This is a genomic window from Novosphingobium sp. BL-S-19 (assembly GCF_055521675.1).
The window spans coordinates 2,610,447-2,666,457 of the sequence record NZ_CM145498.1 but is presented as its reverse complement, the minus strand read 5'-3'; the positions used below and the strand labels follow the sequence as shown (position 1 = coordinate 2,666,457).

Genomic DNA, 56,011 nt, shown 5'->3' with positions numbered 1-56,011 from the left:
CTAAAATCGAAGCTCGATCGAGCACAGAGGAGAGCCGATGACCTACAAGCCCCACGAACTCGCCGAGGAATTTCCCGAGGATATCGAAGTCCTGCACCACCTCAAGGCCACGCGCGGCCATTTTGCGGCGCTTGTCGATCGCTATGGCGAGGTGAACGGGAAGATAAACCGGATCGAGGAGCAACTGGAAGTCGCCTCCGACGCGCGGCTGGAGGACCTCAAGAAGGAGCGTCTGACCCTGCTTGACCAGATCGGCCGGATGATCCGCGACGCGAGGGCGGTTGGGGCCTGATTCAAGCGGCGGTTTGGGGTGTTGGGGCTGCCAGGTTGGGTGGCCGGCACACGCCCGCCGAACCCATTACATTTCGTCGCCCCCGCGAAGGCGGGGGCCCCGCTTCCTTTTCTCCACGCGCGCGACGAAAAGCGGGATCCCCGCCTTCGCGGGGATGACGGGAGTTATGTTGATGGGTGAGGGTGGGGAATTTAGCGCCGGGTTATCGGCGCTCTCTCAGAATTGATCCGCCACATCCAGCAGCGCGGTCAGCTTCTTCGGCGCCACTGCGCGCCATGAGCGCGAGAGCCAGTCCGCAATCGCATCCCAGTCGTTCTCGCCAAGATCCAGACGGATGCCGATCCAGCCGTCGCCGAAATAAGCGGGACGGAAGTAGCGGTCTTCGTCCTGCTCGATCAGCATGGCCTGCTCGTCCGGGCCGCTGATCTTCACCAGCAGCGCGGTGCGACCGTCGCCGTGATGGTCGGACGTGAAGTAGGCGAACTTCTTGCCCTTCACGATGCCGAAACAAGGCATGCCGTGGCTGGAAATCTCATCCGCTTCCGGCAGCGCCATGGCGCGTTCGCGCACGCGCTCCAGCAGCCACTCGGGCGACGCCTCACGCGAGACGAGATCGGCCAGGCAGCGCGAATAGAGTTGGTGCTCGGCGATCAGCACACGCGCGGCCAGCGTCTCGGCGGTGTCGCCGGGTACGATGGCGACCGGAAGCTGGCCGAGGATCGGGCCTTCGTCGAGTTCGGGGATGACGAGGTGAACGGTCACGCCGCCATGGCTGTCGCCAGCGTCGATGGCGCGCTGGTGGGTCTGCAGGCCGGTGTACTTGGGCAGCAGGGAAGGGTGGATGTTGACCATCCGCCCGTTCCACTTCTCAACGAAGGTGTCGGTGAGGATGCGCATGTAACCGGCGAGAGCGACCCACTGGGCGCCCGATTCGCGAATCGCTGCATCCATCGCCGCGTCGTGTTCCTCGCGGCTCATTCCCTTGTGGCTGAGCGCGAAGGTCGCCACACCCTCGGTCGCGGCGAGCGCAAGGCCCGACGCGTCCGGCTTGTTGCTGGCGACGAGGACGATCTCATACGGGCAGCCGTCCAGCCGGCTGGCATAGAGCAGCGCGGCCATGTTGGTGCCGCTGCCCGAAATGAGGACCGCGATCTTTGCCTTGTCAGGCAAGGTGGATGGCTTCCCAGTCTTCGCGGGCAGACCATTCCTCGGCCTTGCCTTGAACGGTGCAGCCCTTGTCGCCTTCTTCGATCACGCCGATCACAAAGACGGTTTCGCCGGCGGCTTCCAGTTCGGCCTTCAGCGAAGCGACTTCGTCCGGCGAGACTGCCAGAACCATGCCGATGCCGCAGTTGAAGGTGCGGGCCATCTCGCCCGGCTCGATATTGCCCTGCGCCTGCAGGAACGCCATTAGGCGCGGTTGCGGCCAGGCGCCAACGTCGATGCGGGCATGCAGGCCCTTGGGGAGAACGCGCGGGATGTTTTCAAGCAGGCCGCCGCCGGTGATGTGGGCAAGCGCATTGATACGACCGGCGCGGATGAAGGGCAGCAGGCTCTTCACATAGATGCGCGTGGGCGCGATCAGCGCGTCGATCAGCAGCACGTCCGAATCGAACAGTGCGGGGCGGTCGAGCTTCCAGCCCTTGTCTTCGGCCAGACGGCGAACCAGCGAATAGCCGTTCGAGTGCACGCCCGAGGACGCGAGGCCCAGCAGGATGTCGCCATCGGCCACCTTGTCGCCGGTCAGCTGTTCGCCGCGTTCCACGGCGCCGACGCAGAAGCCGGCAAGATCGTAATCGCCGGCGGCATACATGCCCGGCATTTCGGCGGTTTCGCCGCCGATGAGGGCGCAGCCCGACATCTTGCAGCCTTCGGCAATACCGGCGACCACACGCTCGGCCACGCCGTTCTCAAGCTTTCCGGTGGCGAAATAATCGAGGAAGAACAGGGGCTCCGCGCCCTGGACGATAAGGTCGTTCACGCACATGGCGACAAGGTCGATGCCGATATGATCATGGCGGTCATGATCGATCGCCAGCTTGACCTTGGTGCCCACGCCGTCGTTCGCGGCGACCAGCAGCGGATCTTTATAGCCGGCGGCGCGTGGGTCGAAGAAGCCACCGAAGCCACCCAGTTCGGCATCGGCGCCGGGGCGTGCGGTGGATTTCGCCAGCGGGCCGATGGCCTTCACCAGTGCGTTTCCTGCGGCGATCGAGACGCCGGCCTGCTCGTAAGAGTAGCTCTTCGGGGAGTTATCGTCGGACATTGCGCGCCCCTATCGCTTTCCGGCTTGGATTTCCATTCCCGTTTAGGCAAAAGGCGCATCGGTTTCGACGATGGCGATCACGTTCTCCCAGAATTTCCGGCGATTGGCCGGCCACGACAAGGGTCGGCGCTGGACTGCGGCACGTGCAGCAGTGCTGCTCGGCGGCTGCGCGGCGCTTGGAATGGTCGGATTCGGCGCCTGGCGAATCGCCGCGCAAGTTGAAGGCGACCGCGGAATTCCTCCGCTCGCCAATTCCGAAGACATCCAGGTCAACGGCATTCAGGTCGATGTGACGGCCAAGACCGGCGCGGAAGCGCGACTCGAAGGCTGGAAGCAGGCCGAGAAGGAAGCCTGGAAGAAACTGGGCGGGCCGGACATGCCGGTCGAATCGATCGATGCCATGGTCTCATCAGTGGTGATCGGGCAGGAACAGGTCGGCCCGCGCCGCTATATCGCCACGCTGGGCGTGATCTTCGACAAGGGCAAGGCAGGTCAGTTCGTGGGCGGTGGCGGTGCCGTCGCGCGGTCCGCGCCGTTGCTGCTGGTGCCGGTGCTCTATTCGGGCGGCGTGCAGCAGGTCTTCGAAGTGCGCGGCCCCTGGCAGAAGGCATGGGCCGAGTTCCAGGCCTCGCAAAGCCCGGTCGATTACGTTCGCCCCGTGGGCGCAGGCGGCGATTCGCTGCTGCTGACCGCCGGGCAGGCGACTCGCCGCAGCCGCCTGTGGTGGCGCGGCGTGCTCGATCAGTTCGGCGCGACCGACGTGCTGATCCCGGTCGCCCGGCTTGAGCGTCAGTGGCCCGGTGGGCCGATCCACGGCACGTTCACTGCGCGCTACGGCCCGGACAATACTTTCCTCGACAGTTTCGAACTGGACGCGGCAAGCGATCAGGAACTGCCCGCCATGATGGCGAAGGCGGTGGACCGGGTCGACGGTATCTATCGCACGGCGCTGGCCAGCGGGCAGTTGCATCCTGATCCCACGCTGACGATGAGCCAGGCCGCGCTGGACCGGGCATTCGCCGAACTGCGCCAGAAACTGATGCCGCAGGGCGCGCCGCCGCCCGATGTGGATGTGGCGCCGATCGTGCCGAACCTTCCGGTGCCGCCGGCCCCGACGGCGGGCGCGCCTGCCGCAGCGACGGTGGAGACGGTTTCGGTCCAGTTCGCCAGCCCGGATGCTGCATCGGTCGATGCCGCGCTCGCCGCCGTGCGCGGTGCGCCCGGCGTGAAGGGCGCGGCCACTGTCAGTCTGGCGATCGGTGGCATTTCCGTATTGCGGGTGAGCGCCGAAGGTGGTGCCGACCGGCTGGCTGCCGCTCTGAAAGCGCAGGGCTGGAAGGTTTCGGCAGGGGGCGGCGCGCTGAGAATCAGCCGCTAGAAGGTTTCGGGGGATGAGGCAGATACCACTTCCACTGTCGACCGCGAGCGACAGCCCGCCGCGCATTGTCGTGGGCAACGCCAACGCACATGCGGTGGATGCATTGCTGGAACCGGGCCAGTGGCCGTTTCACGCCGCGATTCTTTCCGGGCCGGCCCGGGCGGGCAAGTCCCTGCTGGCGCGCTGGTTCGTGGAGACCGGGCAGGGCGACGCGCTGGACGATGCGGACCGCATGGAAGAGGACGCGGTGTTCCACGCCTGGAACCGTGCGCAGGAAAGCCACCGGCCGCTGCTGATCGTTGCCAGCCATCGCCGTGGCGAAGGCGAGGGGCGCTGGCAGGTGGCGCTGCCGGACCTGCGTTCGCGCCTTGGCGCCGCGCTGGAACTGGAAATCGACGCGCCGGATGAGGCGATGATGGCCGACCTGATCGACGTTCACGCGCAGATGCGCGGGCTGGCGCTTGATCCGACGGCGATCGACTACCTTGTACCGCGCGCGGAGCGTAGCCATCTGGGCGTCGAGCGGCTGGTCGGCGCGATCGATCGTCTCAGTCTGGAACGCAAGCAGCCGCCGACACTGGCGATCTGGCGCGATGCGCTGGAAGAGGTTAAGGGCGGCGACACCAAAGGTATTTGACCATCGGTTCGGCAGGCATTGCCATGCGGACCGTTTGATGGGAGATTCGCGCGATGCTGGGTAATCTCGTCCGCTATCTGGACTCGGTCGTCGCGCGCGACCCTGCACCGCGTTCGCGGTGGGAAGTGCTGCTCTATCCGGGCGTCTGGGCGCTGTTCTTTCACAAGATCGCACACCGCCTGTTCCGTGCCGACCTGTTCTTCATGGCGCGCGTGGTGAACCACATCTCCCGCTTCCTGACGGCGATCGACATCCATCCGGGCGCGACGATCGGGAAGAACTTCTTCATCGACCATGGCTTCACCGTGATCGGCGAGACGGCCGAGATCGGCGACAACGTGACGATCTACCAGTGCGTGACGCTGGGCGGTTCCAACCCCACCAACGGAAAGGGCGGCAAGCGTCACCCGACGCTGCTGGACAACGTGATCGTGGGCTCCGGCGCGCAGATCATCGGCCCCGTCACCGTAGGCAAGCGCGCCCGCGTGGGCGCCAGCGCGGTGGTGACCGAGGACGTGCCAGAAGGCGCGACGATGATCGGCGTCAAGGCCCGCTCCACGCTGGTCAAGGCGGAGACTTACGCCAAGGAATTCATGCCCTACGGCACGCCCTGCAAGGAGCCGTGCGAACCGGTGGGCAGCCAGCGCGTGGACGAACTGGAAGAGCAGGTTGCCGCGCTGCGGGCGCAGGTCGATCAGTTGCTGAAAGCGCGTGAGGTAGAGAAACACGCCGAACCGGTCGTGAAGGGCGCCTGACGCGGGAATGGCGGCAGGCCCACACGGCAGCGGGAATCCGGGCAGCGCAAGTTCGCTTCCGGCAGGCGTAGTCGCCTTTCCGGGGCGCGTGCCGCTTCAGATCGGTTTCGACCGGTTGGAACTCCAGCGCATCCTCGATCTCTACGGCCGCATGGTCGCAGCCGGAATGTGGCGCGACTACGCGATGGATTTCGACAAGGAGGCGGCGCAGTTTAGCGCCTTCCGCCGCGCGGCGGAGCGCCCGCAGGCACGCATCGAAAAGCGTCCGGCCCTGCGCGCCAAGCAGGGCATGTGGACGCTGTTCGGTGAGGCCGGGCAAATCCTCAAGCGCGGGCACGAACTGGTGAATGTACTCAGCCCGCTGGAGCGCAAACTGCTCAAAGTGGTTGAGGACTGACGCTCAGGCGAAGATCGATTTTCCGTCCATCAGTGAGTCTTGCGCAGTGGTGATCCGGCGCACGATCACGGTCAGATAGCCCGCGGCAAGGCACCAGAAGACGAGGCCAGCCAGGCTCAGCCCCAAAGCCAGCGCAGTGGGCGTCAAGATCTTGAAGGGGGTCAATAGGTTGATGAATGCGGTGATGAACTGCATGGTCATCAGCAGCGTTCCGGCCAGCAGGCAGGTCCACCATGTCGTCACCGCCCCGACGCTGGCCCGCGCCTGATATTCGTCTTCCCCATGGCTGCGATTCCACAGTTCGCGCATCGTTGCGAAGGGGACGAACAGTTGCGCTATCGGCACGAACATGCTGGCCACGGCCCACAGCGGCCTAGCCACCAATCCCGACAGGCCGACATTGCGCAAGTTGGCGATGGCCTTGTGGAACCACAGCAGGAACGCGACCACGGCGATCAGGTAAAAGACCGCGGCAGCCATGATCGCAAGTCCGGCGACACCCGCCCAAATCGTGAATTGCGAGTCGGTGCGGTAGGCACCATGGCGCAGCAAGTACTGCATGACCGCGATGGCCGGAACGATCACCACACAGCACAGTGCGCTGCCCGCCGCGGCCACTTGCGTGACGATGGAATAAGTCTTCAGCCGCGCCTTGTCGCGCGGTGCAATCTGCCCCTGCATTGCCCTGTATTCCCCCGGTAATATCGCGTTCTTTGAATTGTAGTGCGGGGAGAGGGGCGTCAACGCAGCAGTACGAATTTTAATCGTTGGATTTCAGCAGCAACGACAAGGCGTGATGCGCCTGTTCCATGCCGGTTTCCAGCACCCGGTCGCCCGCACGGTCGCGCACGCGGTTCCACGCGGCCGCAAAGCCTTCGACGGTGAGCGCATCGCCTTCCAGCAACACGCCTTCGTTCATGGTGATGAACACGCCCTGGCAGACTCCGCCCCCGGCCGCGACGATGGCGTCGGTAGGGGCATCGTTAGAAACGAGATAGAGTGCGGCGGGCACCACGGCCTCCGGCTCGAAGGCGGCATAGGCTTCGTCGGGGAAGATGTCCGCCGTCATCCGCGTGCCGGCGGTGGGCGCCAGCGAATTGACGCGGATGCCGTACTTGGCGCCTTCCATGCGCAAGGTGCGGGCCAGCCCCAGCACGCCCGCCTTGGCGGCGCCGTAGTTGGCCTGCCCGAAATTGCCGCCGAGGCCGCTGGAGCTGGTGGTCATCAGCACGCGGCCATAGTTTTGCTCCCGCATGGTGTCCCACACCGCCTTGGTGGCGCAGGCGCTGCCCAGCAGGTGGACGCGCACCACCAGTTCGAAATCGGCCATGTCCATCTTGGCGAAAGTGCGGTCACGCAGGATGCCGGCATTGTTGATCAGTACATGGATGCCACCCCAGGCTTCCTTCGCGCGGGCAACCATCGCCTGCATCTGCGCGAAATCCGAAACGTCGCCGCCATCGGCCATGGCCTCGCCGCCAAGCGCCTGGATTTCCTCGACAACGGCAAGCGCGGCATCGGAATGGCCCGATCCGTCGCGCGCGGCGCCAAGATCGTTCACCACCACTTTCGCGCCGCGCCGCGCCAGTTCTAGCGCATAGGCCCGGCCAAGGCCGTGGCCCGCTCCGGTAACGATGGCGACTTGTCCGGCGAACGAGATGGGATCTTGCATCGCGCCGAAATGGCAGGTTGGCGAACGGCCTTCAATTGCAAAGGTGGCATCGAACGGCCGCTCACACCTTGCCCCGAAGCGTTCTCGGGGCCATAGGCGCTGTGAAACGAATCTGCGCTCCGCGAAGCGAAAGGTCCCCAGATGAAAGTCCGCGTCCACGTCAGCCTCAAGCCCGGTGTTCTCGACCCGCAGGGCCGTGCGATCCATCACTCGCTCGAAGGCCTCGGCTTTGCCGGCGTCAACGACGTGCGTGCCGGCCGCCTTTTCGAGCTGGACGTTGCCGAAACCGTCACCGACGAAGCGCTTGACGACATGTGCCGCAAGCTGCTCGCCAACATGGTGATCGAGAACTACCGCATCGAGAAGGTCGCCTGATGTCGTTCCGCTCCGCTGTCGTCACGTTCCCGGGTTCCAACTGCGACCGCGATCTGGCGGTGGCGCTGGAGAAGATCTCGGGCAACGAATGCATTCGCGTCTGGCACGGCGACGCCGATCTGCCGGACAATCTGGACTTCATCGGCCTGCCCGGCGGCTTCTCCTACGGCGACTACCTGCGCTGCGGTGCGATCGCCTCGCGCTCGCCGGTGATGCGCGCCGTGATCGATGCCGCCAATCGCGGCGTGCCGGTGTTCGGCGTGTGCAACGGCTTCCAGGTGCTGACCGAAAGCGGCCTGCTGCCGGGCGCGCTGCTGCGCAACTCCGGCATCCGCTTCGTCTGCCGCGACGTGACGCTGAAGGTGGAGAACGCGCAGTCGCTGTTCACCTCGGGCTATGAGTCCGGGCAGGAGATCTCGATCCCCGTGGCCCACCACGACGGCAACTATCACGCCGACGAGGAAACGCTGAACCGCCTGGAAGGCGAAGGCCGCGTGGCATTCCGCTATGTGGACAACGTCAACGGCTCGGCCCGCCAGATCGCCGGCGTGCTCAACGCCGCAGGCAACGTGCTGGGCATGATGCCGCATCCGGAACGCGCTATCGAGGCGACGCACGGCGGCACCGACGGCCGCGCGCTGTTCGAAAGCGCCATCCGCGGCATGGTCGGCGCCTGACGCGACCTTCCGGGAGTACGGATCGAACGAGCGCCCCCGTCACCGGGGGCGTTTTTCGTTGTCCGATGCGGATTTGGTCCAATAGGAAAAGTGGATGAAAACAGGGCCGTCGGCTGTTTTATCTCCGCCGAAGCCGGCGCTTTTCCCTACATAGCCCTGCGCGGCAAGTCGATCGTAGAAGGAACGTTTCTGGAAGTCTTCCGCGAGCGCAGCGCTCTGGGCGTTATTGATGGCTGCGCGAAGCGTCACTTCGCAGATGGTGGCTGCGCAGTAGACACGCGCCTTCTCCTTGACGCCGCGATGGCGTAAAATCTTGTCGTATTCCGCAGCGACGGCGCGTTCTGCCGATGCCGCCCAAGAATCGTCGCGCTTCTCCGCCCGGATCTGCCGATACTGTTCTCCCGGTGACATGCTGGACGCCATGGACCCGATTGCGGGGTCTATCGGCAAAGGCTGCGTCGCCGGTTCGACGCCCGGTACGATGTCCGGTACGGGGGCAGACGGTGTAAGCATTATTGCGGCGAGTACGCTGCCGACAAGCGCGATGGCGATCATGATGAAGGGCCCTCCGGTCAACCATGGCCATCGCGTAGATGCGTGGCCGGCCTCCAGGTCGTTGCCTTCTTCATCACGCGGATCGAGATCGATTTTTTCGTCCCGATTTTCTTGGGCTGCAAGAATGCGGGCGAGTTCGCGGCTGCTGGCAATGCCGGTTTTGCGCCGCGCCTCGCGCAGTCGCTCGTTGACGGCACCTACGCTGCGCTCGGTCGCCGTCGCCACGCTCTTGGCAGTGTGACCTTGCGCGAAAAGTCGAAGGATATGGAGTTCGGCTTCGCTCAGCTTCGACAGGTCGATGGTCTCGTCGGACATGGGATCATGTCAGCGAAACCGGCGGAAACTGGCAACCACAATTTATTCGTGCGCGGCCCGAACGACCGGACCCACGCCCTCAGGCGGCGGTCTGGTCGTGGGCGAATCTGCGGTTATGGAACAGGCCGAGCGCGTCCTTCGCCGCCATCGGGCGGCCGAAGTAGTAGCCCTGGATCTTTCGGCAGCCGAGTTGGCGGATCATTTCCACTTCCTTCTCGGTCTCGGCGCCTTCGGCCGTGGTGGACATGTCGAGGCTGTCCGCCATGGCGACGACGGCGCGGATGATGGCGAGGCTTTCGGCATTGCCGGTCGCCGCGCCCTGCACGAAGGAGCGGTCCACCTTGATGGTGGAGAAGCGCAGCTTGCGCAGGTAGCCGAGCGAGGAATAGCCGGTGCCGAAATCGTCCAGCGCCACCTTGCAGCCCAGCGCCATGACCTGCTCCAGCGCAGAGCGGGCGAGGGTGGCGTCGCGCAGGAAGATGCTTTCGGTGACTTCCAGTTCGAGACGCGAGGCGGTGAGGCCGCTCTGGGTAAGCGCGGCGACGACGCTGGCCGCGAAGTTGTGGTCCAGCAACTGCTCGCCCGAGACGTTGACCGCCACGCGGACATGTTCGGGCCAATTGATCGCTTCGCGGCATGCTTCCTTCAGCACCCATTCGCCGATGGGGACGATCAGGCGCGTGTCCTCTGCCAGCGGGATGAACTTCGCCGGGCTGACGAAACCGTGTTCCTTGCTGGTCCAGCGCAGCAATGCCTCGAACGAGACTACGGCTTCGCTGTCGGCATCGACCACCGGCTGGTAGTTGAGGGTGAATTCTTGCCGCTGCAGCGCGTTGCGCAGCGAGAATTCCAGCTGGCGGCGCTCCTCTGCATGAGCATGGAGCGCCGGTTCGTAGGTGAAGTGCGCGTTGCCGCCGCCGTCCTTGGAACGGTATAGCGCGAGGTCCGCATTGCGCATCAGCGTTTCGACCGTCTGCCCATCGCGTGGGCCGATCGCCGAGCCTACGGAAGCGCCGACGTAGAGCGTGTGATGGTCGACATGATAGGGCTGAGAGAGCGACTGGATCACGCGCTGGGCCACACGGTTGACGTGTTCCAGATCGGTGGCGTCGCGAATGACGACGGCGAACTCGTCCCCGCCAAGGCGGCCGCAGAGTTCCTTGTCGGTCATCTGGCCCTTCAACCGTTCGGACACGCGCGCCAGCAACTGGTCGCCGACCAGATGGCCGAGCGTATCGTTGACGGCCTTGAACCGGTCGAGGTCGATCATCAGGAAGGCGCAGCGGGTGCGCCACTTTTCGGCATAGGCCAGCGCTTCGCCCAGCGCCTCTGTCAGCATCAGGCGGTTCGGCAGGCCGGTCAGCGTGTCGTAGCGGGCGAGCCAGGCGATCTTGTCGCTGTTCTCACGCGCTTCGGTCACGTCGGAACCGACGCCGCGGAAGCCGTCGAACTGGCCGCTATCGGAAATCTTGGGGGTGCCGGAAAGCTCCCACCAGCGCGGGCGGCCGTCGATGGTGACGCGCACCAGCAGATTGGAGAAGCTTTCGCGGCGCTTCAGGCGTTCTGCAAGGTCATGGAGGCTGGGCGGGAACTGGCCGCTGTCCCACGCGGAACCGGCGATCAGCTGGATGAAGGGAACGCCCTCGATCTCCACAGCGTCGCGGCCCAGCGCATAGGCGAAGCGCGGCGATACGGCGCGCACGCGGCGGGCGGTATCGATCTGCCACAGCCAGTCCGCCTCGCCCTCCTCGAACTCGCGCAGCAGCATGGAGACGACCTCGTCCCGCTCATGCATGCCGGCTTCGGCGACTTTGGTGGAGAGGTACTGGCGCGCGCTTTCGACCGCGCCGGCAATGATCACGCCGACGAAGGCCAGACCCACCAGCGCCATGTCATAGCTGCCGAAGACGATGAAATAACCGATCGTCGATCCGCCGACGATGCCGGTGAAGATCAGCGTGCCCAGCGGCACACCCGGCATCAGCACCGCGCAGCCGGTCATCAGCATGGCCATCACGGCCCACAGCTTCACTTGCGCCTGAACGTCGATGAAGGGGCCGAAGGCGCAGACCGGAATCGCCCAGACAACGGCGCGCGCCGCCACTGTCATGCCATGGCGGCGAATCTCGGCGCTGGTCAGGCGGCGGCGGTCGGCATCGGCAAGGCCGCCTTCCACGCTGGCGCCCCACCACAGTACGGCGCAGACAGCCACAGCCCAGGCGCCGATCGCGGCGGGGTGCATGTGCCCGAACAGCACCGCGACCGTGGCGACCATGGCCGCCACTTGCGTTGCGATTCGTGCCGCCTTTCCGCGACCGAGGCAGGAGTACTGGAGACCGCGAAGGCGTGCCCAATCGCCCTCCGCCGGCTCGGAAAAGCCGAGCACGGCGAGGACGGGCAGCTCTTTCGGGAGCGCTTGAGGGGTTTGCGACCGTTTTTCCACGGACCGGGACATACCCTTGGAAGGGTTATTACCAGGTAAACCCTCTTTCGGTCCGTCGCATTCCGCGCGTCCGCGGGCGATTATTCGACGGTTACGCTCTTGGCCAGATTGCGGGGCTGGTCGACGTCGGTGCCCTTCACGCAGGCGACGTGATAGGCCAGCAGCTGCACCGGCACGGCATAGACCAGCGGCGCGATCAGCGGGTGGACGCGGGGCATCTCGATCGTGGCGATGCAGCCTTCGCCCGCCTCGGCAATGCCTTCGGCGTCGGAGATCAGCACCACCTTGCCGCCGCGCGCGCGCACTTCCTGCATGTTGCTGACGGTCTTTTCGAACAGCGGGCCGGAAGGGGCGAGCACGATCACCGGCACAGCCTCGTCGATCAGCGCGATGGGGCCGTGCTTCATCTCGCCCGAGGCATAGCCTTCCGCGTGAATGTAGCTGATTTCCTTCAGCTTCAACGCGCCTTCGAGGGCCAGCGGATAGTCGGGACCACGGCCGAGGTAGAGCACGTCGCGGGCAGGCGCGATCAGGTGCGCCATCGCCGCGATCTCTTCGTCGAAGGCGAGCGCGGCGTTGAGGCTGGCCGGGGTCTGCAGCAGGTGCTGGACGACTTCGTTCTCTTCCGCGCGGTCCATGCGACCACGCTTGACGGCAAGGTGCGCGGCAAGCGCGGCGAGCACGGCCAACTGGCAAGTGAAGGCCTTGGTGGAGGCGACGCCGATTTCCGGCCCGGCGTGGGTCGGCAGCAGCAAGTCCGCCTCGCGCGCCATCGTGCTGGTGGGCACGTTGACGACGACGGCGATGGTCTGGCCGGCCGCCTTGCAGTGCTTCAGCGCGGCAAGGGTGTCTGCCGTCTCGCCCGATTGCGAGATGAATAGAGCGAGGCCGCCCGGCTCCAGAACGGGGTCGCGGTAGCGGAATTCGGAAGCCACATCGATGTCGACGGGCAGGCGGGCGAAGGTCTCGATCCAGTATTTCGCGACCATGCCGGCGTAGAAGCTGGTGCCGCAGGCGACGATGGTGATGCGCTTGATTGCCGAAAGGTCGAAATCGATCTGCGGCAGGGCGACCGACTGATCCACCTGGTGGATGTAGCTGCGCAGGGTCTGCGCCACCACGGTCGGCTGCTCGAAGATTTCCTTCTGCATGAAGTGGCGGTAATTGCCCTTCTCGATGGCGACGGCCGAGGCGCCGGAGGAGACGATTTCGCGCTCCACCGGGTTGTTGTCCGCATCGAAAATGCGTGCGCCGTCGCGGGTGATGACCACCCAGTCGCCTTCCTCAAGGTAGGAAATGCGCTGCGTCAGCGGGGCAAGGGCAAGCGCGTCCGAGCCGAGGTAGGTCTCGCCGTCGCCATAGCCGACGACCAGCGGCGAGCCGAGGCGGGCGCCGATCAGCAGGTCCGGGTGCTGGCGGAAGGCGATGGCAAGGGCAAAGGCGCCGCGCAGCTGCGGAAGGACGACCTTCACAGCCTCTTCCGGTGAGAGCCCGGCTTCGACCTGTTCGGAAACGAGGTGGGCGACCACTTCGGTATCGGTCTGGCTCTCGAACGTGCGGCCGCGCGATTCGAGGGCTTCGCGCAGCGGCTTGAAGTTCTCGATGATGCCGTTGTGGACGAGGGCGAGGTGTTCGGTGGCATGAGGGTGGGCGTTGGCGGCGGTGGGCGCGCCGTGGGTGGCCCAGCGGGTGTGGGCGATGCCGATCAGGCCCGGCGCGGGATCGCGGGCTAGTTCGTTCACCAGATTGATCAGCTTACCCTGCGCGCGGCGGCGGATCAGCTGGCCGTTTTCGACCGTGCAGACGCCCGCGCTGTCATAGCCGCGATATTCCATGCGGCGCAGACCGTCGACGAGCCGATCCGCGACCTGTTCCTTGCCGACGATGCCGATGATTCCACACATGCGCTTGAAGTACCTTGTTCGAGACGGAATTTGCCTTGCCACTACGCCGATAATCGTTGGCGTTTTGTGGCGCCACCATGAAGGCTTGGTAATGTGTGCAAAGCGGAGGGAATTTCAACGGAGATCGAGGGCTTGATCGCCTTCTAGTCGTCCCCGTCGATCATGCCCGCAAGCCCGCCCAGCGCGCCTAGGCCGAGCAGGGTGCTCTCGCCGCGGTTCTGTCCGCCATAAGGCATCGCCGCTGCCATCATCCGGCCGGCAAGGCGGGAGAAGGGCAGGGACTGGATCCAGACTTTGCCGGGCCCGCGCAGGCGGGCGAAGAACACGCCTTCACCGCCGAAGATCATGGATTTGACAGAACCTGCCCGCACCACATCGAAATCGACGCCGGAGGTGAAGGCGGCGACGCAGCCGGTATCGATGTGGAGTTCCTCGCCGGGTTCCAGCGTGCGTTCGATCACGGTGCCGCCCATCTGCACGAAGACCCAGCCGTCCCCGTCCAGCCGCTGCATGATGAAGCCTTCGCCGCCGAACATTCCGGTCATGATCTTCTGCTGGAAATGAACGCCGATGGAAACGCCGCGCGCGGCGCAGAGGAAGGCGTCTTTCTGGCAGATCAGGCGTCCTCCGATCTGGTCCAGCTTGATTGGCACGATGGACCCGGGAATCGGTGCGGCAAAAGCGACTCGGGCTTTCCCGCGTCCTTCGTGGGAGAAGACGGTGGTGAACAGGCTTTCGCCCGTGACCAGCCGCTTGCCGGCGCCGAGCAGCTTGCCCATGAAGCCGCCGCCCTGCTGTTCGGACCCGTCGCCGAACACGGTGGACATGGTGATCGGTGCGTCCTTCCACACCATCGCGCCCGCTTCGGCGACGGCGCTCTCGCCCGGATCGAGTTCAATTTCAACGAACTGGAGTTCCTGCCCCTTGATTTCGAAGTCGACGTCATCGGCCACGGACGCGTTGCGGCTGTGGCTCCAGGGGCTGGCGGGCATGAAAAACTCCGATTGTTGAAATAAGGTTTGCCGTGATCTGGGTGCGGCGAAACATCTTGTCAAACCGCAGTCGTCCGATACTCTACCTGCTTCGACGAAGACCGTTCGATGAAACAGCCCGGCGAAGACTGGCGCGCGAAGGTCCGATCGGGAGAGGACAATGCCGATGAACTTCACGATGAAGTCGGTTTCGTTGCTTGTTTCCGTCGCCGCTTTGGCGATGCCGGGGCTTGCAATGGCCGGAGAAGCCACGCCGATCGCGCTGATCAGCAGCGCGGCCCATGCCGAATATGTCGGCACGGTCAGCCGGGGCTTCGATATGATCCGCGCGGGCAAGCCCGGCAAGGCGGTGAAGCTGTTCGATTCGGTGATTTCCGCCAATGAGCAGGGGCTGGCGGGCGATGCCCGTCCGCGTCTCTGCATGTCGGAAAAGACCTCCAACCATGCCGTTCCGGGCGATGCGGTGATGGTCAGCAGCGCCGTCTGCGATGCGCACTTCGGCAAGGGCTACGCACTGGTCGATCTGGGCCGCGGCGATCTGGCCGAGGCGGAACTGCGCCGCGCCACCGAACTCGCGCCGGACAATGCGCATTATGCGAATGAATATGCCGAGCTTTTCAAGTCCCGCCGGCAGTTCCAGGAAAGCTACGACTTGTTCGCGCGCGCCTGGTCGGTGGTGGACAAGGACACCAAGGGGCCGGACGCCGGTATCGCCGCGCGTTCGCTGCGGGGCATGGGTTTCAACCTGATCGAACTTGGCCGTCTGGACGAGGCCAAGACGATGTTCACCCAGTCGCTTTCATATGATGCCGGAAACGCGGCGGCGAAGACCGAACTGGACTTCATCGCCCAGCGTCAGGCCATCGGCTCCTGACCTGAACGGTGAGGGCGGCAGAAGCCGCCCTCCCGTCCCTTACTTTCCGCCTGCGGCCTTTTCGGCCTTTTTCTTCTTCATCGCATCGTGGAAGCGGTCGGCCCAGCCGGGCTTGACCAGCTGTTCGCCGCGCACAAGGCGAAGCTCGCCATCAGCAACATCGCGCGTCACCGTGCTGCCTGCTGCGACGATGGCGTCGGCACCGATCTTCACCGGGGCGACAAGCGCGCTGTTCGAGCCGATGAAGGCCCGCTCGCCGATCACCGTGCGGTACTTGAAGTAGCCGTCATAATTGCAGGTGATCGTGCCCGCGCCGAGGTTGGCCTTGGCGCCCACCGTGGCATCGCCCACGTAAGTAAGGTGGTTGGCCTTGGCGCCTTCGCCCAGTTCGGCGTTCTTGATCTCGACGAAGTTGCCGACCTTGGAACCCTTGCGCAGCAGCGCGCCGGGGCGCAGGCGGGCATAGGGTCCGACGGTTGCGCCGGTTTCGATGGTCGCCCCTTCGATGTGCGAGAAGGCGTGGATGGTCACGCCGTCGGCCACCGAAACGCCCGGGCCGAAGACCACGTTGGGTTCCACGGTCACGTCGCGGCCAAGCTGCGTGTCCCAGGCGAAGAACACGGTTTCAGGCGCGATCAGCGATACGCCGTCGGCCATGGCCTGCACGCGGCGGCGGGCCTGCCAACGGGCTTCCGCCTCTGCCAATTCGCCGCGGCTGTTGATGCCGCCCACTTCGTGCGGATCCTCAGTGACGATCACGGCGCAAGTGCGGCCATCCAGCGTGGCCACGTTGACGATGTCGACCAGATAGTACTCACCCTGCGCATTGTCGTTGCCGACGCGCGAAAGCAGATCGAACAGGTCGGCCGATTTCACCGCCATAAGGCCCGAATTGCACAGGCGGCAGGCGCGCTGTTCCTCGTTCGCGTCCTTGTATTCGACCATCATGACGATCCGGCCGTCATCATGGGCCAGCACGCGGCCATATTGCAGCGGGTCTTCCGGCTTGAAGCCGAGCACGACCACGGCCGGCGCGTCGGCAGCGTGAAGCCGATCGATCATCGCGCGCATCGTTTCGGTGCTGACGAAAGGCACGTCGCCATAGAGAATCAGCACGTCACCGGAAAAGCCGGTGAGCGCCGCTTCCGCCTGCTGCACCGCGTGGCCGGTGCCCAGTTGCGGGTCCTGCACCGCGATGGTGGCGCGGCTGCCCAGCGCCTTTTCAAGCTGTTCGCGGCCATGCCCGGCCACCACGACCTGCCGTGCCGGGGCAAGCGCGGCCGCGCTTTGCAACAGGTGTTCCAGCATCGGCCGGCCGGCGATGGGATGAAGGACCTTGTGCAGGTCGCTCTTCATGCGGGTGCCCTTGCCAGCGGCGAGGACGACGATTGCGAGCGGATTGGAATTTTCGACCATGTTCATCACTTGCCAGCAAATTGTTGCGGTTTCTACGTTGAGGTTTTCATTGGGTCAGGCCACTGAAGGGCGGATGACGCAGTTCCCTTTCGACGTAGTCGGCTTCGATCTTGACGGCACCCTGCTCGATACGCTGGGCGATCTCGCCGTGGCGCTCAACCATGCGCTGGCGATCGAGGGGCGGCCCGCCATTCCCGTGGACACGGTGCGCGACCTCGTCGGCGGCGGTGCCAAGAAGATGCTCGCCAAGGGGCTGGAAGTCACGGGCGGCGGCGTTTCGAACGAACGGCTGAACGAACTCCACGCCGCGCTGCTTGAATTCTATGCGGACAACATCGCCAACACCACGCGTTTCTACCCCGGCGGTGAGGCGATGCTGGACGGCCTTGCCGCGCGCGGGGTGAAAGTGGCGATCGTCACCAACAAGCTGGAGCGGCTGGCGGTGGAGATCTTCGCCGAACTGGGCATTGCGGACCGCTTCTTCACCGTGATCGGCGGTGATACGCTCGGCCCCGGTCGCGCCAAGCCCAAGCCCGATCTGATCGAACTGATGCTGGAACGGGCCGGCGGCGGCGACAGGCCGATCCGCGCCGCTTTCGTGGGCGATACCACTTATGACACCGGGGCCGCCGCTGCCGCAGGCATTCCCTGCGTCGCGGTCAGCTTCGGATTCAACGATAAGCCCGCGCATGAGCTGGGCGCCACGGCCGTGATCGATCATTTCGACGAACTGATCCCCACGCTGGAGCGTCTGGGCCTATCTCACGCTTCCATGTTGTCGAACACGTAGCCGAACGAACGTACCGTGCGCGGCAGGTGCGGCACCTGCATGGTGCGCAGCTTGCGGCGTAGGCGGCTGACCCACGAATCGACAGTGCGCTCGTCACAGACTTCCACGCTCTTGCCCAATACGCCGATCAGTTCGCCGCGCGTGAACACGCGGTTGGGATTGCGCGCGAAGTGGTTCAGCAGGCGCTGCTCGTTCGATTGCAGCGGCACCACGAGGCCCTTGTACCGCGTCAGGTGCGAATCGGGCTGGATCACCAGCTCGCCGATCTGGATCGCCGGCGCTTCCTTCCGCGCAGCCGAGACCGGCTGGTAGATTCGCAGGCGCTGCACCAGTGCCTTCGGCGTCAGCGGGCCGATCAGGTAATCGTCCGCGCCGGCTTCCAGCGCGCGGGCCTGCGCGCGCGGATCGGGTTCCGGCAGTACCATGGTGATGTGGAGCGGGTGATCGTTGATGCGATCACGCAGCAACCCGCACAGCTGCAGCCCCGACATTTCGGGCAGCAGCCAGTCCACGAAGGCCCACGTAGGGCCCCGCAGCGCGCGGGCGCAGAGTTCGGTTGCGTCGGTCACTTCCGCCTCAAAGGTCAGGAAGTTGTCGCGGATGGCGCTAACATGGGTCAAATCGCCCGAAGTCAGCACGATGTCGCCGGATTTGATCATTACATCCTGCAATTCGATAGAAATGATCTGGCCACATAGTGGCACTAGGCTCGCCACACACGTGTCAAATTTTTCATGTTTGGCCTGTCACAATCTGGTCAAGAATTTTCCAAGAAAGCAACACAGTTCTGACCTGACCGCTGCCTAGTCAGCCTCCCTGTCGCTCCGACGGGCGACCCCGTGCTGCGATTGCACGAGGAAAACCCAAGGGTCTCAGGGAGTTTACAATGATTCGCCACGCCATCCGTCTGGCGGCCACTTGCAGCATCGTCGCGCTGGCCCAGATGCCGGTTGCCGCGTTCGCAGCAGACGCCGCTGCTGCCCCCGATGCCGCCCCTAATGCTGGCGCTGCCGCCGATACCGGTGAAGGCGCGCCCATCATCGTTACCGCCACCAAGCGTGAGACCGATCTGCAGAAGACGCCGATCGCCATCGCCGTCGTTTCCAGCGCTGACATCGAAAAGCAGCATGTCCAGAGCCTGATCGACCTTGCCAGCGGCACCGTGCCCTCGCTCCGCGTCGCTACGTTCGAAGCGCGCCAGTCGGCCCTCACGGTCGGCATTCGCGGCATCGTTCCGTTCGACGCCAACCAGACCGCGCGCGATCAGGGCGTGGGCGTCTACCTCGACGGCGTCTACCTCGGCCGCCAGCAGGGCCTGAACGCCGCGCTGTTCGACGTGCAGCGCATCGAAGTGCTGCGCGGCCCGCAGGGCACGCTGTTCGGCCGCAACACCGAAGGCGGCGCGCTTTCGATCGTGACCAAGGCGCCCACCGGCGAATTCGGTGGCCGCGTGGAAGCCGGCATCGGCAACTACGGCCAGCGCACCGGCGAAGCGCACATCGACTTCCCCGAATTCAACCACATCTCGATCAAGGTGGACGGCGTCTACCAGCATCAGGATGCCACGGTTAAGAACCCGCTCGATAGCGAGAAGGGCTGGAACTACTACGACCGCGTGGGCGGCCGCATCCAGGCCCAGTGGAAGCCGGTCGACGGCTTCACCGCGAACATCTCGTTCGACAAGTCGCGCGACGACAACACGCCGATGTACAGCCAGCTGGTCAACTACAACCCGAACGGCTACGCGGTTTCCTCACTCGCGGATATCGCCGGCAACGGCGGCAAGCTGCTGCCCAACACGATCTCGCCGCTTTCGCCGCTCGTTCAGGTCACGGGCGACAAGCGCGTGAAGACGGCCGCTGTCGGCGTGCCGCAGCAGGTCAGCACCGATCGCACGCAGGGCGTGATGGGCAACCTTAGCTACGATCTCAATTCGCAGCTGACCCTGCGCTCGATCACCGCGTGGCGCCAGGTCGACACCGACCAGTACGACAACTCGGGCGGCCCGGAGCGTACCGTGTTCCTGCCGAACACGAAGTTCAGCCGCTATTCGCTCTCGTTCCTCGATCAGCACCAGTTCAGCCAGGAACTGCAGCTGGTTGGCAGCCTGCCGCAGGTCGATTTCGTGGCCGGCGCCTATTACTACAACGAACACGCCAACGAGAACGCGGCTACGCCCAGCTCCAACCTGTGGAACGCGGACGGAACCGGCTACACCGTGCTCAGCCCGATCGTGACCGGCCCGGTCACTTCCGGCAACCAGGGCTGGGACGATAGCTCGCTGTTCCTGCAGCGTGACAGCCACGCCAAGGCGCAGAGCCTGGCTGCCTTCGCACAGGCCACCTACACCCCGGCCGGACTCGACCAGCTGCACCTGACCGCCGGCGGCCGCTACACGCACGACAAGCGCGACGGTACGCTGGACATGGTGAACGGCGCCGTCGTCGATTACACCTTCCGCTATCGCAAGGACCGCTTCGACCCGATGGTCACGCTGGCCTATGATGCGACGCAGGACATCAACCTCTACGCCAAGTATTCGACCGGCTACCGCGCCGGCGGTGCGAACGATCGTTCGCAGACCTTCACTGCCTTCGGTCCCGAAACGGTGAACTCTTACGAAGCCGGCGCCAAGATGATGTTCCTGGATCGCAAGGTTCGCCTGAACCTGGCCGGCTACATCATGGATCGCAAGGGCACGCAGGTCGACTTCGACAACGTGAACAACGATCCCACCAGCCCCTACAACGGCCTGCACACGCAGGAGACGCTGAACGCACCGGGCACCACCAAGATCCGCGGTGTCGAGGCTGAACTGAACATCAACCCGATTGATCACCTGTCGCTGGGCGCATCCTACGCCTATACCTACACCAAGGTGCCCAAGACGCTGAATCCGTTCCTCAGCACCGATACCAACCCGGTCTATCAGAACGTCTTCATCGTCTACACGCCGAAGAACGCGGCTTCGGGCTTCATCGACTACAGCATCCCGGTGGGTGCGGGCGACGAAAGCGTGCAGTTCCACCTCGATGCGGCCTACGCGGATCCGCAGTACAGCTTCGAGGATGAAAGCACGAAGACGCAGAGCAGCTTCATCGTCAACGGCCGTATCGCGCTTGCCGATATTCCGCTGACCGAGGCCGGCACCAAGCTGACGGTTTCGCTCTGGAGCCGCAACTTGTTCAACGAAACCCACATCTACCGCCGTTCGGCCGCCAACTCGGTCTACACGGTCAACCCGCAGACCGGCGCGAAGAGCTATGCCGGCGTGCTGGGGGACTATGCCAACTTCAACCCGCCGCGCACGTTCGGCGTGGAAGGCACCGTCAACTTCTGATCGCTTACCAACCCGGGCAGGCTCTCCCTCGGAGCCTGCCAGCAGGTCCTGCCTGCATTCCTGCACGCGGCGCGGCTTCGGCCTCGCCGCGTGTTCTTTTATGCGGGGGCGATGAACGCCGCGACTGCGGCGCGATGTGCTTGCCGGTATGTCCGGATCATGCCAGCCATGCTTCCCGAGGACGGCCAAAGGGCCGCGATGACGGGAGATCAATGCGATGCCGACACCGGGTGAAAAGCTGCGTGCGCTGATCGAAAGCGGTGAGCATTTCGTGGCGGCGGAAGCCTATTCGGCACTGACCGGCCGCGCTGTCCAGCATGTCGGCTTCAAGGCGGCCTATATGGGCGGCCATGCCTGCTCTGCCTTTCACTACGGCGTGCCGGATAATGGCGTATTTTCGCAAGTGGAGATGATCGACCAGTCCGCGCGGATCGCGCAGGCCATCGACATTCCGCTGATCGTCGATGCCGATACTTTGGGCGAGACGGTGGCCGATGCCTACCATTTTACCCGCCGCTACGCCGCCGCCGGGATCGCCGGCTACCACGTAGAGGACGAGGTGAATCCCAAGCATTCCAAGCATGTGAACGGCCTCTGCTCGATCGAGGACATGCAGCTTCGCATCGAGGCGGGCGTGAAGGCGCGGGGCGATTCCGGGCTTGTCATCATCGCCCGCTGCGATGAACTGTACACCAGCGCCAATGGCGGTGGCGGCACCGGGTCGATCGAGGAAGCGGTACGGCGCGGCCATGCCTATGCGGAGGCGGGGGCCGATGCCATCGTCTTCGCCAGCGCCCCGCCCGAGCAGCAGGCCGAAGTGATTCCGCAGATGAAGATTCCCGTCTGCACGCTGGGCTTCAACCTGCCGAACACGGCCTTCACGCTTTCCACCGGGTGGGGCTGGGTTTCGGCGGCGGTCGGCCACCTCGCCATGGCGCGCGAACTGATGGAAACCGGCTCGGTGAAGAGCGCCATGAATGCTTTCGCCAATTTCCCGGAGAAGTACGATCTGATCGACCAGAACCTCTACGACGATCTGATAGTCGAGTGGGCCGAACGGACGGGGCGACCAACCAGGCCCAACCACGCGCGGTAAAGTCCGGGATTTGGGGAGGGGGCGCTAAAGCATTTTCTAATCAGGTGGAATCACCTGATGACTCGGAAAATGCGCTAAACCAAAATCTTAGAGCAGTGGATCCGGCGCAGCCGGGTCGAGAACTGCTCTAAATCCGCTCCATCCGCAGCCAGCTCGGATCGCCCAACCATGCGCGGCCGAAGGCCTGCCTTGCCGCTGCCGCCTCGGCCGCATGACCTTGCGCCTCCTCGGCTTGGGACAGGCCGTAGAGCGCCCAGGCATTGTTCGGCGTCTGCACCAGCGCGGCCCGGAAGGCGGCGCCGGCTTCGGCATAGCGGCGGTCCATGTAGAGCGCAGCGCCCAGCGACTGGTTCACCGGGAAGTACCAGTAAGGCGGCTCCTGATAGGGAATGCGCTGCTCGATCGCGATGGCCTGGCGGTAGTGCTGCGCTGCCTCCCCATAGCGCCCGGACGCGACGGCGAAGCGGCCGCGTGCGACGTGGTCGGCCAGCGCCAGCAGGTCCGGCGCGGGCATTCCCTGCGCCACCATGTCCGCCATCGCCGGGGACGCCTTGAGCGCGGCCATGGCCGTCAGTTCGCGGTCGAACCCGGCGCGGTCCTTGCGCTCAGCCTGCGCGACGGCGCGGGCGTAGTGGTGCATCCCCGTGGCATAGGCCAGCCGCGCATCGGGCGCGGGCAGGGCGAGGATGTCGGCAGGCGCGGCGAATTGCGCCATAGCGAAGTAAGGCGCGGCATCGACAGCTTGAAGCCACGCGATCCGCGCGGACGTCTCGGTATCGAGCAGCGTGCGCAGCCGCTTCGCCTCACGGATCGCGATGCCCATGTCGCCCGCCATCTGCGCTGAAGTGACGATGAAATGGACGTTGTGGGGATAGTAGCCATAGCGGACGAGACCGTTGTCGCCGGCGTCTCGGATATAGGCCTCATCCGCGCGCGCCGCAGCGACGTTTGCGCGGATCGAATCCGCTTGTCGGCCCAGCACCTGATAGATGTGCCCGGGCATGTGGACGAGATGGCCGGCACTGGGCACCAGCGGCGCGTTCAGCCGGTCCGCCGCCGCTTCGGCGCGCTTGGGGTCGGAGGCTTCGAGCAGGTGGATGTAGAGGTGCGCCGCCTGCGCGTGCTGCGGGTTGCGGGTAATGACGGTCTCTACCAGCCGCACGGCTTCTCCGCTGCGGCCGATGGGGGTTTTCCTGTCTGCCTGCCAATAGTTCCACGGCGTCGTGTCCATCGCGGCTTCGGCGGCCAGCACGGCCACGTCGTCCTGCGCAGGGAAGCGCTTGGCGACGGCGATCATGGCATCGGCATAATTCCCGTCCAGCGCGGCGCGGTCGGCGGCCGGATCACGCGAATAGCGCTGGGCGACAGCCTCGATCAGTGCGCGTTCTACCGGCGTGGCATTTCCGCGCAGCGCCATCGCCCGGTCCATCGCCGCCAGCGCCGCGCCCCGGTCGCGGTCGTCCATCGGCGCGTTGATATTGGGGCCGAGCGCCACGGCTTCTCCCCACCAGCACATCGCGCATTGGGGATCGAGTCGCTGCGCTTCCCGAAAGGAACGCACCGCGCCGGCATGGTTGAAACCATAAGCCAGCGTCAGCCCCTGACTGAAATAGCGCTGCGCCTGCGGATCGTGCGTGGAAATCGTGAAGCCGGATCGGGTGAGGTCGTCATAGAGCGGGATCGTCCGGCCAGCGCTGGCGGGAGCGGCGACGGCGGTGGAGATCAGCAGGCGCTGCATCAGCGGCGCGCCATCACGTTGCCCGTTGCAGATATTTTCGGCAATCCGGCCGGGATCGAGCATGGCCAGCAAGGCAGGCGAGATCGCGCTATCCGGCGCAAAGCTCGCGAGCGAAAGTCCCATCCCCGTCACGGCCGCAGTCCTTAGCGATCGTTTCATGGCGAAACACTCTGGATTGCGGTTCGTTTTGGGGTTCTACCAAGGCGTATGCTCCGCCTCAATACGGGGCGGCCCCCAGCGGAAGGCCATTAAGTGATGTTGCCCATCGTCCATTGGAGTGATTGCAGGAGCCGCGCGCGTTGATGATCGAGCACCTGATCGCTCGCTTCGGGCTTGCCGGCCTGTTCCTCGGCGCCGGGTTCGAGGGGGAGACGGTCACCGTGCTCGGCGGGTTGATGGCGCATCGCGGGCTGCTGTCCTATTGGCCTGCCGTGCTGGCCGCGTCGGCCGGATCGTTCGTGGCGGACCAGTTGTTCTTCCTGATCGGACGGCGCTTTCGCGGGCATGGGCTGGTGAGGAAGGCGCAGGCCAAGCCCGCCTTCGCCAAAGCACTGGCGGCGTTCGAACGGCATCCGGTGATCTTCACGTTCGCGTTCCGCTTCCTCTATGGCCTGCGCACCGTCAGCCCCATGGCGATCGGCACCACCCGGCTGCGGACGACGACATTCCTTGCCATCAATGCCGTGGCGGCGGCGGTATGGGGGCTGGTCTTCGTTTCTCTCGGCTATTTCTGCGGGCAGGCGGTGGAGGCGCTGTTCGGGCGCATTCATGCGCTGGAGCCGCTGATCGGCGGCGTGGTCGCGGTGGCGGTGCTAATCGGAGTGGTCGGCCATTTCCTGCACAAGCGGCGTAAGGGTGCCTGAGCGCCTGTTTGAAAAATGCCCATGAGGGCATTTTTGCGGCGGCACCGGCTCTCTCCCCCACCCGACCACCCATCAGGGTACACTCGTGGGTGGTCGGGTGGGGGAGAGGGCCGGTGCCGCAAAATCCGCCCGCGGCGGATTTTCAAACGGACTCTGAGCGCTTGTCGCGGCCGCCTATGGGTTCCATCTAGGGCGCACCCGATCAACGGAGGATTCCATGCCCGATACCGACGCCACGCAAGCGCTGACGCTGATCGCCAGCCGCCTGAAGACGCTGTCCGCCATGCTCGACAAGGCCGAAGGGCTCTGGGTGGGCCGCGATCTCGACGCGCTGGCCGCCGCACGCGTCGCGCCGGACATGCATCCGCTGAGCTGGCAGGTGGCCGCCACGGTGACGCAGGCGGAACTGTTCCTCGGCTGGTGCCGGGGCGAGGATCGCTCGAACGCGGTGACGGCGCCGAGCGGCTGGGCAGAGGCCAAGACGATGCTCGCCACGGCATTGGCCGAAGTGGAGGCCGGCGTGGCCGAGGGGCTGGTCATGCCGGAAAAGCGGCATATCCGGCTGGAGGCCATCGGCATGTGCCTCGATCTTTCCGGCCAGCGCTATCTCGACGACTGGATCCTGCCCAACCTCTATTTCCACCTCATCACCACTTACGCGATCCTGAGGATGCAGGGGCTGGAGTTCGGCAAGGCGGACTTCATGGCGCATGTCATCGGCGATATCCGGCCGATCCAGCCGACTCCCGTCTGAGGAGGGCGGTATGACCGTTTCCATGGACGGCGGCTGCCAGTGCGGCCGCATTCGCTACATGGCCGAGGTCGAGCCGGAAAAGGCCTACCTCTGCCATTGCAAGATGTGCCGCAAGGCGACCGGGGGCGTCTCCATCGCCTTCATCAATCCGCCGCGTGAGAACGTGACCTGGCACAGCGAGCCGGACTGGTATCAATCCTCCCCTATCGCGCGGCGGCCGTTCTGTTCGCACTGCGGCACGCCGCTGGGGTTCGAGTTTCTGGAAGGCGCCAAGGCCATCGATCTTACCGTCGGCAGTTTCGACGATCCCACGCCGTTCCGGCCGGAGCACAACTATGCCACCGAATCCATGCTGCCGGCATGGGCTGACGTAAGGCATCTGCCCGGCTACACGAGCGCGGAGAATCCCAATGTGATCGATCGCTGGAAGGCGGCCGGCATGGAGCCGCCCGAGTGATCGCCCGAATGATCGACCATCCCGTAAAGCAGGCGAATTTGCAGTGAGCGAAGCGAAGACCGAATATCTCGAAGGTTATGCCGGTACGCGGCTGGCGGTGCATGTCATGGGCGATCACGGCGCGCGGCCGTTGCTGCTGCTGCACGGGCTGTTCTCCAGCGCGGACGTGAACTGGATCAAGTACGGCAATGCCAAGATCCTGGCCGATGCCGGGTTCGAGGTGTTCATGCCGGACTTGCGCGCCCACGGGCAGAGCGGCGCGCCGCACGACGCCGATGCCTATCCGGGCGACGTGCTGGTGCGCGATCTGAAGGCGACGGTCGATCAGCTTGGCCTCGGCGACTTCGACCTTGGCGGCTTCTCGCTGGGTGCGCGGACATCGGTGCGCGGCGTGCTGGCGGGGCTGGCGCCGCGCAAACTGATCCTGGGCGGCATGGGCCTGACCGGCCTGTCCGGCTGGGCGCGGCGTTCGGCGCATTTCGTGGATGCCATCGACCGTTTCGGCACCATCGAACGCGGCGACAAGGCCTTCGTGGCGCAGGCGTTCATGAAGTCCATGAAGATCGACCGCGTGGCGGCGCGACTGCTGCTGCAGTCGGTGGACGATACGCCCGCCGATGCCATCGCGCAGGTTTCGATGCCCACGCTCTGCGTCTGCGGCAAGGACGATCACGACAACGGTTCCGCGCCCGAACTGGCGGCGGCGCTGCCCGATGGGCACTATGTGGAGACGCCGGGCAATCACATGTCCTCGGTGACATTCAAGGACATGGGCCGGGCCATGGCGGCGTTCCTGCTCGATTGAGCAGGGACAAGCTCACTTCCATCACCACTGAACCTCGTCGTCCCCGCGCAGGCGGAGACGGCGAAAAGGTTGGAGCGAGGATATGCGCCTGCACTCCTTTCAGTTCGCGCAAAGGCGCAAAGGCGCAAAGAAGGAATAAGCTCTTCGCGTCTTTGCGCCTTTGCGCGAACCACTTCTTCTGCCATCGGCCGGCTTGAATTGAGAATTATCCGGCATCCGTAACCCTACACGGTTGATCTCGCGGGAAGCCCGGCTAGTCTCCGGCGCCATCAGAACATACCAAGAGGGCACCCCCATGAAATTCGCATCCACCGCACGCGCGGCGCTTGCCGCCGGGCTTTGCTTCGGCCTTGCCGTTCCGGCCTTCGCCGAAGAAGCCAAGGCAGACTATCCCGTCACCGCCGCCGGCGCCGCGCAGTTCATCGCCGATGCCGAAAAGGACCTGTTCCCCGCCTCGGTCGACAATGCGCGCATCAACTGGGTGAACTATACCAATATCACCGACGATACCGACGCGCTGGCGGCGCAGTCGAACGCGGCGATTACCGAGAAGCAGGTGGCCTATGCCGTCGCCGCAGCGAAGTACGCGAACGTTCCGGGCCTCGATCCCGATGTCGCCCGCAAGCTCTCCATCCTGCGTCAGGGCATCGTCCTGCCCGCGCCGACCAAGCCCGGCGCGGCCGATGAGCTGAGCACGATCTCCACCCGTCTTGCCTCCGCTTACGGCAAAGGCCGCGGCACGCTGGACGGCAAGGAAATCAACGGTTCGGATATCGAGGCGGAGATGGGCAACCTCTCGCACACGCCGGCCGAATTCGCCGAGATGTGGACCAGCTGGCACAACAACGTCGGCGCGCCGATGAAGGGCGATTATGTCAAGATGGTCGGCATCGCCAATCAGGGCGCCAAGGAACTCGGCTATGCCGACGTCGGCGCCATGTGGCGTTCGGGCTACGACATGACGCCGGAGCAGTTCTCGGCCGAAACGCAGCGCCTGTGGGAAGAAGTGAAGCCGCTCTACCTCGCGCTGCATACTTACGTGCGCCACAAGCTGAACGAGAAGTACGGCGATGCCGTGCAGCCCAAGACCGGCCCGATCCGCGCAGACCTGCTGGGCAACATGTGGTCGCAGGAATGGGGCAACATCTACCCGCTGGTGGCTCCGGCCGGCGCGGGCGATCTTGGCTATGACATCGGCGCGCTGCTGAAGGCCAAGGGCAAGACCCCGCTGGACATGGTGAAGTATGGTGAGGGCTTCTACTCCTCGCTCGGCTTCGCGCCGCTGCCGGAAACGTTCTGGAAGCGCTCCATGTTCGTGAAGCCCGCCGACCGCGAGGTGATCTGCCACGCTTCGGCCTGGGATATCGACAACAAGGACGACGTGCGCATCAAGATGTGCACCAAGGTGAATTCGGAAGACTTCGTCACCATTCACCACGAACTGGGCCACAACTACTACCAGCGCGCCTACAACCAGCAGCCCTACCTCTACCTCAACGGCGCCAACGACGGTTTCCATGAGGCGATCGGCGACTTCATCGCGCTGTCGATCACGCCGCAGTACCTCGTGCAGATCGGCCTGCTCGACAAGGACAAGGTGCCCAGCGCCGACAAGGACATCGGCCTGCTGCTGCGCCAGGCGATGGACAAGGTGGCGTTCCTGCCGTTCGGCCTGCTGATCGACCGCTATCGCTGGGGCATCTTCGACGGTTCGATCCAGCCCGCCGACTACAACAAGGCCTGGACCAAGATGCGTCAGGACTATCAGGGCATCGTGCCGCCTTCGGCCCGCCCGGATGACGGCTTCGATGCAGGCGCCAAGTTCCACGTGCCGGGCAACACGCCCTACACGCGCTACTTCCTGGCACGCATCTTCCAGTTTCAGTTCTACGAAGCCGCCTGCAAGCAGGCCGGCTGGAAGGGCCCGCTCCACCGTTGCAGCTTCTACGGCAACAAGAAGGTGGGCGAAAACCTCGACCGCATGCTGAAGATGGGCATGTCGAAGCCCTGGCCGGAAGCGCTGAAGGCTTTCACCGGCAGCGACAAGCTGAGCGCCAAGCCGATGCTGGCCTACTTCGCGCCGTTGCAGAAGTGGCTGGGCGAGCAGAACAAGGGCGAGAAGGCCGGCTGGTAACAGCGGCTGATCGCTTGAGAGAAGGGGGCTCTCCGCCAAGTGGCGGAGAGCCCCTTTTCGTATCTACTGCAGTTTCGGCATCCATGCCGGGCCATTGTCGCTGGCGGCGGCATTGGTGAGGTTGCCGATCCACAGCGACTTGTGGCCGGATCGCGGCAGGATGTGGCCGGAGAACCGGAACGTCACGAAGCGCGGATGCCCGGCCAGCACGCCGGACAGCGCCTGGGTGGCATCGCGGGAAAGTTCGAAGCGGTTGCGGCCGGTATGATCGTCGCAGCCGGGCGCCTGCAGCGAGAAGCCGTCCACGCTGGATACCAGCACGGCCTGACCCTGCACGGGGCCGGATGTGGAGGAGTTGACGTTCCAGCAGGAACCAAGATCGGCGGCGGGCTTCAGTTCCGAACAGCCGGTGGCCGTCAGCAGAAGCAGGCTCGCAAGAGAAACGCCGGCACGGGCAGCTTTCATAAGCAGTCTTGTCCTCTTCCCAACTTACGGCCGACTTTTGTCGCCGTCTTTTTCGGAGAGGATGACTTGCCTTTTGCCGTCTGGCAACCGGGTAGTCTGAACCGTCCAAAACACAGTTTCGGATCGGGCATAAGAAAAGGGAGCCGGTTTGACCCGGCTCCCTTCCCGTGACGAAATCGGAAGATCGCCGATTTAGAAATCGACTGTGATGCCGGTGAAGAAAGTCCGGCCGTAGACGTCGTAAGTCGTCGGATAGGTGTTCGACTGTTCCTGGTTGTCGCCCAGAATCGGCGGCTTCTTGTTGAACATGTTGTTCATCCCGATATTCCAGGTGAAGCGCTTGGCCACGTCGATGCTCGCCGTGAGGTCGAAGTAGTCGTAGGCCTTGATTTTCTCCACGCTGTATTCCGTGGAGGAATCATCGTCCTTGACCGGCGAGAGGTGGCGCCAGGCGAGCGACAGGGTCTTGCCGTCGGTTGCCCAGGTCATGCGGCCATTGAGGCGCCACTTGGCATAGACGTTGCCGCAGAGCAGGCCGAACTTGCCGGCGCAGTCCACGGTCAGGTCGGACAGCGCGGCGATCGGCTTGAACGTCCAGTTCAGCAGGCGGGTGCCGCTCATGCGCAGCGTCAGCTTGCTGGAATCGTGCACGCCGAAGGCCAGCGGGATCGCGTACTGCATGTCGAAGTCGATGCCGTCGGTCTTCACGCCGCCCGAGTTCGACAGGTTATCGACCGCGCCGGTGATCGTGTAGCTGTTGCTGTCACGCGGCAGCAGCGAACAGTAGCTGGTGTCGTAAGGCGTCCACCCGTTCGATGCGGTGCCGTAGCAGGCCGAGATGATGTTCGACGTGCCGGCGGCGGTGATGAAGTTGTCGATCTTGATGTGGTAGTAATCGACAGTGAGCGACAGGCCCGGGATTGCGCGCGGCTGGATCATGGTGCCCACGGTCCAGGTGTACGCCGTCTCTTCGCGCAAGTTGCGATTGCCGCCGTTGTAGCTGTCGATCTGCGCGTCGCCACCGTTGTATTCGGTGCCGATCAGGTTCGACGGGATGCCGGAGGACAGGCAGCTTGCATTGAGGTTGGCATTGGTCAGCGCGGTCGAGGTCGAGCAGGGATCGGTCGCCGTCTCGAAGTTCTGTGCGCTGCCGCTGTAGAGGTCGTTCACGGTCGGCGCACGCACCGCGCGGGAGAACTGGCCGCGGAAGCTGATGTCCTTGACCGGCGCCCAGACGAGGCCGAGCGAGAACGTGCTGACCTGATCGGCCGCCGTCGAATAGTCCGAGAAGCGGTACGAACCGTTGAATTCAAGGCGATCGACGAAAGGTTTGTCGGCCAGCAGCGGCACGAAGGTTTCCGCGAAGAGTTCCTTCACGTTGTACCCGCCCGAGGTCGGCTCGGAGGCGTTGAAGCCGATCACGTCACCCGAAGCGAGCGCCTCGTCCGGGTTGAAGCTGCCGTGTTCGTTGCGGTATTCCGCGCCGAAGGCGATGCTGGCAGCGCCGGCGCCCAGATCGAACAGGTTGTCGTTGGTGATCGCGCCGCTGGCGACCTTCTCGGTGATGGTGGAGCGGTTCACCGTGTCGATCGAGATGAAGTCGGCCGCTTCCTGACTGATGTTGCCGGCACCGAAGATGTTCAGCGGGACGCAGCCGTTGCTGGTGTCCGAGCAGACCAGATTGCCGCTCGAATCGTAGCTAGTCAGCAGGGCCTGCTGCACGCGGCTGGCCGAGACGTTGCCGTACTGGCGCTCCACCTGCTTGGTGCGGGAATAGCTGAAGTACGCGTCGTAGTTCCAGCTGCCGGTGATCTGGCCGCGGGCACCGATCAAGCCGCGATAGGCCTTGCTGTCCATGTTCGAGACGCGGTTGCCCACTTCCGACAAGCGGCGATAGACCGAGGCGGAGGTGTAGCCGTCGCCATCGGTGTCGTAGCTGGAGAGCAGCGCCTGGGTATCGGACGACAGGAACGAAGAATCCGTGTCGAGCGAGTAGGTGCCGGTGAGCGGCGTCGGGGCCAGCTGGTTCTTCACCTTGTTATGGATGAACTGGCCTTCGCCGTAGAGCGTCAGGTGATCGCTGAAGTCGAAATGGCCCTGGCCGGAGAACAGGACGCGCTTCTGCGGAACCTGCAGATAGTTTTCCGAGGCGTAGTTATAGGCATCGGCCGAGGTGTAGGGCGAATAGCTGCCGTCTTCGCCGAACTTGTAGTTGTTGCCGCCCAGCGCGATGCGGCCGGCCGGGATCGAGCTGGAACCGCCGGCGGTCAGGCCGCCTGCGCCGTCGTCCGTCTGTGCCACGGAGGTGTAGCTACGGCCGGACTGCAGGATCGACTTGCGCTGCGTGTAATCGCCGTAAACGGTGATGTTGCCGCGGCCGTCGGCGAAGTTCTTGCCGACCAGAAGGCCGCCATTGTACGTCGCGCCGTCGCCTTCGCCGGTCAGGCGATAGTTGGCATTGGCCTGCACGCCGTCGAAGTTCTGCTTGGTGACGAAGTTGACGACGCCGGTAACCGCGTCCGAACCGTAAACGGCGGACTTGCCGCCGGTCATCACGTCCACGCGCTCGATCAGCGCGGTCGGGATCGTGTTGAGGTCGACGATCTGGTTGGTATCATAGGAAACGTAGCGGTGGCCGTTCACCAGCACCAAGGTGCGCGCCGCGCCCAGGCCGCGCAGGTCGGCCGTGGCGACGCCGCCGCCGGGGTTGTTCGATGCTGCGGTCGTGCCCGGCAGGATCTGCGGCAGGTCCTTCAGGATGTTCTCTACGTTGACCTGACCGGTCAGCTTCATCTCCTGCGCGGAGACGGCCATGATCGGCGCGGCCTGTTCGAGATTGGGGTTGGACAGGCGCGAACCGGTGACGACGATGGCGCCGCTATCGGGTTCGGCTTCCGCGCCGGATGCGGCGGCGGTGTTGTCCTGGGCCTGTGCTGCGACCGGCAGACCCATGAGGAGCGTGGACGCCAGCAGAAGGCGCTTCATCTCGGATGTCATTGATTACTCCCTATTGCGGATCTCGACGCGGGAGAGGGTGTGCGCGTCGAAATCAGGCCGCCGGTGTGCGGGGGAGTTCTGCGGTTGTCATGCAGGATTAATAGTAATGTTCGATTGAATTTAGGGGAGTTGTAGAATCGCCACAACTATTTCATGATGAGAGAAGTATATGAAAATTTACAGCTACAACAAGAAATTCAATTGAAACATCATTTCAGCTATTTTTCAGCGGCTTCAATTCTAGGAAATAGCTGTTGCGCGTGGCGTAATCAAGCTCGAAAATGTCCCTAATGGCGTTCGCTTTATAATTTGATGCCGCCTGCGTGCGCTGCATCGCGGTATTCATTGCGTGGCGGGCGTGTTGGGGCCGATGGGCCTTTCAGAACGGGCGCAGCGAGCGTGTCGATGCGCGAATGAGGCTTGTGAAATGCGCAGTAAAAAGCCGCCGCCTTCATTTTGGAAGGCGGCGGCTTCTGGCGTTCATCGGGATGGCGGCTTGCTGCCGCCGTCGATCAGCGGAACGGCGGTTCGTTGAAGGCGCGTAGCTTGCGGCTGTGCAAGCGCTCACCTTCGGCGCGCAGCAGGTCGCAGGCCTGGAGGCCGATCTTCAGGTGGCTGGCGATCGCTTCCTCATAGAACCGGTTCGCCTGGCCGGGCAGCTTCAACTCGCCATGGATCGGCTTGTCCGAAACGCAGAGCAGGGTGCCGTAGGGTACGCGGAAGCGATAGCCCTGGGCGCTGATCGTGGCGCTCTCCATGTCGATGCCGATCGCGCGGCTGAGGCTGAAGCGGTGCGCGGATTCGGTGTAGCGCAGTTCCCAGTTGCGATCGTCGGTGGTGACGATGGTGCCGGTGCGCATGCGCTTCTTCAGGTTTGCCCCGCCTTCGCCGCTGACCGTTTCCGCGGCGCTGGCAAGGGCCTGCTGCACTTCGGCGATCGCCGGCAGCGGGATCTCGGGCGGCAATACGTGGTCAAGCACGTGATCGTCACGCAGATAGGCATGGGCGAGCACGTAGTCGCCGATGCGCTGCCCTTCGCGCAGGCCGCCGCAGTGGCCGATCATCAGCCAGACCTCGGGGCGGATCACGGCGAGGTGATCGGTGATGGTCTTGGCATTGGACGGGCCGACGCCGATGTTGACCAGCGTGATGCCGGACTTGTCCGGCCGGATCAGGTGATAGGCCGGCATCTGGTGGCGGCGCCATGCGGTGTCCGACAGACGCTCGCGCGCATTGTCGACCGGCGCATCGAGGTAGAGGCCGCCGGCGCCCGAAAGCGCGGTGTAGCCATCGGTGCCGATCTGCTGGCCGGCCCAGTCCACGAACTCGTCCACATAGCGGTGGTAGTTGGTGAAGAGGATGAAGCGCTGGCAGTGCTCCACGCTGGTGCCGGTGTAGTGCTGCAGGCGCGCCAGGCTGAAATCGGTGCGTAGGCCATCGAACAACGCCAGCGGCACGGGTTCGTCCTGCGGCTGAGTGAAGATGCCGTCGGCAATCTCGTCCCCGATCATCGCGAGTTCGGTGGTCGGGAAATGTGCGGCCAGTTCCTGCGGAGTGACGCTGCCCATGCCGATGCCGTCCAGCACGTAGGGGAACGGGATCTCCTGCGTGGACGGGGCGACCTCGATCGCGATCTCGTAATCTTCGTGAAGAAGGCCGAGCTGCTCTTGCAGGTAATCCGCGAAAAGGCGGGGGCGGGTAATCGTGGTGACGTAAGTCCCCGCATCGTTCAGCCGCCCGAACGAGCGGCTATAGAACGAACCGCGCTCCACGCCGCTATAGGTGATCCGCAGTTCCGGATAGCACCAGCTTCGCGTTTCGCGGCGATCATGGGGGGGGAGGGTGCCGTTCTCTACAAAGGCGGCAATGTCGGCCTTCAGAGTGGTGACGGCGGTTTCATAGACGCGGACCAGTTCCGCGATCGTGCTTTCTATCGTTTCCATCTCCCACACTTACGCGATTCGTGTTGCAGTGCAATAGTCACCGGCGAAGTGTGTGGGCGAGGTAGGTCACGGTCTTCCCGTTCCCCAACAGTGCTTCGCCGACGGGTTCGAAGCCCAGGGCCAGGTGGAATGCCTCGCTGGCCGGGTTCGGCGGATCGGAATTGACCTCGCAGACTACGCGTTCGTGGCCGGCGGCGCGGGCCTGTTCGAACAGATAGGCGTAGAGCGTGCGGGCAAGCCCGCGCCCGCGCGCCTCGGGCGCGGTGACCACGCGGTCCACGTAGACGAAACGCGGATAGCGTTCGCGGAACCACTGGAAGTTGGCGCTGTCGTAATCCGCGTCCTGATCGAAGGCGATCAATGCAGCATCAAGCGTGCCGATCCGCGCCGCCACGAAGGCTCGCTCCACCAGCATGTCCATCCGTGCTTCGTCGGCCAGCGAGAGTTCGACCGCGTGGGCATTGTTCAGTGCCAGCAGCGCTTCGCGTAGTTCCGCGTCGGCGGCATAATCGGCGCGCAGGTCGATGGGTGTTTCGGTCATCATCTCGTCCGCAGATAAGAGAAAAGCCCCCGCTCCGCGAGGGAGCGAGGGCCTTTCGAAACAGTGGTCAAGCGGAAGGGGAAGCTCAGGCTTCCTCTTCGCTCTCCACGGCAGCTTCTTCAACCGCGATTTCGCCGGGTTCGGCGTTCGGGTCGTAAGCTTCGGTGAAGCCCGAGACGTCCTGTTCGAACATCGCGGCCATGACGTCGACGCCCTGCGACTGCAGATCGGCTTCGTCGGGCGAGCGAGCGACGTTCACCTTGACGGTGACGGCGACTTCGGGGTGCAGGCTGACGCGAACGTCGAACACGCCGATCGTCTTGATCGGGCGTTCGAGAACGATCATCTGCTTGGTCACTTCGGCGCCTTCGGCGTTCAGGGCGTCGACGATGTCGCGCACCGAAACCGAACCGTACAGCTGGCCCGAGTTCGACGAAGCGCGGATCAGGACGACCTGCTTGCCTTCGACGTTGCCCGAGTGAGCTTCGGCAGCCGAACGACGCTCAGCGTTGTCCGATTCGATCTTCGCGCGGTTGGCTTCGAAGACCTTCTTGTTCTTTTCGTTGGCGCGCAGCGCCTTCTTGTTGGGCAGCAGGTAGTTGCGTGCGTAACCGTCCTTGACGGAAACGACGTCACCAATGGCGCCCAGCTTTTCGATGCGCTCGAGGAGGATGATATCCATGAGGTTCGTCCCCCTTACTTGACGATGAAGGGCAGGAGGCCGATGTGCCGGGCGCGCTTGATCGCCTGGCTCAGCTCACGCTGCTTCTTTGCGGAAACCGCGGTGATGCGGCTGGGAACGATCTTGCCACGCTCGGACATGAAGCCCTGGAGCAGACGAACGTCCTTATAGTCGATAGCCGGAGCGTTCTTGCCCGAGAACGGGCAGGACTTGCGGCGGCGGAAGAATGCGCGTGCCATGGAAATTAGTTCCCTTCACGTTCGCGACGGCGAGTACGCTCGCGGTCGGTCTTGCGCATCATGACCGACGGACCAGCTTCGTGCTCGTCGACGCGGATGGTCACGTAACGGATGATGTCTTCGTTGATCTGGGTCTGACGCTCGAGCTCGGCGACGACGTCGCCCGAAGCTTCGATGTTCAGCATCACGAAGTGCGCCTTGCGGTTGCGCTTGATCTTGTACGCGAGGTTCTTGAGGCCCCAGGTCTCGGTCTTGGTGACCTTGCCCTGGTTCGACTCGACGATCTCGGTAGCGGTGGCGGCAAGCGCATCGACTTGCGCCTGGCTGAGGTCCTGGCGCGCCAGGAACACGTGCTCATAAAGAGCCACGGCAGCTTCCTTTTCTCTAATCTAACCGATCGCTGGCTTGTCCGCGGGATTGCGGGGCCCCTCCGGCTTTCGTCCTTTCCGCCTCACATGGGTGGAGACGGAAGGCGCGCCCTTATGCGGATCGGCGGGGGAATGCAAGCGGATTCGGGGTGAAGCGCTTCGGGCGCGGCGCCATCAGACGCCGCTCCCGCTCAGGGCTTGATCCCCAGCTTCGTGTATAGCGCGTCCACGCCGGGATCCAGCCTGCGGGCGACCGCAATTTCCGTCTTGCTTTCCGCCGCGCGGCCAAGGTGGGCCAGGACGATGCCGCGCATGTAGCGGCTTTCCGCCTGTGTGGGTGCCTCAAGGATCACCGCGTCGAGGTCCTTGAGCGCATCGTCGTAGCGGCCAAGCCGGAACCATACGACGGCGCGGCTGTCCAGCGGGCCTACCGGGCTGGCGGCGAGTTCCACGGCGCTGGAACATTGCCGCACTGCGCCTTCCACGTCGATGCCGCGCATACCCTTGATCCAGCAGGCCAGGTTGAGCAGCTCGGGGCTTTGCGGGCGCTGGGTCATCATCGTGTCCAGCATCGTCAGCGCTTCGGTGGCATCGGCGTAGAGGCCCAGCTTTTCCACCTTCGACATTTCCCAGCCGCGCTTCTGCTCGCCGCCCAGGGCGATCTTCTCGTCCAGCAGTTCACGCGCTTCGGCCGCCTTGCCGTCTTGCGCCAGCAGCGTTGCCACCAGTTCGGCCGCGGCATTGTCCGATGGATCGAGTTCCTGCGCCTTGCGCGCATCGGCCATGGCGGCAGGCAGGTCGCCCAGCGCGCGATTGACAGAAGCGCGATCGAGGTAGGAAGCGGCATCGGCGGAGAGCGCGATCGCGCGGGTCAGGTCCTCGCGCGCGCCCTTGTAGTCGCCGGTGCCCTGCCGCAGGCTGGCGCGGGCGACCCAGGGAAGGGCTTCCGGCTCCTTCGCGGCCATGGATTTGCCGAACACGCTTTCGATGGCGGCAAGCTGGGTCGATCCCTTCGCGGCGGATCCCAGTTGCCAGCGCCGCGTTGCATTGGCCGGCGCGACGAGCTGCGGCACTTGCGTCTGTGCCTTGGCAAGCTGGGCCCGGTCCGCCGCGATACGATCGGCCGGAACCTCGCGGCCGGTGCCTTCCTTGCGTTCGGTATAGGTGAAGACGCCGTCGGCAATGGCGGCATGGCTGGTAAAGTGCGATCCGCCCGCCGTCGCATCGATATCGCCGGCGCCCTCCATCGTATAACCGACGCCGCCATCGGGCAGCTTGACCCGCAAGTGATAAACCATGCTCACCGGCTGAGGAGTTGCCACCGGAATTTCACGCCATTCGGCGCGGGCGCGGTCGGGCGCAAAGGTAAAGCTGCTGAGCATGCCCTCCACGCCGCGCTTCATCTGCCGGTCGCGCCGCTTCCACTCGGTGGTCATGATACCGCGCCCCTTCAGCACGGTAGTGGCGGTGTCGGGGGAAGCTTCCAGCGAAAGGTCGGTGAACTGGCCTTCGCCCAGAATGCTGCCGAGTTGGCCGCGCACCATTTCGTCGCGCTGTTCGGCATCGAGTGAGTTCACGGCGAGGCCAAGGCTCAGCGCCTGCGGCCCGCGCAGCGTGACCTTGGCGGTGACCACGGTGGGCAGATCCAGGCTGGTGCTCTCGTCATAATCGACATCCAGCTCCATGGTCGGGCGGGCGTTGGCGTGGGTCTCGATCAGTTCGGGCTCGGCCCCGGCACTGCGCAAGGGCAGGACATAGCCGAAGTCCGGCGTGTCATGGATGTCCTCGATCCGTGATCCGATCCCGGTGCCGTCCAGCCAGAGGCTTTGCCCGCCCACTTTGGCGCGGACCAACACGTGATCGAACACGGCGGCGCTGGGGAGGCGGCGCGGCAGGTCATAGGCGCCGCCGGTGGCGCTGGCCGTCACGGCCTCCGCCTCGATGCCCAGACGGTCCAGCAGGGCGAGCAGCAGCAGGGTCTTGGCCTTGCAGTCGCCATAGCGCAGCTGCCAGGTTTCGTCCGGCTTCTGCGGCGTATAGTTGCCGCCGTTCATCTGCACCGCCAGATAGCGCACCTTGTCCTGAACCAGTTGCAGCGCGGCCTGCGTGCGGATGAGCGGTTCGGTGGATGTCGCGGCGATCTTGTCCGCCTCGGCGGCGAGCGGGCTGCCGTCCGCGATCAGGCCCTTGGCGGCATAGAGCGGCGCGAACGTGCGCGAGACGTCGGCCCAGTCGCGGAATGTGGTGAGTTCGAACATCGGCAGCGGGCGAAAACGGGCAGGCGCATCGTTCGGCATCTCGGGCTGCTTGGCGAGCGGCAGCGCGACTTCCAGCTCCATCGTATCGCCATGCCGCACGGGGGTGGCGGCGAAGTCTTTCGCGAGGATCTGCCACTTGGCGTTCTCCGCCACTGGCCAGATCGCGCGCAGGCGGCCCGTGCCCATGCGAAGCGGGCGGGTGGGCAGGCCGATCGTGCTCTGCACGCGGTCGCCCAGTACCTTGTCGCGTTGGGTGATCGAATAGCGCAGGCGGAACATGTCGCCCACGCGCAGGCCCTGGATCGCGGCGGTGGCGCTGAGCACGCCGTTGAGCTGGCGCTGTTCCAGCAGTTCCTCGCGCCGCAGCACGTCCAGTTTCATGCCGTTCTTGATCAGGTCGATCGTCTCGCCATCGCGGATGATGGAGATTTCGTGGATGATAAGGTCACCCTGATCGGGCGACCACTGCGCGCCCACGGTGGAGAACTGTGCCAGCATCTCCGCCGAACCGATGCGCACGGCAGTATCCGAATAGCGCCAGAGCTGCCCGCCTTCGACTTTTTCCTGCGCATCGAACACGGTAAACGGCGGCGCGTCGGCAGTCGTGGCGGGCAGGGCCGCGATCTTCACCCATGCCGGGGCGGGCTGGTAGAGAATCGCCTCCCCCGCGCAAGCCGGCGCCGAAACGGCAGAGACGATGGCGCAGGCCAGCACGGCCCGCGAGACTTTCCCCAGATACACTTGAATTTCCCCCAATTCTGACGGCGCGAATGTGTAGGCCATTGCCATTCGCGCGCAATAGTGGCCTGCAAGTTGACAGCGCTTTTAATCGGGACGGTATGGGCCGGCAGGAGACTTCGGATGGCAGGGGGAAACGACAGGCTCGATGCGGCGCTGAAGGCCATCGGTCTGGGCGGCCTCGACGCGGCGCGGCCCTATACGGGTGGCCCGCGCGCCGGGGTGGCGAACGCTGCGGCCGAGGTATCCGATTCCATCGCGGCCGCGCGGCGGGACTGGATCATGCAGGTACAGGAACGGCAGAGGAGACTTTCCGTGAACGCCAGTGCGCTGATGCGATGCCGCGACTTGCCGGGGCACGCTTTCCTCGATCATTTCTACGCGCCCGGTCGCCCGGTGGTGATCGAAGGCGCCATCGACCAGTGGCCCGCGCTGGCGAAGTGGACGCCCGACTATCTGGCTGGGGCGGTGGGTTCGGCAGAGGTCGAATATCAGGGTGGGCGCAACGGCGCCGCCGATTTCGAACTCGCCAAGGATCGCCACAAGCGCAGCATGGCGTTCGACGCCTTCCTGGCGATGATCGGGCAAGGGCAGGGCAACGATGCCTATATCACCGCCTACAACAGCGGCACCAACGCGACCGCCTTCGCACCCCTGATGGCGGACGTGACGCCGATTTCGGAGTATCTGACGCCGGAGCCGGGGATGCTATGGGTGGGGCCGGAAGGCACGTTCACGCCGTTGCATTTCGACCTGACCAACAACCTGCTGATCCAGATCACCGGTCGTAAGCAGGTGCGTCTTGTGCCGCCTTCGCAGACGCGGCTGCTCTATAACCACCGGCATGTCTTCAGCGCGGTGCACGACCTTGACGATCCCGCGCGTCTGGATGCCCATCCGCTGGCGAAGCAGGTGGCAAGCTATGACGTGACGCTGGACCCGGGGGACATGCTCTACATCCCGATCGGCTGGTGGCATCAGGTACGCTCGCTGGATTTCAGCGTGATGATGACCTGCACCAATTTCCTCTGGCCCAACCTAGGGCACGAGGAGTTCCCGGAAGGATAGGCTTAGCTGACCGCCAGCACCAGATTGCGGACTTGCGGATAGACCTGCGTTTCCCAGCGCGATCCCGCGAACAGGCCATAGTGGCCGACGCCCGGCTGCAGGTGGTGCCGCTTCAGGTGTGGGCGCAGGCTGGAACAGAGGAAATGCGCCGCCGCTGTCTGGCCTACCGCGCAGATATCGTCCCGCTCGCCCTCTACGGTAAGCAATGCGGTCTTGCGGATGGCGCCGCAGTCCACCTTGCGGCCGCGGTGTTCGAGTTCGCCCTTGGCCAGCAGCGCGCGCTGGAATACCTTGTCGATGGTTTCCAGATAGAACTCGGCCGTCAGGTCCAGCACGGCGAGGTATTCTTCGTAGAACGTCTCGATCTTTTCGACATCGGCCTGCCGGTCGTCTGCCAGAGCCTGATAGAGTTTGCGGAATTGGCCGAAGTGGCGGCCCATGTTCATCGACATGAAGGCGGTAAGCTGGATGAAGCCGGGGTAGACCTTGCGCCCCGCGCCCTTGTGGCGCCAGGGCACCTCCTGGATCATCGTATCCTCGAACCAGCTGAAAGGATGCTCGGTCGCGAGTTCGTTGACGCTGGTGGGGCTTTCGCGCGTGTCGATCGGGCCGCCCATCAGCGTCATGGAGCGCGGCTGGCAGGGATCGTCGTCCTGCGCCATCAGTGCCACGGCAGCCAGCACCGGAACGCAGGGCTGGCAGACGGCGAGCACATGCGCGCCCCGGCGTTCGACCGGATCGCCCAGTTCCTGCAGGAAGTGGATCACGTAATCGACGAAGTCGTCGAACCCGAACTGCCCCTTGCTCACGGGGATGTCGCGGGCGTTCTTCCAATCGGTGATGTAGACGTCGTGATCGCGCAGCAGTGTGAACACGGTATCGCGTAGCAGCGTGGAGTAGTGTCCGGAGAGCGGGGCGACGACCAGCATCTTGGGCTGCGGCACTGCAACATCATGCTTGGCGAAGTGCAGCAGGTTGCCGAAAGGTAGGTCCACCACGACTTCCTCACGCACCGCAACCTCACGATTGCCGCTCATGACGGAGGTAATGCCGTAGGACGGGCGCTGGTGGGTGATCGTCGCCTTCTCGAACGTCTCCGCGAGCGCGAAAAACCGCCGCATCCAGGGCATTTCATGGGCGCCGCCGAGGTAATCGTCACGCAGGGAAACGGCATTTCGGGCGGCCCAGCGCGGCAGTTCGAGCAAGTCCGAATACGTCTGATACGCCTGATAGAGCATGCGCGGTCTGTTCCCTGTGGGCAGTACGTGCGCGATTCGCTCTGGCGTGCAATCGGCGCTGGATTCATGCTGCGCTGCATCATAAGCTGATGCAAGCAAAAGCACACTTAGGCGGAGACAGCAGTGAGCGAGTCGGGCGTTAAGGGTTCCGCCGGGGCGAGGCTGACGATTTCCAGCAAGACGTATTCGGCCTGGTCGCTGCGCGGCTGGCTGCTGTGCCGTCTGGCCGGGCTGGAGGTTGAGGAGAAGACTGTCGTCAACGATGCGGCCAACCGGGCCGAACTCTTGCTGCTCACTCCATCGGTGCTGGTGCCCCGCCTCGACCATGAAGGGGCGAGTGTGTGGGATACGCTGGCGATTGCCGAATATCTCAACGAGAAGTTCCCCGATGCCGGGATGTTGCCGGCCGATCCGATCGCGCGGGCGCATTGTCGGTCGGTCTCGGGCGAAATTCATTCGGGCTTCACCAACTTGCGCTCTGCGCTGCCGATGAACCTGAAGGTGGAGCACGAAAGCTTCCCGATCTTCTCCGGCGCGCGGCCGGATATCGAGCGGGTGGAAGCGATCTGGAACGAGTGCCTCGACACCTATCGCGGCCCGTTCCTGTTCGGCAAGAAGCCGACCGTGGCCGATGCCATGTATGCCCCGGTCACGCGCCGTTTCCTGAGCTATGCGGTGCCGATGGACGACCGCCTGCGCGCCTACTGCGACGCCGTTGCGGCCTGGGCGCCGATGGCCGAATGGCTGGTGGCTGCCAAGGCGGAGCCGGAGGATATCGAGGAACTCGACGTCGAGTTCTGAGGCCAGCCGGCAGGGCACTTTCCTAGCCTCCTTCGTCATTGCGAGCGCAGCGAAGCAATCCAGAGTGGCGCTGAACCGCCCTGGATTGCTTCGCTGCGCTCGCAATGACGAAGGGTGGGGGCGATGAGTAAGGCCACGACGCGGCGGCCACCGAACAAAACGAACCCGGCGGACATCGCTGCCCGCTGGGTCTTGTCGAAACCGCAGGGGTTTCGCTGGGGAACTGATCAGCGCAGAAGCGAAAGCACATCCTGCTGGGCCTGATTGGCCTGTGCGATCATCGCGGTGGAGGCCTGGCTGAGGATCTGAGCCTTGGCCAGCGACGTGGTTTCCACCGAATAGTCGGCATCCTCGATCCGCGAGCGGGCGTCGGACAGGTTGGTCACGTTGCTGGTCAGGTTGTTGATCGCCGATTCCAGCCGGTTCTGCCCGGCGCCGAGCGAGGCGCGGTTGGCGTTCACGGACTTCAGCGCAGCGTCAACATGGTCCAGCGTGGCCGAGGCGGCGGTGCTGTCCGAAACGTCCAGTGCCGTGCCCAGGTGGGTGCCGTCGATGGCGACCGAGGTGAGGGTGACCTTCTCGCCGGAGTTCGATCCGGTCTGGATGTCGAACGTGACGTCCGAGCCCGAGGTGGTGGAGAACAGCGTGTTGCCGTTGAATGTGGTGGTGGTCAGGATGTCGCCGATCTGGTCGGTCAGCGCGGTCACTTCCTGCTGCATCGCGTCGCGGTCGGTGTCCTGATAGGTGCCCGATGCCGACTGGATCGCCAGTTCGCGAACCCGCTGCAGCATGTTGGCCACTTCGTCCAGCGCGCCGTCGGCGGTCTGGGCCAGCGAGATGCCGTCGTTGGCATTGCGGATGCCCTGGCTCATGCCGCGGATCTGCGAGCTCATCGAGGTGGAGATGGCAAGGCCGGCGGCATCGTCCTTGGCGGAATTGATGCGCTTGCCGGTGGAGAGGCGTTCCATCGCGGTGCTCAGCGTCTTGTTGGCGGCGATGGAGGCGTTGGACGCGCGGATGGCGCTGATGTTCGTGTTGATGACCGACATGATTATTCCCCAGTATCAAGAAGTTGGAAGGTGCCGTGGGAGGCTCCCTCCGGACAGTCCAGAGAACGGTTGGCGCCCGAAGCCGTTAAGGGCAGGGGTGCGAGGAAAGCGGAAAAGTCGCGGAGAGCCGGTTGCAAGACCTTGCTCAAGTCCCTTTGCAATCAAGGATTTTGCGGGATTTGCTTGATCGGCGAAAAATTCGCCCGCATGGCAGCGGTCTGTGTTTCAATGATGAGGGATTTTTCTTCCGATGGCTTCCGGCCTCGTTGCTCTTCTCGATGACGTGGCGGTGATCGCCCGCGCCGCTGCCGCTTCGCTGGACGATGTGGGGCTGGGGGTCGCCAAGGCCGGCAGCAAGGCGGCCGGCGTGGTTATCGACGATGCGGCGGTGACGCCGGGTTATGTCACCGACTTCACGCCCGAGCGCGAACTGCCGATCATCTGGAAGATCACCAAGGGGTCGCTGCGCAACAAGCTGTTCATCCTGCTGCCCATCGCGCTGCTGCTCAGCGCCTTCCTGCCGTGGCTCATCACGCCGATCCTGATGATCGGCGGGGCTTATCTCGCGTTCGAGGGGGCGGAGAAGGTCATCGAGAAATTCGGCGGCGCCAAGCACGGCGAAACGCTTGAGCAGCCGGTGCATGACGCGGTGACGTTCGAACAGGTTCGCGTTTCCGGCGCGATCCGTACCGACCTCATTCTTTCCGCCGAGATCATGGCGATCGCGCTTTCGGAAGTGGCCGACAGTTCGCTGATCACGCGCGCGGTGGCGCTGGCGCTGGTGGGCATCCTGATCACCGCCGGCGTCTACGGCGCGGTCGCGCTGATCGTGAAGATGGACGATATCGGCCTGCATCTCGCCAAGAAGGATGGGAAGGGCACGCAGGCTTTCGGCCGCATGCTCGTCAACGGCATGCCCAAGGTGCTGACGGTGCTGGCCTCTGTCGGCACTTTGGCGATGCTCTGGGTCGGCGGCGGGATCATCCTGCACGGACTCGAGCAATTGGGCGTTCCCGCTCCGGCGCATCTGGCGCACGGCATCGAACATTGGCTGGCCGTGCTCGGCGGCCCTCTCGGGGGCGTGCTGGGCTGGCTGGGCTACGCTCTGGCTTCGGCGGTGGTCGGCCTGGTGCTGGGCGCGGTGATTGCCGTTGCCGTGCACGTGATCGCCCACATGCGCGGCGGGAAGGACGAAGCCGGGGCGCACTGATCGCGCCCCGGACTTTCCAATCAGGGCACGCGCGCGAGCAGGTCTTTCGCGAAAACCGTCAGCGTATCGTCGCGTGCGCCCATCACGACCACGCGGTCTCCGGGCTTGGCGATTTCCACGATGCGGCTGGCGCAGTCTTCGCGGGAGGGCACATATTCGGCCTTTCCGCCGTCCGCTTCGATCAGGCGCACGATGCGCTCGCTGCCTTCGGAGCGGTCAACCGTGCCGCCGAAGTAGACCGGATCGCACAGGATCGTCACATCGTCCGGCCCCAGCTTGGTGGCGAGCACTTCGGCCAGTTCATGCCCCATCTGTTTGAGCGGGCCGTAACCATGCGGCTGGAAGAACGCGATCACGCGGCCGGCATGGGCCTTGAGCGTCGCCAGCGTGGCCGAAACCTTGTCCGGATTATGGCCGAAATCGTCGATCACCGTCACGCCGGAGGGCGAGGTGCCGACGATGTCGAACCGGCGTGCGAGCCCCACGAAGCTGCCCAGCGCCTCAACCGCCTCCGCCACCGAAACCCCGGCGGCATTGGCCGCGGCTATGGCAGCGAGCGCGTTGTAGAGGTTGTGACGACCCGGCACTTTCAGCGCCAGCGCATGCGAAGTTCCATCGCGGCGATCCAGCACAGTGGCGGTCAGCGAAGTCGGCCCTTCGACCACATCGCTCGCACCGATCTGCGCGTCCGGCGATGCAATGCCGAACGTCACCAGTGCCTTGGCATGCGGGGCGAGGGCAGCGGTTTCCGCATCGTCGAGATTGATCGCGGAGGTGTCCGCGCGGGCAAGGAAATCGCCGAAAAGCTGGCGCAATTCCTCAAGGCTCTTGTGGTCGAGGCTGACGTTGCCCAGCACCGCGACTTTCGGGCGATAGAGCGCGATAGAGCCGTCGCTCTCGTCCACTTCCGACACGAACACCTCGCCCTGACCCACGCGGGCGCTGGCGAAAGGGGCGTCGGGGCTGGCGAAGTTCTTCATCACCGCGCCGTTCATGATCGTGGGATCACGGCCTGCGTGGGTCATGATCCAGCCGGTCATGCCGGTGACGGTTGACTTGCCCGATGTGCCACCGATGGCCACGCCGAAGGGCGCCGCATTGAACAGAGTGGCCAGAAGCTGCGCACGGCTCATGCGCGGGCAGCCGAATTCCTTCGCGCGGACCACTTCCGGCACCGTGTCTTCCACGGCGGCCGAGGCGACCAGCGTCTGCTCAGCGCCGGTGATGCCGTTGCCATCCTGCGGGTGCAGTTCGAAACCAAGGCTTTCCAGCCAGGCGAACTTTTCCGGGGTGCGGCCCTGATCGCGGCTACGGTCCGATCCCGCGACCTGCGCGCCGTGGCCCCGAAGGATCAGTGCAAGCGGCAACATGCCCGATCCGCCGATGCCGCAGAAGAACCAGGGGTGTGAAGTGAGATCGTGATCGGAAGTCATGACGCTTCGGTATGCGGCCTTGTTCGTCCTGACAACCTCGATAGGAAGGAGCCATGACCCGTATCGCAGTTTGTGCACCGTCCACCCCGATCACCCGCGAGGATGCGGAGGCCGTCGTCGCTCTGGCGGCTACTGAGTTCCCCGATGTGGAGATTGTGATTCACGATCAGTGCTTCGAAGTGGAAGGCCATTTCGCCGGCAGCGACGCGCGGCGGATCGCGGCGCTGGTGGAGTGCGCCAACGATCCCTCGATGGACGCAGTGTGGTTCGCGCGCGGCGGTTATGGCGCATGCCGGGTGGCGGAAGCGGCCATCGGCAAGTTCACGCACGATGCGCAGGCGAAGACTTTTCTGGGCTATTCCGACGCGGGCTATCTGCTGGGCGGGCTCTACCGCGCGCGCATCGGCAAGCCCGTCCACGGACCGATGCTGGCCGATATTCGCCGGGAAGGTGGGGCGGAGGCGGTGCGCCGCGCATTGCGGTGGCTGACCGGCGATGCCTCGGGCGTGGAGCCCACCGGCGACGATCATCCGCGCGTGGCCTTCAACCTGATGACGCTGGCGATGCTCTGCGGCACCCCGCTGATGCCGGGGCTGGCCAAACATGTCGTGCTGGTGGAGGAGGTATCGGAGTATCTCTATGCGGTGGACCGGCTGTTTTTCCACCTCACCGCGCACCTCGGCGGCGTGGCCGGCCTGCGACTCGGCAGAGTCAGCGATGTGCCGGAAAACGACCGTCCGTTCGGCGTCGAGGCGGAGGAAATCGCCCGCCATTGGTGTGCGCATCACTCGATTGCCTACCTCGGCAATGCCGATATCGGGCATGACGCGATGAACCGGATCGTCCCGTTCGGGCTTGCCGAGCGGCCCTAAGGTCAATAACGCGCCGCGCCACATATAGAGATTCACAAACCGGCAGGGCGCAATTGCAAGCCCGCCGGACAGAAGGAGCCGCCAAGATGCGTGCATTCGTATTTCCGGGACAGGGCAGCCAGAAAGTCGGCATGGGCGCCGAACTCGCCGAAGCCAGCGCCGTCGCGCGTGAAGTCTTCCAGGAAGTGGACGAGGCGCTCGGCCAGAACCTCTTCCGCGTAATGACGCAGGGCCCCGAAGAGGAACTGACCCTGACCGAGAACGCCCAGCCGGCGATCATGGCCAATGCCATCGCCGTCCTGCGCGTGCTGGAGAAGGAAGGCGGCATCACGCTCGCCGACAAGGCGGACTTCGTTGCCGGCCACTCGCTGGGCGAATATACCGCGCTCTGCGCCGCCGGTGCCTTCAGCCTTGCCGACACTGCGCGCCTGCTGAAGCTGCGCGGCCAGTCGATGCAAGCGGCCGTTCCGGTCGGCCTTGGCGCCATGGCCGCACTGCTGGGCGCCGACATCGAAAAGGCCACCGCGCTGGCTGAAGCCGCTGCCGAAGGCCAGGTCTGCACCGTCGCCAACGACAACGACCCCACGCAGGTCGTGATCTCCGGCCACAAGGAAGCCATCGAGCGCGCCATCGCTCTCGTTAAGGACCACGGCATCAAGCGCGGCGTGCTGCTGCCGGTGTCGGCCCCATTCCACTGCCCGCTGATGCAGCCCGCTGCCGATGCCATGGCGGAGGCGCTGGCCAAGACCCCTCCGGGCAGCCTGCATGTGCCGCTGTTCGCCAATGTCACCGCCTCGGTCGTCACCGATCCCGCCGAAGTCCAGCGCCTGCTGGTCGAACAGGTCACCGGCCGTGTCCGCTGGCGCGAAAGCGCGATCGCCATGCGCGAGGCGGGCGTCGAGACGTTCGTCGAACTCGGCGGCAAGGTACTCGGCCCGATGATCAAGCGTTCGGCCGGTGAGGTGGAAGTGATCTCCGCCGTGACCATGGCTGAGATCGAGGAACTGGCGAAGGGCCTTTAAGAGTTCGCGCAAAGGCGCGAAGGCGCAAAGGGGGCGGCCTTGGTTGATGTCGATGCGATCAGCGCAGATGTCGTTGATGCTGCCGTTCGAATACATCGCGGCCTTGGTCCAGGCTTGCTGGAAAGCGTGTACGAAACTGTCCTCGGGGCTGAACTGGAGCGCCGGGGATACAAGGTTGACCGGCAGAAGCCGGTCGATATCCGTTTCGACGATATGCATTTTCCAGCGGCTTTCAGGGTGGATCTACTGATCGAGAACAGTCTCGTCATCGAAATCAAGTCGGTGGAAAATCTCAGCCGCGCCCATGCCAAGCAGGTTCTCACCTACTTGCGTTTGCTCGATCAGCCCCTAGGGCTGCTGCTCAATTTCTCGGGTGAAACGATGAAGGAAGGAATTCGGCGGTTGGTGAACAACCATCGATCCGATCGCTGAGGCCTTCGCGCCTTTGCGCCTTTGCGCGAACCCGTTACAACTAAAGCCATCACGGAGTGACCCAGATGTTCAACCTCAACGGAATGACCGCCCTTGTTACCGGCGCCTCGGGCGGCATCGGTTCCGCCGTCGCCCGCGCGCTGGCCGCGCAGGGTGCGCGCCTTGCGATCTCGGGCTCGAACGCGGACAAGCTGCGCGCCTTCCGCGATGAGCTGGACGAGCACACCCCGCAGCATGTGCAGGACGTCGACCATGTCGCCATCGCCTGCAACCTGGGTGACCCCGAGCAGGTCGAGAAGCTGGTTCCCGCCGCGCTCGAATCGCTGGGCAAGATCGACATCCTGATCAACAACGCCGGCATCACCCGCGACAACCTTGCCATGCGCATGAAGGACGAGGAGTGGGATCAGGTCATCAAGATCAACCTCGAATCGACCTTCCGCCTGATGCGCGCCGTGACCAAGCCGATGATGAAGGCCCGCTTCGGCCGCATCATCAACGTCACCTCGGTCGTCGGCACCACCGGCAACCCCGGCCAGATGAACTACTGCGCGGCGAAGGGCGGCATCACCGCTATGTCGAAGAGCCTCGCGCAGGAACTCGCCAGCCGCAATGTCACCGTGAACTGCATCGCGCCGGGCTTCATCCGCACCGCGATGACCGACGTTCTGCCCGACGCGCAGAAGGACGCGCTCAACGGCCGCATCCCGATGGGTCGCATGGGTGAGGGCGAGGACATTGCCTCTGCCGCCGTGTTCCTGGCCTCGAAGGAAGCGGGCTACGTCACCGGCCAGACGATCCACGTCAACGGCGGCATGGTGATGATCTGAGGTGGTGTCGGGTTTGGCGCGGATGGTGAGGGTGGAGCCCTGCGATCCGCGCGATCCCGATGCTGCTGCGGTGATGGCGCGCCTTTCCGGGGCGCTCGCCGCCATCACCGGCGACGGTGGTACGTCTTCGTTCGATCCGGCGGACGTTCTCCTGCCTCGCGCGCTATTCGTAGTCGCGCGGGACGGGGAGGGCGCGGTGATTGGCTGCGGCGCTTACCGGCCGCTTGAAGACGACGTGGCGGAAATCAAGCGCATGTATGCAGAGCAAGGCTGCGGCGGGCCGCTTCTCGCCCACCTTGAAACGGCCGCGGTGGCTGACGGCTATCGGCAGGCGTGGCTCTCGACACGCCGCGTGAACGAACGTGCCGTCGCATTCTACAGGCGCCATGGCTACGCCGAAGTCGCGCCCTATGGCCACTATGCGGATCGGCCGCAGTCGATCTGTCTTGGAAAAGTCCTTCCGCCTCAGCCTTGAACGGTGCCGTCGGCATCGACGATCCTGGCACCCAGCTTTCCGGCAATGTCCCGCGCAACCGCAAGAATCGAGTGCCCGTCCGGCTCCGGATCCGGCGCGCTGAAGCTGACGGTGCCGTTGGGCGACCACCACAGCGCGCGCAGCCATCCGTCATAGCCATCGCGCCATACTTCGACATCGCCACCGCGGTTCGGCATCACCACCCATTCGCGGGTGACGGGGTTGAGGGCATTGGCATCGCCTTCGGCAAGGCGAACCCCTTCGATACCGCCAACGGCATCCTTCCATTCGGGCAAGGTGATGGGCTTGATTTCGCCGCTTTCATCCTTGCGTTCGATGCGCAAACCTAGAGACAAGTCGTTAGGCTCCCACGATTTCGGGGCTATTGGGGGTGCAGTGCAGCATGCTCTGCGCTAACGTTTAGGGCAAGGGGAAGGTGCCGTCTGGCCCCAATCCTGCGGCAAGACGTGCCGTAACCGTCCAAAACGCGGCAGAACCCCCCGATTTATCCCCAGTTTCGCCTTGAGTGGGCCATTACTCGCTTGCCGCAAGCCTTACGTTCGCTAGAGATATTCGTCCTGAAATTCGGGATTGTCCGTGTCAACCGGGCGTCCCAAGCCCGACCAAGGGGGACCTGAGGCTGACATGAAGGCCACCATCGAACGTTCCACGCTCCTGCGCTGCCTCAGCCACGTGCAGTCCGTTGTTGAGCGGCGCAACACCATTCCCATTCTCTCGAACGTGCTGATCGAGGCTTCGGGCACCGGCTCCCTGCGTATCATGGCGACCGACCTTGACCTGCAAGTGGTCGAGACCCTCGGTGCGGTCTCGGTAGAGCAGGCCGGCGCGATCACCGTGTCTGCGCACCTGCTGTTCGACATCGCGCGCAAGCTGCCCGATGGCAGCCAGGTCAGCCTCGACGCCTCGGACAACCGCATGGTCGTCAAGGCCGGGCGCAGCCGCTTCCAGCTGCCGACGCTGCCGCGTGACGATTTCCCGGTGATTGCCGAGGGCGAACTGCCGACCAGCTTCGAAATCTCGGCGGCAACGCTGGGTCAGCTGATCGATCGCACGCGCTTCGCGATTTCGACCGAGGAAACCCGCTACTACCTCAACGGCATCTTCCTGCACGTCACCGATGACGAGCTGAAGGCCGCCGCCACGGACGGCCACCGCCTCGCCCGCTTCACCCTTGCTCGCCCCGAGGGCGCGCAGGGGATGCCGGACGTGATCGTGCCGCGCAAGTGCGTGGCCGAACTGCGCAAGCTGCTGGAAGAGGCGCTGGACACCAACGTGCTGGTCGACCTTTCTGCCAGCAAGATCCGCTTCACGCTGGGCGGTGAGCACGGCGTGGTGCTGACCAGCAAGCTGATCGACGGCACGTTCCCTGACTACACGCGCGTCATCCCCACCGGGAACGACAAGCTGCTGAAGGTCGATCCCAAGAGCTTCTTCGAAGGCGTGGACCGCGTTGCGACCATCGCCACCGAAAAGACCCGTGCCGTGAAGATGGCGCTGGAGCAGGACCGCGTGACGCTTTCGGTCACCTCGCCGGACAACGGCACGGCGGCCGAAGAAGTGCCGGCGGACTATTCCTCGGATGGTTTCGAGATCGGCTTCAATGCCAACTATCTCAAGGACATCCTTGGCCAGATCGACGGTGACACAGTGGAACTGCACCTTGCCGACGCCGGCGCGCCGACGCTGATCCGTCAGGACGAAAAGAGCCCCGCGCTCTACGTGCTGATGCCGATGCGCGTCTGATCGCAGGCATTGCCGCTAAAATGAAAAGGGCCGGGGTGCGAACCCCGGCCCTTTTTCTTATGCGCCCAGTGTGACGTCAGGCGACTTCGCTCTGCGGTATCATCGACGCGGTGAAATAGTTCGGTACCTCGTTCGCCTCGATCGGCCGGCTGTAGAAATAGCCTTGTAGGTGCGTGCAGCCGGCGCCTTTGGTCGCGTCGATCAGATGCTCCTCGCTGATCCCTTCGGCCACGACTTCGGCACCGACGTGGCGCGCCATCGTCACCGCCGCTTCCAGCACCGCGACGGAGGCGGGATCCTGCCCAAGGTCCATGACCAGGCTACGATCCAGCTTCATGCGATCGAACTTGAAGCTCTTGACCATCGACAGTGACGAATAGCCGGTGCCGAAATCGTCCAGCGCGATGCGGAAGCCCAGGTTGCGGAGCAGGTTCAGCGTCAGCAGCGCACGGGTGTTGCGTTCGATGGAGAGCGATTCCGTCACTTCCAGAAACAGCCGGTGCGGGGCGATGCCGTGGCGGCCGCAGGCATCCAGCAGGAAGGCGCTGAACCCGTCGTGCTGCAGCTGCAGGGGCGAGAGGTTGATGCTCATCAGCATGTCTTGCGGCCATTGGGCAAAGTCCTGCAGCGCGCGGCGGATGATCCATTCGCCCAGCCGCACCATCAGACCGCTGCGCTCGGCCGCGGGAATGAAAGTGGAGGGTGGCACTTCGCCCAGCGCGGGATGCTTCCAGCGGACCAGCGCTTCCACTTCGCGGGCCTTGTCGGAAACCGGGTGGATCGGCTGGTAGACCATGCGCAGTTCGCCCTTTTCGAATGCGGCTTCCAGATCCTTTTCCAGCGCGCGGTCCACGGCGCGTTCTTCCGCCATCTGCGGCGCGAAGCCGGTGGCGCAGTTGCGGCCGGTCTTCTTGGAGGCATAGAGCGCCATGTCGGCGTTGCGCAGGATCTCGTCGATATCGGCATCCGGGGCGCCGTGGACCTCGGTGACGCCGATCGAGACCGTGATTGCCACCGAATATTCGCCCAGACTGAACGGCGTGCGCATCGAATCGGTCAGGCGCGAGGCGAGCCCCGTCACCGATTCACCGTCGGAAAGTTCGATGCAGACGGCGAACTCGTCACCACCGACGCGCGCGACGATACTGGAATCGCCCAGGTTGGTCTTCAGCCGTGCGCCGATCAGCCGTACAAGTTCGTCACCCGCGGCGTGGCCGTAATCGTCGTTGATGTGCTTGAAGCGATCGATATCGATCAGCATGCAGGCGAAGTAGTGCTCCGGCGCGGCGCTGAGCAGCCAACTGACGTCTTCCTGAAACGCGCGGCGGTTGGGCAGGCCGGTGGCGGCATCGCTGAAGGCCAGATTCTTCACGGCCTTGGCATTGCGCCGGAAGGTTTCCAGCGGGCCGGACAGGTCTTGAAGTTCCTTGAGGCGGAACGAGCCGATCTCGATATCGAGATCGCCGTTGGCAAGGCTCTGCAGCGATCGATGCATCCGGCGCACGGCGGGCAGGATGTTCTTCAGGATATCGAACAGCACCAGCGAAACGATCAGGATGGTGACCAGCCCGGCGCTCAGCACCAGCAGCTGCCAGCGCGCGATGGAGGCGACGAGGCGGCGCTGGGCGGCTTCGCGTTCTGCATGGGCGCGCTCGACGATGCGCGTGGCCAGCACCGCCATGGCATTGTTGCGCGTTTCGATCCGGTTGATCAGCCCGCGCCGGGCGATATCGCCGGACTGGACTGCCAGGATCGCGGCAACGTGGCGATCCAGATCGGCAAAGGGATCGGACGCTTCGGGAAGGTCATAGAGCGCCATGCCGCTGTTGCGCAGCCGGCCCAGCTTGTCGCCGATGGCGATGGCGGCATCGGTAAGCTCGTTACCGGTGCCGTCTTCGTCGCTGGCGGCAAGGCCGCGATTGGTGGCCATGCGCAGCTTGCCCACCGCTTCGGCGAACTGGTCCGCATTTTCGGCGATCGCCGATGCATGAACCAGTGCCTCACCATCACGGCGCAGCCCGAATGCCTCACGCTGGGTGACGATTTGCAGCAGGCCGGTCGCCACGACGATCAGTATAAGGGCGCCGACCAAGCGCGTTTCCAGCGAAGAGAACAGTCGGCCCAAGGCCGGTTTCCATGACAACATCAGCGCACCCGAAATTCTTTGTCTGGCCGGAGATAGTCGAACGATCTCCGGTCCCGGACTTGATTTGCGGATGGTGAACTAGACTGGAAAACCTAAAAAATCATAAGAATAACAATAATTTATTTCGATAAACTGTCATCAAACCGTAACAAGAAAAAGGGATTTGAATCAGTTCTTGGAAGTACGCTTGCCTAAAGCCAATCAGGCCGGCGGCTTTTCAGCCAGCAGCGGGATCAATACCGCGTTGAGATCGTCTAGATCGAAAGCGCCTGCCTTGGCGTAGCGCACCACCCCGGCCCTATCGATCACGAAGTTCGTCGGTACGCCGGTCAGCGGTCCGTAAGGGCCCTTGATCCTGCGGCCCGCCGGGATCGCCATGGCCTTGAACAGGGCCTTCAACTGGTACAGCGGGAGCGAATCCTGCGTGGTGATGGCGAAGGCCTTCAGCCCGTGCTTGGCCTGTATCGCATAATACCTGTCCAGCGTGGGCAGCTCCGTCCGGCACGGCACGCACCAGGTCGCCCAGAAATTGAGCACGACGACCTGCCCGCGAAGCTGCGCCAGCGTCACCTTGCTGCCGTCCATCAGGGTGATTTCGAAATCGGGGGCGGGTTGCCCCACTACCGGGGTGGAGGTTTTTGCCTCGGCCATGGAATCGACCATGCCCGACGGCGCGGCCAGCATCAGCGCCGCCGCCAAAGCAGCGCCAACGTGCATCATCTTCATGTCGCGTAACCCCCTGTTCGCCAATCCATTGCGCATAGCAGCGGGTTGGGGGCGAACCAATGAAATCGCCGTAAGGTTGTGGGGCTGGGGCGGCGAAGCCGACGAAGCAATCCAGCGCGGCGTAAACTGCCCTGGATTGCTTCGCTTCGCTCGCAATGACGAGAGAGGTCGAAAGGATGGCCCCCGCCGGCAAGCCTACCGCTTGCCGGCCGCCTCGATCATCTGTTCCACCGCCACGAACTTCTCGCGCGGGGCGCCGTTGCGGGCATTGGCGACTTCCGCCTCGTCGATCTTCTGCCAATCGGTGAACTTCACATAGTCGATCCCGCGTTCGGCCGCGAGCGCGTCAAAACCGGGGCGGCCGGGCTTGCCGGCGCCGTCGGCGCGGAAGCCGCCCAGATCTTCGGCAATGCGTTCGACGATGGCGAAGCCGTCGGGCCGGTTGGTGCCGATGGTGCCGGTGGGGCCGCGCCGGGCCCAGCCGACGCAGTAGAGACCGGGCGCGATCCGCCCGTCTTCGTTGGCGAAGCGGCCGTGCTGATCGTCATAGGGCACGTCCGGAATCGGGGAGGTCTGGTAGCCGATGCAGGCGACGACCAGACCGGCGGGGATGCGATAAGTCTCCCCGGTGCCGACCGCCTTGCCATCCTCCAGCCGCGTGCGCTCCACTTCCACCGCTTCGACGCGGCCGTCACCGAGAATCGCGCGCGGGGCGGCGTAGAAGTCGAATTCGATGGAGACTTCATCGACTTGCGGCTCGGCAGGCGCGGCCTTGGCAAAGTTGCGCAAGTGGCCCACGGCCTTGCGCTGGCCGGGATCGAGCGCGGCATCGCCGGTTTCGGCCGGAAGGTCCGCCGCGTCCACATGCGGGCGGGCGCGGCTGAGCAGGGTCAGCTCGCCCAGTTCCTTCGGCGTCATCGCGATCTGGAACGGCCCGCGCCGGCCAAGGATGACGATGCGGCGCACTCGCGATCCGGTCAGCGCCTTCAGCGCGTGGGTGACGATGTCGGAGCCTTCGAACTCCTTCTGCGACTTCGCCAGGATGCGCGCGACGTCCAGAGCGACATTGCCGTTGCCGATCACCACCGCCGTATCGTGCGCAAGCTGCGGGTTAAGGCCGGAGAAGTGCGGGTGGCCGTTGTACCAGCCGACGAAGGCGGCGGAGCCGAAGACATTGGCCAGATCCTCACCGGGCAGGCCAAGCTTGCGATCGTTCGGCGCGCCGGTGGCCAGTACCACCGCATCATAGAGTTCGCGCAGTTCGCCCACGGTGACGTCGCGGCCGATCCAGACATTGCCGATGAAGCGCACATTGTCAGTCTGCGCGGTTGCCTCGTATCGGCGCGAGACGCCCTTGATCGACTGGTGATCGGGGGCGACGCCGCTGCGGATGAGTCCGAAGGGCACCGGCAAGGCGTCGAAAATGTCGACCCGAACCCCGTCCCCCCATTGTCTGAGCGCTGCTTCGGCCGTGTAGTAGCCGGCCGGTCCCGAACCCACGATCGCGATATGTCGCATGGACTTGCTCTCCCGTGAAAGAGCGCACCGGGCGTGCGCCCCGTCAAAAAACAAGCAAGCATGGGGCAGGGGGCGGGGCAAGCGAAAACGCCCACTTGCGACCAGCCGTTAATCTACGCGTTAGCCCCTGTGATGCGCCGCAAAATCGGATTTTTGCCCTTTTGAGCCGCTGCGGATTTAACCCTTTTGAAATGGGCCGGGCCGCAAGAGCGGGACATGGCGATGACAGGTTCCCGCAGGAGACGGTACACCGTGCGCAAGGGCGTGCCGG

At 64.4% G+C, this 56,011-nt stretch carries 52 protein-coding genes (1 of these 52 running past the window's edge); 26 read left to right on the top strand and 26 right to left on the bottom strand.

The features are described from left to right. Positions 1-37 precede the first annotated feature (37 nt). The gene (locus ACZ1JV_RS20725; protein WP_465135616.1) at positions 38-292 is read left to right on the top strand and encodes a YdcH family protein; all 255 of its coding nucleotides are present in this window, start codon (positions 38-40) and stop codon (positions 290-292) included. A 216-nt stretch (positions 293-508) separates the two neighbouring features. On the opposite strand, the gene purN is transcribed toward ACZ1JV_RS20725, so the two are convergent. After that, positions 509-1,462, bottom strand: a complete 954-nt coding sequence (gene purN, locus ACZ1JV_RS20720) for a phosphoribosylglycinamide formyltransferase (RefSeq protein ID WP_465150320.1) — start codon at positions 1,460-1,462, stop codon at positions 509-511. Beyond that, the gene (gene purM / locus ACZ1JV_RS20715) at positions 1,455-2,558 is read right to left on the bottom strand and encodes a phosphoribosylformylglycinamidine cyclo-ligase (protein WP_465150319.1); all 1,104 of its coding nucleotides are present in this window, start codon (positions 2,556-2,558) and stop codon (positions 1,455-1,457) included. Before purM ends, purN begins: the two co-directional genes overlap by 8 nt. A 70-nt stretch (positions 2,559-2,628) precedes the next feature. On the opposite strand from purM, the gene ACZ1JV_RS20710 reads away from it, so the two are divergent. The 4 genes from ACZ1JV_RS20710 to ACZ1JV_RS20695 are packed head-to-tail and all read left to right on the top strand — an operon-like array spanning position 2,629 to position 5,725. Then, entirely contained in the window at positions 2,629-3,936 is a 1,308-nt protein-coding gene (locus ACZ1JV_RS20710) for a heavy-metal-associated domain-containing protein (RefSeq protein WP_465150318.1), read from the top strand. Positions 3,937-3,949: 13 nt separating this feature from the next. Continuing rightward, the gene (locus ACZ1JV_RS20705) at positions 3,950-4,573 is read left to right on the top strand and encodes a P-loop NTPase family protein (RefSeq protein WP_465150317.1); all 624 of its coding nucleotides are present in this window, start codon (positions 3,950-3,952) and stop codon (positions 4,571-4,573) included. A 53-nt stretch (positions 4,574-4,626) separates the two neighbouring features. Next, positions 4,627-5,328 (top strand): serine O-acetyltransferase EpsC, encoded by a 702-nt coding sequence (epsC, locus tag ACZ1JV_RS20700; RefSeq protein WP_465150316.1) that lies wholly within the window; start codon positions 4,627-4,629, stop codon positions 5,326-5,328. Positions 5,329-5,335: 7 nt separating this feature from the next. Next, a complete protein-coding gene (locus ACZ1JV_RS20695; protein ID WP_465150315.1) occupies positions 5,336-5,725 on the top strand; it encodes a DUF2794 domain-containing protein in 390 nt (129 codons plus the stop codon). A gap of 3 nt (positions 5,726-5,728) precedes the next feature. Here the strand turns inward: ACZ1JV_RS20695 and ACZ1JV_RS20690 are convergent, their stop codons facing one another. Together ACZ1JV_RS20690 and ACZ1JV_RS20685 are read right to left on the bottom strand one after the other, a co-directional pair. Next, positions 5,729-6,406 carry a DUF4328 domain-containing protein gene (locus ACZ1JV_RS20690; protein ID WP_465150314.1) on the bottom strand — a complete coding sequence of 226 codons (678 nt, stop codon included), beginning with the start codon at positions 6,404-6,406 and terminating at the stop codon, positions 5,729-5,731. 79 nt (positions 6,407-6,485) lie between these two features. Further along, positions 6,486-7,397 carry an SDR family NAD(P)-dependent oxidoreductase gene (locus ACZ1JV_RS20685; protein ID WP_465150313.1) on the bottom strand — a complete coding sequence of 304 codons (912 nt, stop codon included), beginning with the start codon at positions 7,395-7,397 and terminating at the stop codon, positions 6,486-6,488. 141 nt (positions 7,398-7,538) lie between these two features. Between ACZ1JV_RS20685 and purS the strand changes: the two genes are divergently transcribed. Both purS and purQ read left to right on the top strand, forming a co-directional pair. Beyond that, positions 7,539-7,772: a phosphoribosylformylglycinamidine synthase subunit PurS gene (purS, locus tag ACZ1JV_RS20680; RefSeq protein WP_465135608.1), complete on the top strand. Its 234-nt coding sequence runs from the start codon at positions 7,539-7,541 to the stop codon at positions 7,770-7,772. After that, the gene (gene purQ, locus ACZ1JV_RS20675) at positions 7,772-8,449 is read left to right on the top strand and encodes a phosphoribosylformylglycinamidine synthase subunit PurQ (RefSeq protein ID WP_465150312.1); all 678 of its coding nucleotides are present in this window, start codon (positions 7,772-7,774) and stop codon (positions 8,447-8,449) included. The genes purS and purQ overlap by 1 nt, the downstream gene beginning before the upstream one ends. Before the next feature lie 39 nt (positions 8,450-8,488). Here the strand turns inward: purQ and ACZ1JV_RS20670 are convergent, their stop codons facing one another. The 4 genes from ACZ1JV_RS20670 to ACZ1JV_RS20655 form a co-directional block, all read right to left on the bottom strand. Continuing rightward, positions 8,489-9,319 (bottom strand): helix-turn-helix transcriptional regulator, encoded by an 831-nt coding sequence (locus tag ACZ1JV_RS20670; protein WP_465150311.1) that lies wholly within the window; start codon positions 9,317-9,319, stop codon positions 8,489-8,491. A gap of 79 nt (positions 9,320-9,398) precedes the next feature. Next, on the bottom strand, positions 9,399-11,774 hold the full coding sequence (locus ACZ1JV_RS20665; protein WP_465150310.1) for a putative bifunctional diguanylate cyclase/phosphodiesterase: 2,376 nt from the start codon (positions 11,772-11,774) through the stop codon (positions 9,399-9,401). A gap of 68 nt (positions 11,775-11,842) precedes the next feature. After that, complete coding sequence (gene glmS / locus ACZ1JV_RS20660; RefSeq protein WP_465135604.1) at positions 11,843-13,666, bottom strand: glutamine--fructose-6-phosphate transaminase (isomerizing); 1,824 nt, start codon at positions 13,664-13,666, stop codon at positions 11,843-11,845. Between the two features lie 143 nt (positions 13,667-13,809). Next, complete coding sequence (locus tag ACZ1JV_RS20655; RefSeq protein ID WP_465150309.1) at positions 13,810-14,658, bottom strand: TIGR00266 family protein; 849 nt, start codon at positions 14,656-14,658, stop codon at positions 13,810-13,812. 160 nt (positions 14,659-14,818) lie between these two features. Between ACZ1JV_RS20655 and ACZ1JV_RS20650 the strand changes: the two genes are divergently transcribed. Beyond that, positions 14,819-15,532, top strand: coding sequence for a tetratricopeptide repeat protein (locus ACZ1JV_RS20650; protein WP_465150308.1), 714 nt, complete (start codon positions 14,819-14,821; stop codon positions 15,530-15,532). A 39-nt stretch (positions 15,533-15,571) separates the two neighbouring features. Here the strand turns inward: ACZ1JV_RS20650 and glmU are convergent, their stop codons facing one another. Then, a complete protein-coding gene (gene glmU, locus ACZ1JV_RS20645) occupies positions 15,572-16,948 on the bottom strand; it encodes a bifunctional UDP-N-acetylglucosamine diphosphorylase/glucosamine-1-phosphate N-acetyltransferase GlmU (RefSeq protein ID WP_465150307.1) in 1,377 nt (458 codons plus the stop codon). Positions 16,949-17,021: 73 nt separating this feature from the next. On the opposite strand from glmU, the gene ACZ1JV_RS20640 reads away from it, so the two are divergent. Continuing rightward, positions 17,022-17,738: an HAD-IA family hydrolase gene (locus ACZ1JV_RS20640; RefSeq protein ID WP_465150306.1), complete on the top strand. Its 717-nt coding sequence runs from the start codon at positions 17,022-17,024 to the stop codon at positions 17,736-17,738. On the opposite strand, the gene ACZ1JV_RS20635 is transcribed toward ACZ1JV_RS20640, so the two are convergent. Next, the gene (locus ACZ1JV_RS20635) at positions 17,711-18,397 is read right to left on the bottom strand and encodes a response regulator transcription factor (protein WP_465135600.1); all 687 of its coding nucleotides are present in this window, start codon (positions 18,395-18,397) and stop codon (positions 17,711-17,713) included. The two genes, ACZ1JV_RS20640 and ACZ1JV_RS20635, sit on opposite strands and share 28 nt — an antisense overlap. Before the next feature lie 227 nt (positions 18,398-18,624). Between ACZ1JV_RS20635 and ACZ1JV_RS20630 the strand changes: the two genes are divergently transcribed. Together ACZ1JV_RS20630 and ACZ1JV_RS20625 are read left to right on the top strand one after the other, a co-directional pair. Continuing rightward, positions 18,625-21,078, top strand: coding sequence for a TonB-dependent receptor (locus tag ACZ1JV_RS20630; RefSeq protein WP_465150305.1), 2,454 nt, complete (start codon positions 18,625-18,627; stop codon positions 21,076-21,078). Between the two features lie 217 nt (positions 21,079-21,295). Then, complete coding sequence (locus tag ACZ1JV_RS20625; RefSeq protein WP_465150304.1) at positions 21,296-22,174, top strand: isocitrate lyase/PEP mutase family protein; 879 nt, start codon at positions 21,296-21,298, stop codon at positions 22,172-22,174. Positions 22,175-22,301: 127 nt separating this feature from the next. Here the strand turns inward: ACZ1JV_RS20625 and ACZ1JV_RS20620 are convergent, their stop codons facing one another. Continuing rightward, the gene (locus tag ACZ1JV_RS20620) at positions 22,302-24,035 is read right to left on the bottom strand and encodes a hypothetical protein (protein WP_465152616.1); all 1,734 of its coding nucleotides are present in this window, start codon (positions 24,033-24,035) and stop codon (positions 22,302-22,304) included. 179 nt (positions 24,036-24,214) lie between these two features. Here ACZ1JV_RS20620 and ACZ1JV_RS20615 point away from each other — a divergent pair, with 179 nt between their 5' ends. The 5 genes from ACZ1JV_RS20615 (at position 24,215) to ACZ1JV_RS20595 (ending at position 28,925) form a co-directional block, all read left to right on the top strand. Next, positions 24,215-24,775, top strand: coding sequence for a DedA family protein (locus tag ACZ1JV_RS20615; RefSeq protein WP_465150303.1), 561 nt, complete (start codon positions 24,215-24,217; stop codon positions 24,773-24,775). Positions 24,776-24,992: 217 nt separating this feature from the next. Beyond that, positions 24,993-25,529: a DUF1993 family protein gene (locus ACZ1JV_RS20610; RefSeq protein WP_465150302.1), complete on the top strand. Its 537-nt coding sequence runs from the start codon at positions 24,993-24,995 to the stop codon at positions 25,527-25,529. Positions 25,530-25,539: 10 nt separating this feature from the next. After that, complete coding sequence (locus ACZ1JV_RS20605) at positions 25,540-25,986, top strand: GFA family protein (RefSeq protein WP_465150301.1); 447 nt, start codon at positions 25,540-25,542, stop codon at positions 25,984-25,986. A 106-nt stretch (positions 25,987-26,092) separates the two neighbouring features. Beyond that, the gene (locus tag ACZ1JV_RS20600) at positions 26,093-26,791 is read left to right on the top strand and encodes an alpha/beta fold hydrolase (RefSeq protein ID WP_465138555.1); all 699 of its coding nucleotides are present in this window, start codon (positions 26,093-26,095) and stop codon (positions 26,789-26,791) included. Positions 26,792-27,086: 295 nt separating this feature from the next. Beyond that, on the top strand, positions 27,087-28,925 hold the full coding sequence (locus tag ACZ1JV_RS20595) for a M2 family metallopeptidase (protein WP_465150300.1): 1,839 nt from the start codon (positions 27,087-27,089) through the stop codon (positions 28,923-28,925). 63 nt (positions 28,926-28,988) lie between these two features. On the opposite strand, the gene ACZ1JV_RS20590 is transcribed toward ACZ1JV_RS20595, so the two are convergent. The 8 genes from ACZ1JV_RS20590 to ACZ1JV_RS20555 all read right to left on the bottom strand — a co-directional run bounded on the left by ACZ1JV_RS20590 (position 28,989) and on the right by ACZ1JV_RS20555 (position 39,159). Then, entirely contained in the window at positions 28,989-29,390 is a 402-nt protein-coding gene (locus tag ACZ1JV_RS20590) for a hypothetical protein (protein ID WP_465135593.1), read from the bottom strand. A gap of 192 nt (positions 29,391-29,582) precedes the next feature. Further along, complete coding sequence (locus ACZ1JV_RS20585; protein ID WP_465150299.1) at positions 29,583-32,387, bottom strand: TonB-dependent receptor; 2,805 nt, start codon at positions 32,385-32,387, stop codon at positions 29,583-29,585. A gap of 512 nt (positions 32,388-32,899) precedes the next feature. Then, positions 32,900-34,330, bottom strand: a complete 1,431-nt coding sequence (locus ACZ1JV_RS20580; RefSeq protein ID WP_465150298.1) for an AMP nucleosidase — start codon at positions 34,328-34,330, stop codon at positions 32,900-32,902. Between the two features lie 37 nt (positions 34,331-34,367). Beyond that, the gene (locus ACZ1JV_RS20575) at positions 34,368-34,871 is read right to left on the bottom strand and encodes a GNAT family N-acetyltransferase (protein WP_465150297.1); all 504 of its coding nucleotides are present in this window, start codon (positions 34,869-34,871) and stop codon (positions 34,368-34,370) included. A gap of 85 nt (positions 34,872-34,956) precedes the next feature. Continuing rightward, positions 34,957-35,553, bottom strand: coding sequence for a 50S ribosomal protein L9 (gene rplI, locus ACZ1JV_RS20570; RefSeq protein WP_465135589.1), 597 nt, complete (start codon positions 35,551-35,553; stop codon positions 34,957-34,959). 14 nt (positions 35,554-35,567) lie between these two features. Beyond that, entirely contained in the window at positions 35,568-35,792 is a 225-nt protein-coding gene (rpsR, locus tag ACZ1JV_RS20565; RefSeq protein WP_086490477.1) for a 30S ribosomal protein S18, read from the bottom strand. Between the two features lie 5 nt (positions 35,793-35,797). Continuing rightward, the gene (gene rpsF, locus ACZ1JV_RS20560) at positions 35,798-36,160 is read right to left on the bottom strand and encodes a 30S ribosomal protein S6 (protein WP_465135588.1); all 363 of its coding nucleotides are present in this window, start codon (positions 36,158-36,160) and stop codon (positions 35,798-35,800) included. Between the two features lie 191 nt (positions 36,161-36,351). Further along, the gene (locus ACZ1JV_RS20555) at positions 36,352-39,159 is read right to left on the bottom strand and encodes a DUF3857 domain-containing protein (RefSeq protein WP_465150296.1); all 2,808 of its coding nucleotides are present in this window, start codon (positions 39,157-39,159) and stop codon (positions 36,352-36,354) included. A gap of 120 nt (positions 39,160-39,279) precedes the next feature. Between ACZ1JV_RS20555 and ACZ1JV_RS20550 the strand changes: the two genes are divergently transcribed. Then, positions 39,280-40,224, top strand: a complete 945-nt coding sequence (locus tag ACZ1JV_RS20550) for a cupin-like domain-containing protein (protein ID WP_465150295.1) — start codon at positions 39,280-39,282, stop codon at positions 40,222-40,224. A gap of 2 nt (positions 40,225-40,226) precedes the next feature. On the opposite strand, the gene ACZ1JV_RS20545 is transcribed toward ACZ1JV_RS20550, so the two are convergent. Next, the gene (locus tag ACZ1JV_RS20545; RefSeq protein ID WP_465135585.1) at positions 40,227-41,462 is read right to left on the bottom strand and encodes a polyhydroxyalkanoate depolymerase; all 1,236 of its coding nucleotides are present in this window, start codon (positions 41,460-41,462) and stop codon (positions 40,227-40,229) included. Between the two features lie 123 nt (positions 41,463-41,585). Between ACZ1JV_RS20545 and ACZ1JV_RS20540 the strand changes: the two genes are divergently transcribed. Next, a complete protein-coding gene (locus tag ACZ1JV_RS20540) occupies positions 41,586-42,263 on the top strand; it encodes a glutathione S-transferase (RefSeq protein ID WP_465150294.1) in 678 nt (225 codons plus the stop codon). Positions 42,264-42,490: 227 nt separating this feature from the next. Here the strand turns inward: ACZ1JV_RS20540 and ACZ1JV_RS20535 are convergent, their stop codons facing one another. Next, the gene (locus ACZ1JV_RS20535) at positions 42,491-43,312 is read right to left on the bottom strand and encodes a flagellin N-terminal helical domain-containing protein (RefSeq protein ID WP_465150293.1); all 822 of its coding nucleotides are present in this window, start codon (positions 43,310-43,312) and stop codon (positions 42,491-42,493) included. 250 nt (positions 43,313-43,562) lie between these two features. Here ACZ1JV_RS20535 and ACZ1JV_RS20530 point away from each other — a divergent pair, with 250 nt between their 5' ends. Then, positions 43,563-44,522 (top strand): DUF808 domain-containing protein, encoded by a 960-nt coding sequence (locus ACZ1JV_RS20530; RefSeq protein WP_465150292.1) that lies wholly within the window; start codon positions 43,563-43,565, stop codon positions 44,520-44,522. A 20-nt stretch (positions 44,523-44,542) separates the two neighbouring features. Here ACZ1JV_RS20530 and ACZ1JV_RS20525 read toward each other — a convergent pair whose 3' ends face one another. Further along, positions 44,543-45,955 carry a glutamate ligase domain-containing protein gene (locus ACZ1JV_RS20525; protein ID WP_465150291.1) on the bottom strand — a complete coding sequence of 471 codons (1,413 nt, stop codon included), beginning with the start codon at positions 45,953-45,955 and terminating at the stop codon, positions 44,543-44,545. Between the two features lie 53 nt (positions 45,956-46,008). Between ACZ1JV_RS20525 and ACZ1JV_RS20520 the strand changes: the two genes are divergently transcribed. From ACZ1JV_RS20520 to ACZ1JV_RS20500, 5 genes are all read left to right on the top strand, one after another. Then, positions 46,009-46,827, top strand: a complete 819-nt coding sequence (locus ACZ1JV_RS20520; protein ID WP_465150290.1) for an LD-carboxypeptidase — start codon at positions 46,009-46,011, stop codon at positions 46,825-46,827. Between the two features lie 86 nt (positions 46,828-46,913). Further along, positions 46,914-47,849, top strand: a complete 936-nt coding sequence (fabD, locus tag ACZ1JV_RS20515) for an ACP S-malonyltransferase (protein ID WP_465150289.1) — start codon at positions 46,914-46,916, stop codon at positions 47,847-47,849. A gap of 39 nt (positions 47,850-47,888) precedes the next feature. Then, positions 47,889-48,281 (top strand): GxxExxY protein, encoded by a 393-nt coding sequence (locus ACZ1JV_RS20510; RefSeq protein ID WP_465135578.1) that lies wholly within the window; start codon positions 47,889-47,891, stop codon positions 48,279-48,281. Positions 48,282-48,346: 65 nt separating this feature from the next. Then, entirely contained in the window at positions 48,347-49,111 is a 765-nt protein-coding gene (gene fabG, locus ACZ1JV_RS20505) for a 3-oxoacyl-[acyl-carrier-protein] reductase (protein WP_465135577.1), read from the top strand. Positions 49,112-49,115: 4 nt separating this feature from the next. Continuing rightward, the gene (locus ACZ1JV_RS20500; RefSeq protein WP_465150288.1) at positions 49,116-49,586 is read left to right on the top strand and encodes a GNAT family N-acetyltransferase; all 471 of its coding nucleotides are present in this window, start codon (positions 49,116-49,118) and stop codon (positions 49,584-49,586) included. Here ACZ1JV_RS20500 and ACZ1JV_RS20495 read toward each other — a convergent pair. Next, entirely contained in the window at positions 49,577-49,942 is a 366-nt protein-coding gene (locus tag ACZ1JV_RS20495) for a hypothetical protein (RefSeq protein ID WP_465150287.1), read from the bottom strand. The two genes, ACZ1JV_RS20500 and ACZ1JV_RS20495, sit on opposite strands and share 10 nt — an antisense overlap. 289 nt (positions 49,943-50,231) lie before the next feature. Here ACZ1JV_RS20495 and dnaN point away from each other — a divergent pair, with 289 nt between their 5' ends. Next, a complete protein-coding gene (gene dnaN, locus ACZ1JV_RS20490; RefSeq protein WP_465135574.1) occupies positions 50,232-51,350 on the top strand; it encodes a DNA polymerase III subunit beta in 1,119 nt (372 codons plus the stop codon). Positions 51,351-51,426: 76 nt separating this feature from the next. Here dnaN and ACZ1JV_RS20485 read toward each other — a convergent pair whose 3' ends face one another. From ACZ1JV_RS20485 to ACZ1JV_RS20475, 3 genes are all read right to left on the bottom strand, one after another. After that, positions 51,427-53,475 (bottom strand): putative bifunctional diguanylate cyclase/phosphodiesterase, encoded by a 2,049-nt coding sequence (locus tag ACZ1JV_RS20485; RefSeq protein ID WP_465150286.1) that lies wholly within the window; start codon positions 53,473-53,475, stop codon positions 51,427-51,429. 222 nt (positions 53,476-53,697) lie between these two features. Then, on the bottom strand, positions 53,698-54,222 hold the full coding sequence (locus ACZ1JV_RS20480) for a TlpA family protein disulfide reductase (protein WP_465150285.1): 525 nt from the start codon (positions 54,220-54,222) through the stop codon (positions 53,698-53,700). A 195-nt stretch (positions 54,223-54,417) separates the two neighbouring features. Further along, a complete protein-coding gene (locus ACZ1JV_RS20475; RefSeq protein ID WP_465150284.1) occupies positions 54,418-55,740 on the bottom strand; it encodes an FAD-dependent oxidoreductase in 1,323 nt (440 codons plus the stop codon). Between the two features lie 222 nt (positions 55,741-55,962). Between ACZ1JV_RS20475 and ACZ1JV_RS20470 the strand changes: the two genes are divergently transcribed. Next, on the top strand, positions 55,963-56,011 hold the 5' portion of the coding sequence (locus ACZ1JV_RS20470) for an EAL domain-containing protein (RefSeq protein ID WP_465150283.1). The gene runs 2,711 nt beyond the window's last position; only the first 49 of its 2,760 coding nucleotides appear in the window; its start codon is at positions 55,963-55,965; the stop codon falls past the right edge of the window.

Coding starts and splice junctions, on each gene's coding strand:
- ACZ1JV_RS20725 (WP_465135616.1), top strand. CDS start 38: ATGACCTACAAGCCCCACGAACTCGCCGAGGAATTTCCCGAGGATATC.
- purM (WP_465150319.1), bottom strand. CDS start 2,558: ATGTCCGACGATAACTCCCCGAAGAGCTACTCTTACGAGCAGGCCGGC.
- ACZ1JV_RS20710 (WP_465150318.1), top strand. CDS start 2,629: ATGGCGATCACGTTCTCCCAGAATTTCCGGCGATTGGCCGGCCACGAC.
- ACZ1JV_RS20705 (WP_465150317.1), top strand. CDS start 3,950: ATGAGGCAGATACCACTTCCACTGTCGACCGCGAGCGACAGCCCGCCG.
- epsC (WP_465150316.1), top strand. CDS start 4,627: ATGCTGGGTAATCTCGTCCGCTATCTGGACTCGGTCGTCGCGCGCGAC.
- ACZ1JV_RS20695 (WP_465150315.1), top strand. CDS start 5,336: ATGGCGGCAGGCCCACACGGCAGCGGGAATCCGGGCAGCGCAAGTTCG.
- ACZ1JV_RS20690 (WP_465150314.1), bottom strand. CDS start 6,406: ATGCAGGGGCAGATTGCACCGCGCGACAAGGCGCGGCTGAAGACTTAT.
- ACZ1JV_RS20685 (WP_465150313.1), bottom strand. CDS start 7,397: ATGCAAGATCCCATCTCGTTCGCCGGACAAGTCGCCATCGTTACCGGA.
- purS (WP_465135608.1), top strand. CDS start 7,539: ATGAAAGTCCGCGTCCACGTCAGCCTCAAGCCCGGTGTTCTCGACCCG.
- purQ (WP_465150312.1), top strand. CDS start 7,772: ATGTCGTTCCGCTCCGCTGTCGTCACGTTCCCGGGTTCCAACTGCGAC.
- ACZ1JV_RS20670 (WP_465150311.1), bottom strand. CDS start 9,319: ATGTCCGACGAGACCATCGACCTGTCGAAGCTGAGCGAAGCCGAACTC.
- ACZ1JV_RS20665 (WP_465150310.1), bottom strand. CDS start 11,774: ATGTCCCGGTCCGTGGAAAAACGGTCGCAAACCCCTCAAGCGCTCCCG.
- glmS (WP_465135604.1), bottom strand. CDS start 13,666: ATGTGTGGAATCATCGGCATCGTCGGCAAGGAACAGGTCGCGGATCGG.
- ACZ1JV_RS20655 (WP_465150309.1), bottom strand. CDS start 14,658: ATGCCCGCCAGCCCCTGGAGCCACAGCCGCAACGCGTCCGTGGCCGAT.
- ACZ1JV_RS20650 (WP_465150308.1), top strand. CDS start 14,819: ATGCCGATGAACTTCACGATGAAGTCGGTTTCGTTGCTTGTTTCCGTC.
- glmU (WP_465150307.1), bottom strand. CDS start 16,948: ATGGTCGAAAATTCCAATCCGCTCGCAATCGTCGTCCTCGCCGCTGGC.
- ACZ1JV_RS20640 (WP_465150306.1), top strand. CDS start 17,022: ATGACGCAGTTCCCTTTCGACGTAGTCGGCTTCGATCTTGACGGCACC.
- ACZ1JV_RS20635 (WP_465135600.1), bottom strand. CDS start 18,397: ATGATCAAATCCGGCGACATCGTGCTGACTTCGGGCGATTTGACCCAT.
- ACZ1JV_RS20630 (WP_465150305.1), top strand. CDS start 18,625: ATGATTCGCCACGCCATCCGTCTGGCGGCCACTTGCAGCATCGTCGCG.
- ACZ1JV_RS20625 (WP_465150304.1), top strand. CDS start 21,296: ATGCCGACACCGGGTGAAAAGCTGCGTGCGCTGATCGAAAGCGGTGAG.
- ACZ1JV_RS20620 (WP_465152616.1), bottom strand. CDS start 24,035: ATGGGACTTTCGCTCGCGAGCTTTGCGCCGGATAGCGCGATCTCGCCT.
- ACZ1JV_RS20615 (WP_465150303.1), top strand. CDS start 24,215: ATGATCGAGCACCTGATCGCTCGCTTCGGGCTTGCCGGCCTGTTCCTC.
- ACZ1JV_RS20610 (WP_465150302.1), top strand. CDS start 24,993: ATGCCCGATACCGACGCCACGCAAGCGCTGACGCTGATCGCCAGCCGC.
- ACZ1JV_RS20605 (WP_465150301.1), top strand. CDS start 25,540: ATGACCGTTTCCATGGACGGCGGCTGCCAGTGCGGCCGCATTCGCTAC.
- ACZ1JV_RS20600 (WP_465138555.1), top strand. CDS start 26,093: ATGGGCGATCACGGCGCGCGGCCGTTGCTGCTGCTGCACGGGCTGTTC.
- ACZ1JV_RS20595 (WP_465150300.1), top strand. CDS start 27,087: ATGAAATTCGCATCCACCGCACGCGCGGCGCTTGCCGCCGGGCTTTGC.
- ACZ1JV_RS20590 (WP_465135593.1), bottom strand. CDS start 29,390: ATGAAAGCTGCCCGTGCCGGCGTTTCTCTTGCGAGCCTGCTTCTGCTG.
- ACZ1JV_RS20585 (WP_465150299.1), bottom strand. CDS start 32,387: ATGACATCCGAGATGAAGCGCCTTCTGCTGGCGTCCACGCTCCTCATG.
- ACZ1JV_RS20580 (WP_465150298.1), bottom strand. CDS start 34,330: ATGGAAACGATAGAAAGCACGATCGCGGAACTGGTCCGCGTCTATGAA.
- ACZ1JV_RS20575 (WP_465150297.1), bottom strand. CDS start 34,871: ATGACCGAAACACCCATCGACCTGCGCGCCGATTATGCCGCCGACGCG.
- rplI (WP_465135589.1), bottom strand. CDS start 35,553: ATGGATATCATCCTCCTCGAGCGCATCGAAAAGCTGGGCGCCATTGGT.
- rpsR (WP_086490477.1), bottom strand. CDS start 35,792: ATGGCACGCGCATTCTTCCGCCGCCGCAAGTCCTGCCCGTTCTCGGGC.
- ACZ1JV_RS20550 (WP_465150295.1), top strand. CDS start 39,280: ATGGCAGGGGGAAACGACAGGCTCGATGCGGCGCTGAAGGCCATCGGT.
- ACZ1JV_RS20545 (WP_465135585.1), bottom strand. CDS start 41,462: ATGCTCTATCAGGCGTATCAGACGTATTCGGACTTGCTCGAACTGCCG.
- ACZ1JV_RS20535 (WP_465150293.1), bottom strand. CDS start 43,312: ATGTCGGTCATCAACACGAACATCAGCGCCATCCGCGCGTCCAACGCC.
- ACZ1JV_RS20530 (WP_465150292.1), top strand. CDS start 43,563: ATGGCTTCCGGCCTCGTTGCTCTTCTCGATGACGTGGCGGTGATCGCC.
- ACZ1JV_RS20525 (WP_465150291.1), bottom strand. CDS start 45,955: ATGACTTCCGATCACGATCTCACTTCACACCCCTGGTTCTTCTGCGGC.
- ACZ1JV_RS20520 (WP_465150290.1), top strand. CDS start 46,009: ATGACCCGTATCGCAGTTTGTGCACCGTCCACCCCGATCACCCGCGAG.
- fabD (WP_465150289.1), top strand. CDS start 46,914: ATGCGTGCATTCGTATTTCCGGGACAGGGCAGCCAGAAAGTCGGCATG.
- fabG (WP_465135577.1), top strand. CDS start 48,347: ATGTTCAACCTCAACGGAATGACCGCCCTTGTTACCGGCGCCTCGGGC.
- dnaN (WP_465135574.1), top strand. CDS start 50,232: ATGAAGGCCACCATCGAACGTTCCACGCTCCTGCGCTGCCTCAGCCAC.
- ACZ1JV_RS20480 (WP_465150285.1), bottom strand. CDS start 54,222: ATGAAGATGATGCACGTTGGCGCTGCTTTGGCGGCGGCGCTGATGCTG.
- ACZ1JV_RS20475 (WP_465150284.1), bottom strand. CDS start 55,740: ATGCGACATATCGCGATCGTGGGTTCGGGACCGGCCGGCTACTACACG.